The sequence below is a fragment of the Geomonas subterranea genome (genome assembly GCF_019063845.1).
Lineage (GTDB): Bacteria > Desulfobacterota > Desulfuromonadia > Geobacterales > Geobacteraceae > Geomonas > Geomonas subterranea.
Window position 1 is genome coordinate 919,142 of the sequence record NZ_CP077683.1, and the last position, 57,671, is coordinate 976,812.

The 57,671-nt window shown below is 61.4% G+C and carries 49 protein-coding genes (2 of these 49 running past the window's edge); 40 read left to right on the forward strand and 9 right to left on the reverse strand.

From position 1 onward, the window contains the following. From KP001_RS04035 to KP001_RS04065, 7 genes are all read left to right on the forward strand, one after another. Nucleotides 1-68, forward strand: partial view of a radical SAM protein gene (locus KP001_RS04035; RefSeq protein ID WP_217289545.1) — the 3' end only. 799 nt of this gene lie to the left of the window's left edge; the window shows 68 of its 867 coding nt (coding positions 800-867); the start codon falls outside the window, past its left edge; it ends in the stop codon at nt 66-68. Nucleotides 69-297: 229 nt separating this feature from the next. After that, nucleotides 298-3,543 (forward strand): carbamoyl-phosphate synthase large subunit, encoded by a 3,246-nt coding sequence (gene carB / locus KP001_RS04040; protein ID WP_217288294.1) that lies wholly within the window; start codon nt 298-300, stop codon nt 3,541-3,543. Nucleotides 3,544-3,648: 105 nt separating this feature from the next. Then, nucleotides 3,649-4,125, forward strand: a complete 477-nt coding sequence (gene greA / locus KP001_RS04045; protein WP_216499045.1) for a transcription elongation factor GreA — start codon at nt 3,649-3,651, stop codon at nt 4,123-4,125. Nucleotides 4,126-4,191: 66 nt separating this feature from the next. Continuing rightward, nucleotides 4,192-4,389 carry a DUF1858 domain-containing protein gene (locus tag KP001_RS04050; RefSeq protein WP_217288295.1) on the forward strand — a complete coding sequence of 66 codons (198 nt, stop codon included), beginning with the start codon at nt 4,192-4,194 and terminating at the stop codon, nt 4,387-4,389. Nucleotides 4,390-4,447: 58 nt separating this feature from the next. Then, nucleotides 4,448-6,751 carry an ATP-dependent DNA helicase RecG gene (recG, locus tag KP001_RS04055; protein WP_217288296.1) on the forward strand — a complete coding sequence of 768 codons (2,304 nt, stop codon included), beginning with the start codon at nt 4,448-4,450 and terminating at the stop codon, nt 6,749-6,751. Between the two features lie 23 nt (nt 6,752-6,774). Next, nucleotides 6,775-7,542, forward strand: coding sequence for an ABC transporter ATP-binding protein (locus KP001_RS04060; protein ID WP_239027887.1), 768 nt, complete (start codon nt 6,775-6,777; stop codon nt 7,540-7,542). Then, nucleotides 7,543-8,328, forward strand: coding sequence for an ABC transporter permease (locus KP001_RS04065; RefSeq protein ID WP_217288298.1), 786 nt, complete (start codon nt 7,543-7,545; stop codon nt 8,326-8,328). A gap of 491 nt (nt 8,329-8,819) precedes the next feature. Here KP001_RS04065 and KP001_RS04070 read toward each other — a convergent pair whose 3' ends face one another. Next, nucleotides 8,820-9,872 (reverse strand): threonine aldolase family protein, encoded by a 1,053-nt coding sequence (locus tag KP001_RS04070; protein ID WP_217288299.1) that lies wholly within the window; start codon nt 9,870-9,872, stop codon nt 8,820-8,822. Between the two features lie 107 nt (nt 9,873-9,979). Then, a complete protein-coding gene (locus tag KP001_RS04075; RefSeq protein ID WP_217288300.1) occupies nt 9,980-10,876 on the reverse strand; it encodes a DMT family transporter in 897 nt (298 codons plus the stop codon). 196 nt (nt 10,877-11,072) lie between these two features. Between KP001_RS04075 and KP001_RS04080 the strand changes: the two genes are divergently transcribed. The 19 genes from KP001_RS04080 to rarD all read left to right on the forward strand — a co-directional run bounded on the left by KP001_RS04080 (nt 11,073) and on the right by rarD (nt 32,784). After that, nucleotides 11,073-11,816, forward strand: a complete 744-nt coding sequence (locus KP001_RS04080; protein WP_217288301.1) for a basic amino acid ABC transporter substrate-binding protein — start codon at nt 11,073-11,075, stop codon at nt 11,814-11,816. A gap of 142 nt (nt 11,817-11,958) precedes the next feature. Next, entirely contained in the window at nt 11,959-12,744 is a 786-nt protein-coding gene (locus tag KP001_RS04085; protein WP_217288302.1) for an amino acid ABC transporter permease, read from the forward strand. A gap of 10 nt (nt 12,745-12,754) precedes the next feature. Continuing rightward, the gene (locus KP001_RS04090; RefSeq protein ID WP_217288303.1) at nt 12,755-13,477 is read left to right on the forward strand and encodes an amino acid ABC transporter ATP-binding protein; all 723 of its coding nucleotides are present in this window, start codon (nt 12,755-12,757) and stop codon (nt 13,475-13,477) included. A gap of 154 nt (nt 13,478-13,631) precedes the next feature. Next, on the forward strand, nt 13,632-14,966 hold the full coding sequence (locus KP001_RS04095) for an alginate export family protein (protein WP_217288304.1): 1,335 nt from the start codon (nt 13,632-13,634) through the stop codon (nt 14,964-14,966). A gap of 151 nt (nt 14,967-15,117) precedes the next feature. Continuing rightward, a complete protein-coding gene (locus KP001_RS04100; RefSeq protein ID WP_217288305.1) occupies nt 15,118-16,311 on the forward strand; it encodes an ABC transporter substrate-binding protein in 1,194 nt (397 codons plus the stop codon). Nucleotides 16,312-16,742: 431 nt separating this feature from the next. Further along, entirely contained in the window at nt 16,743-17,603 is an 861-nt protein-coding gene (gene htpX / locus KP001_RS04105) for a zinc metalloprotease HtpX (RefSeq protein WP_217288306.1), read from the forward strand. A 172-nt stretch (nt 17,604-17,775) separates the two neighbouring features. Beyond that, on the forward strand, nt 17,776-18,528 hold the full coding sequence (locus KP001_RS04110; protein WP_217288307.1) for a TerC family protein: 753 nt from the start codon (nt 17,776-17,778) through the stop codon (nt 18,526-18,528). 179 nt (nt 18,529-18,707) lie between these two features. Next, nucleotides 18,708-18,947 carry a hypothetical protein gene (locus KP001_RS04115; protein ID WP_217288308.1) on the forward strand — a complete coding sequence of 80 codons (240 nt, stop codon included), beginning with the start codon at nt 18,708-18,710 and terminating at the stop codon, nt 18,945-18,947. Nucleotides 18,948-19,062: 115 nt separating this feature from the next. Next, nucleotides 19,063-20,358, forward strand: a complete 1,296-nt coding sequence (locus KP001_RS04120) for a TolC family protein (RefSeq protein WP_217288309.1) — start codon at nt 19,063-19,065, stop codon at nt 20,356-20,358. Then, nucleotides 20,355-21,617 (forward strand): efflux RND transporter periplasmic adaptor subunit, encoded by a 1,263-nt coding sequence (locus tag KP001_RS04125; protein ID WP_217288310.1) that lies wholly within the window; start codon nt 20,355-20,357, stop codon nt 21,615-21,617. The genes KP001_RS04120 and KP001_RS04125 overlap by 4 nt, the downstream gene beginning before the upstream one ends. 14 nt (nt 21,618-21,631) lie before the next feature. Beyond that, nucleotides 21,632-24,736: an efflux RND transporter permease subunit gene (locus KP001_RS04130; RefSeq protein WP_217288311.1), complete on the forward strand. Its 3,105-nt coding sequence runs from the start codon at nt 21,632-21,634 to the stop codon at nt 24,734-24,736. 522 nt (nt 24,737-25,258) lie between these two features. After that, a complete protein-coding gene (locus KP001_RS04135) occupies nt 25,259-26,134 on the forward strand; it encodes a branched-chain amino acid ABC transporter permease (protein WP_217288312.1) in 876 nt (291 codons plus the stop codon). Between the two features lie 5 nt (nt 26,135-26,139). Beyond that, nucleotides 26,140-27,039 carry a branched-chain amino acid ABC transporter permease gene (locus KP001_RS04140; RefSeq protein WP_217288313.1) on the forward strand — a complete coding sequence of 300 codons (900 nt, stop codon included), beginning with the start codon at nt 26,140-26,142 and terminating at the stop codon, nt 27,037-27,039. Nucleotides 27,040-27,073: 34 nt separating this feature from the next. Beyond that, nucleotides 27,074-27,847 carry an ABC transporter ATP-binding protein gene (locus tag KP001_RS04145; protein WP_217288314.1) on the forward strand — a complete coding sequence of 258 codons (774 nt, stop codon included), beginning with the start codon at nt 27,074-27,076 and terminating at the stop codon, nt 27,845-27,847. After that, nucleotides 27,840-28,541: an ABC transporter ATP-binding protein gene (locus KP001_RS04150; RefSeq protein WP_217288315.1), complete on the forward strand. Its 702-nt coding sequence runs from the start codon at nt 27,840-27,842 to the stop codon at nt 28,539-28,541. The genes KP001_RS04145 and KP001_RS04150 overlap by 8 nt, the downstream gene beginning before the upstream one ends. Nucleotide 28,542: 1 nt before the next feature. Continuing rightward, complete coding sequence (locus KP001_RS04155) at nt 28,543-29,457, forward strand: DMT family transporter (RefSeq protein ID WP_217288316.1); 915 nt, start codon at nt 28,543-28,545, stop codon at nt 29,455-29,457. 107 nt (nt 29,458-29,564) lie between these two features. Continuing rightward, the gene (locus tag KP001_RS04160) at nt 29,565-30,047 is read left to right on the forward strand and encodes a YbaK/EbsC family protein (RefSeq protein WP_217288317.1); all 483 of its coding nucleotides are present in this window, start codon (nt 29,565-29,567) and stop codon (nt 30,045-30,047) included. 267 nt (nt 30,048-30,314) lie between these two features. After that, on the forward strand, nt 30,315-31,682 hold the full coding sequence (locus KP001_RS04165) for a sodium-dependent transporter (RefSeq protein ID WP_217288318.1): 1,368 nt from the start codon (nt 30,315-30,317) through the stop codon (nt 31,680-31,682). Between the two features lie 190 nt (nt 31,683-31,872). Next, the gene (gene rarD, locus KP001_RS04170) at nt 31,873-32,784 is read left to right on the forward strand and encodes an EamA family transporter RarD (protein ID WP_217288319.1); all 912 of its coding nucleotides are present in this window, start codon (nt 31,873-31,875) and stop codon (nt 32,782-32,784) included. Between the two features lie 13 nt (nt 32,785-32,797). Here the strand turns inward: rarD and KP001_RS04175 are convergent, their stop codons facing one another. Together KP001_RS04175 and KP001_RS04180 are read right to left on the reverse strand one after the other, a co-directional pair. Then, complete coding sequence (locus tag KP001_RS04175) at nt 32,798-33,073, reverse strand: type II toxin-antitoxin system RelE/ParE family toxin (protein ID WP_217288320.1); 276 nt, start codon at nt 33,071-33,073, stop codon at nt 32,798-32,800. Next, entirely contained in the window at nt 33,070-33,333 is a 264-nt protein-coding gene (locus tag KP001_RS04180; RefSeq protein ID WP_217288321.1) for a type II toxin-antitoxin system Phd/YefM family antitoxin, read from the reverse strand. Before KP001_RS04180 ends, KP001_RS04175 begins: the two co-directional genes overlap by 4 nt. A 177-nt stretch (nt 33,334-33,510) precedes the next feature. Between KP001_RS04180 and KP001_RS04185 the strand changes: the two genes are divergently transcribed. The 5 genes from KP001_RS04185 to KP001_RS04205 all read left to right on the forward strand — a co-directional run bounded on the left by KP001_RS04185 (nt 33,511) and on the right by KP001_RS04205 (nt 41,646). After that, nucleotides 33,511-34,956 carry a sigma-54 interaction domain-containing protein gene (locus KP001_RS04185; RefSeq protein ID WP_217288322.1) on the forward strand — a complete coding sequence of 482 codons (1,446 nt, stop codon included), beginning with the start codon at nt 33,511-33,513 and terminating at the stop codon, nt 34,954-34,956. A 444-nt stretch (nt 34,957-35,400) separates the two neighbouring features. Next, on the forward strand, nt 35,401-38,415 hold the full coding sequence (gene pruA / locus KP001_RS04190; RefSeq protein ID WP_217288323.1) for an L-glutamate gamma-semialdehyde dehydrogenase: 3,015 nt from the start codon (nt 35,401-35,403) through the stop codon (nt 38,413-38,415). Nucleotides 38,416-38,717: 302 nt separating this feature from the next. Further along, on the forward strand, nt 38,718-39,698 hold the full coding sequence (locus KP001_RS04195) for a class 1 fructose-bisphosphatase (RefSeq protein ID WP_217288324.1): 981 nt from the start codon (nt 38,718-38,720) through the stop codon (nt 39,696-39,698). A 99-nt stretch (nt 39,699-39,797) separates the two neighbouring features. Beyond that, nucleotides 39,798-40,040: a hypothetical protein gene (locus tag KP001_RS04200; protein ID WP_217288325.1), complete on the forward strand. Its 243-nt coding sequence runs from the start codon at nt 39,798-39,800 to the stop codon at nt 40,038-40,040. A 151-nt stretch (nt 40,041-40,191) separates the two neighbouring features. Continuing rightward, on the forward strand, nt 40,192-41,646 hold the full coding sequence (locus KP001_RS04205; RefSeq protein ID WP_217288326.1) for a sigma-54-dependent transcriptional regulator: 1,455 nt from the start codon (nt 40,192-40,194) through the stop codon (nt 41,644-41,646). A 183-nt stretch (nt 41,647-41,829) separates the two neighbouring features. Here KP001_RS04205 and KP001_RS04210 read toward each other — a convergent pair whose 3' ends face one another. Continuing rightward, complete coding sequence (locus tag KP001_RS04210; protein ID WP_217288327.1) at nt 41,830-42,873, reverse strand: HD domain-containing phosphohydrolase; 1,044 nt, start codon at nt 42,871-42,873, stop codon at nt 41,830-41,832. Next, nucleotides 42,870-45,194, reverse strand: coding sequence for a PAS domain-containing hybrid sensor histidine kinase/response regulator (locus KP001_RS04215; protein WP_217288328.1), 2,325 nt, complete (start codon nt 45,192-45,194; stop codon nt 42,870-42,872). The genes KP001_RS04210 and KP001_RS04215 overlap by 4 nt, the downstream gene beginning before the upstream one ends. Nucleotides 45,195-45,389: 195 nt before the next feature. On the opposite strand from KP001_RS04215, the gene KP001_RS04220 reads away from it, so the two are divergent. The 4 genes from KP001_RS04220 to KP001_RS04235 all read left to right on the forward strand — a co-directional run bounded on the left by KP001_RS04220 (nt 45,390) and on the right by KP001_RS04235 (nt 50,925). After that, nucleotides 45,390-46,508 carry an efflux RND transporter periplasmic adaptor subunit gene (locus KP001_RS04220; RefSeq protein ID WP_239027888.1) on the forward strand — a complete coding sequence of 373 codons (1,119 nt, stop codon included), beginning with the start codon at nt 45,390-45,392 and terminating at the stop codon, nt 46,506-46,508. Beyond that, on the forward strand, nt 46,505-49,606 hold the full coding sequence (locus tag KP001_RS04225) for an efflux RND transporter permease subunit (protein ID WP_217288329.1): 3,102 nt from the start codon (nt 46,505-46,507) through the stop codon (nt 49,604-49,606). The genes KP001_RS04220 and KP001_RS04225 overlap by 4 nt, the downstream gene beginning before the upstream one ends. Nucleotides 49,607-49,706: 100 nt before the next feature. Continuing rightward, nucleotides 49,707-50,648: a flagellar hook-length control protein FliK gene (gene fliK / locus KP001_RS04230; RefSeq protein WP_217288330.1), complete on the forward strand. Its 942-nt coding sequence runs from the start codon at nt 49,707-49,709 to the stop codon at nt 50,646-50,648. Continuing rightward, nucleotides 50,641-50,925, forward strand: a complete 285-nt coding sequence (locus tag KP001_RS04235) for an EscU/YscU/HrcU family type III secretion system export apparatus switch protein (RefSeq protein WP_217288331.1) — start codon at nt 50,641-50,643, stop codon at nt 50,923-50,925. The genes fliK and KP001_RS04235 overlap by 8 nt, the downstream gene beginning before the upstream one ends. Nucleotides 50,926-50,946: 21 nt before the next feature. On the opposite strand, the gene KP001_RS04240 is transcribed toward KP001_RS04235, so the two are convergent. From KP001_RS04240 to purM, 3 genes are all read right to left on the reverse strand, one after another. After that, nucleotides 50,947-51,789, reverse strand: a complete 843-nt coding sequence (locus tag KP001_RS04240) for a ChaN family lipoprotein (RefSeq protein ID WP_217288332.1) — start codon at nt 51,787-51,789, stop codon at nt 50,947-50,949. A 134-nt stretch (nt 51,790-51,923) separates the two neighbouring features. Further along, the gene (gene purN / locus KP001_RS04245) at nt 51,924-52,538 is read right to left on the reverse strand and encodes a phosphoribosylglycinamide formyltransferase (protein WP_217288333.1); all 615 of its coding nucleotides are present in this window, start codon (nt 52,536-52,538) and stop codon (nt 51,924-51,926) included. Nucleotides 52,539-52,554: 16 nt separating this feature from the next. Then, nucleotides 52,555-53,601: a phosphoribosylformylglycinamidine cyclo-ligase gene (gene purM / locus KP001_RS04250; RefSeq protein WP_217288334.1), complete on the reverse strand. Its 1,047-nt coding sequence runs from the start codon at nt 53,599-53,601 to the stop codon at nt 52,555-52,557. 143 nt (nt 53,602-53,744) lie between these two features. Here purM and rimI point away from each other — a divergent pair, with 143 nt between their 5' ends. From rimI to KP001_RS04275, 5 genes are all read left to right on the forward strand, one after another. After that, nucleotides 53,745-54,191: a ribosomal protein S18-alanine N-acetyltransferase gene (rimI, locus tag KP001_RS04255; RefSeq protein ID WP_217288335.1), complete on the forward strand. Its 447-nt coding sequence runs from the start codon at nt 53,745-53,747 to the stop codon at nt 54,189-54,191. Then, nucleotides 54,181-54,990 carry a dihydroorotate dehydrogenase electron transfer subunit gene (locus KP001_RS04260; protein WP_217288336.1) on the forward strand — a complete coding sequence of 270 codons (810 nt, stop codon included), beginning with the start codon at nt 54,181-54,183 and terminating at the stop codon, nt 54,988-54,990. Before rimI ends, KP001_RS04260 begins: the two co-directional genes overlap by 11 nt. 2 nt (nt 54,991-54,992) lie before the next feature. After that, nucleotides 54,993-55,910 carry a dihydroorotate dehydrogenase gene (locus KP001_RS04265; protein ID WP_217288337.1) on the forward strand — a complete coding sequence of 306 codons (918 nt, stop codon included), beginning with the start codon at nt 54,993-54,995 and terminating at the stop codon, nt 55,908-55,910. Further along, complete coding sequence (locus KP001_RS04270; protein WP_217288338.1) at nt 55,910-56,941, forward strand: KamA family radical SAM protein; 1,032 nt, start codon at nt 55,910-55,912, stop codon at nt 56,939-56,941. The genes KP001_RS04265 and KP001_RS04270 overlap by 1 nt, the downstream gene beginning before the upstream one ends. Nucleotides 56,942-57,163: 222 nt before the next feature. Beyond that, nucleotides 57,164-57,671, forward strand: the 5' portion of a protein-coding gene (locus KP001_RS04275) for a LysR family transcriptional regulator (protein ID WP_217288339.1). It continues 401 nt past the right edge of the window; 508 of the gene's 909 nt are visible here — the first part of the coding sequence; it begins with the start codon at nt 57,164-57,166; its stop codon lies beyond the right edge, outside the window.

The window sequence follows — 57,671 nt, forward strand, 5'->3', positions numbered from 1 at the left end:
CGGTCGAGGCGCTGGAAGAGTTGGAGCTGGAAAACGGCTGGGTACAGGAAGAACCTTTGGGCGAATGATTATTCGCCCCTACAAAACCTGACCTGCAGACCAAGATGATTCACGTGAACGACCTCGGCACCTGTTTGGGGGAATAATCATTCGCCCCTACAAAACCTGAATTGTAAAGCAAAGATGATTCACATGAACGACCTCGGCACCCGTAGGGGCGAATAATCATTCGCCCGCCTTTAAAGATTCGCTTCCGACGGAACGTGTTTAATAAAGAGAGTAATGGAGTGATTTACAATGCCTAAACGCACAGACATCAAGAAGATACTCATCATCGGCGCGGGCCCGATCGTCATTGGCCAAGCGTGCGAGTTCGACTACTCCGGCACCCAGGCCTGCAAGGCTCTCAAGGAGGAGGGGTACCAGGTAGTCCTCCTGAACTCCAACCCGGCGACGATCATGACCGACCCGGACTTCGCCGACGCCACCTACATCGAGCCGGTGACCCCGGAGGTCCTAGCCAGGATCATCGAGAAGGAGCGCCCGGACGCGGTGCTCCCGACCCTGGGCGGCCAGACCGCGCTCAACACCGCGGTCGCGGTGGCCGAGAACGGCACCCTGGAGAAGTTCGGGGTGGAACTCATCGGCGCGAAGCTCCCGGCCATCAAGAAGGCCGAGGACCGCACCCTGTTCAAGGAGGCGATGGTGAGGATCGACCTCGACATCCCGAGGTCGGGTCTGGCGCACAACTACCAGGAGTCGATGGAGGTGATCAAGCACGTCGGCTTCCCTGCCATCATCCGCCCCTCCTTCACCCTGGGCGGCACCGGCGGCGGCATCGCCTACAACATGGAAGAGTACGAGCGCATGTCCATGGCGGGCATCGAGGCCTCCCCGACCGACGAGATCCTGGTCGAGGAGTCCCTGATCGGCTGGAAGGAGTACGAGCTCGAGGTCATGCGCGACACGGCCGACAACGTCGTGATCATCTGCTCCATCGAGAACTTCGACGCCATGGGCGTGCACACCGGCGACTCCATCACGGTGGCTCCGGCGCAGACGCTCACCGACAAGGAATACCAGATCCTGCGCGACGCCTCGCTCAAGATCATCCGCGAGATCGGCGTCGACACTGGCGGGTCCAACATCCAGTTCGGCATCAACCCGAAAAACGGCCGCCTCATCGTCATCGAGATGAACCCGCGCGTATCCCGCTCCTCGGCGCTCGCCTCCAAGGCGACCGGCTTCCCGATCGCTAAGATCGCCGCTAAGCTCGCCGTCGGCTACACCCTGGACGAGATCACCAACGACATCACCAAGGAGACCCCGGCCTGCTTCGAGCCGACCATCGACTACGTGGTGACCAAGATCCCGCGCTTCACCTTCGAGAAGTTCCCGGCGGCGGACGCGACCCTCACCACCCAGATGAAGTCGGTGGGCGAGGTCATGTCCATCGGCCGCACCTTCAAGGAGAGCTTCCAGAAGGCGCTCCGCTCCCTGGAGATCGGTTCCTGCGGCTTCGAGTCCCGCTTCTTCGGCGTGGGCGGCGACACCCGCCGGGCCCTCACCGAGAAGGAACGCAACCTCCTGCTGGACAAGCTCAGGACCCCCAACTGCGACCGCCTCTGGTACGTGGGCGACGCCTTCCGCTGCGGCATGACCGTGGACGAGATCTACGCCCTCACCGCCATCGATCCCTGGTTCCTGCACAACATCCGCCAGATCATCGAGATGGAGGAGTGCCTTAAAGAGGCCGACCTCAAGGCGGGCGGCGAGGTGTTGCGCGATACCCTCTGGGAGGCCAAGCGCTACGGCTTCTCGGACAAGTACCTGGCACAGCTCTGGAAGATCACCGAAGGTGAGGTGCGCGCGCTGCGTCTTTCCGTCGGCGTGAAGCCGGTGTTCAAGCGGGTCGACACCTGCGCCGCCGAGTTCGTGGCCCACACCCCGTACCTCTACTCGACCTACGAGGAGGAGTGCGAGGCGGAGCCGACCGACCGCAAGAAGATCATCATCCTGGGCGGCGGACCCAACCGCATCGGCCAGGGTATAGAGTTCGACTACTGCTGCGTGCACGGCGTCTTCGCCCTCTCCGATGACGGCTACGAGACCATCATGGTCAACTGCAACCCGGAGACCGTCTCCACCGACTACGACACCTCGGATCGTCTCTACTTCGAGCCGCTCACCCTCGAGGACGTGCTCAACATCGTGGACGTCGAGAAGCCGACCGGCGTCATCGTGCAGTTCGGCGGCCAGACCCCGCTCAAACTCGCCGTCGCCCTGGAGAAGGCGGGCGTTCCCATCATCGGCACCTCGCCGGACGCCATCGACCGCGCCGAGGACCGCGAGCGTTTCCAGGAGATGCTGCAGAAGCTGAACCTGCGCCAGCCCGAGAACGGCACCGCCCGCTCCTTCGAGGAGGCCGAGGCCGTCGCCGACCGCATCGGCTACCCCGTGGTGGTCCGCCCCTCGTACGTTCTGGGCGGCCGCGCCATGGAGATCGTGTACGACGTGGACAACCTGCGCCGTTACATGCACACCGCGGTGCAGGCTTCCCCGGAGCACCCGATCCTGATCGACAAGTTCCTGGACGAGGCCATCGAGATCGACGTGGACGCGCTGTGCGACGGCAGCATCGCCGTCATCGGCGGCATCATGGAGCACATCGAGGAGGCGGGCATCCACTCCGGCGACTCGGCCTGCTCCCTGCCGCCGTACTCCATCTCCCAGGAGATCGTGGAGGAGATCAGGCGCCAGACCAAGGTGATGGCGCTGGAGCTGAACGTTAAGGGGCTGATGAACGTTCAGTACGCCGTCAAGGACAACGACATCTACATCATCGAGGTGAACCCGCGCGCCTCGCGTACCTCGCCCTTCGTATCCAAGGCGACCGGCAGGCCGCTGGCGAAGATCGCGGCGCGCGTCATGGCCGGCAAGACCCTGACCGAGCTGGGGGTCACCGAGGAGATCATTCCCGAGCACATCTCGGTTAAGGAATCCGTCTTCCCCTTCGCCAAGTTCCCCGGTGTCGACACCATCCTCGGACCGGAGATGAAGTCGACCGGAGAGGTCATGGGCATCGGCGATACCTTCGCCAAGGCCTACGCGAAGGCCCAGATGGGTGCCAACGTGAAGCTGCCGACAACCGGTAAAGTCTTCATATCTGTGAAAGATTTGGACAAAAAACATATTGTCAGCGTGGCAAAAAGACTGTATGATCAGGGCTTCGAATTGGTCGCCACGCGCGGTACGGCGAGCTACCTGCAGGAAAAGGGAGTCCCCGTCCAGGTGATCAACAAGGTTCTCGAAGGGCGCCCCCACATCGTGGATGCGATCAAGAACAACGAGATCTGCATGGTGATCAACACCACACACGGTGCCCAGGCCGTGGCGGACTCCTACTCGATCCGCAGGAACACCCTGATCAACAACGTCGCCTACTACACGACGGCATCGGGGGCACGGGCCGCGGTCGATGGCATCATCGCCACGGCGCAGTCCAAGCTGGAAGTGAAGTCCATCCAGGAATATCTGAAGTAACCGACCGGGGAGCGCCGCACTAGGCGCTCCCTTTCCAAATCCAGCACATGCAGCACAGCGGGGGGCCTCCAGGCCCCCTATAAGTTCATCAAGGAGCAAAATACGATGTCTCAGACAGTTCCATTGACCAAGGAGAGTTACGAGGCCCTTCAGGAGGACCTCAAACGCCTGATTAAGGAAGAGCGCCCCAAGGTAATCCAGGATATCGCAGAGGCCAGGGCACACGGCGATCTCTCTGAAAATGCGGAGTACGATGCGGCCAAGAACCGTCAGGGTTTCATCGAAGGGCGCATACTGGAGCTGCAGGACAAACTGGCGCGGGCCTACGTGGTCGACCTGTCCAACCTGAAGCCGGACAAGGTGGTTTTCGGCGCCACGGTTACCGTGTACGACACCGCGACCGAGGAAGAGATCACCTACAAGATCGTCGGTGAGGACGAGGCCGACATCAAGCTGGGCAAGATCTCCTGCACCTCGCCGGTGGGCAAGGCGCTGATCGGGCACAAGCTGGATGACACCGTCCGCGTCAGCGTTCCCTCCGGGATGAAGGAATACGAGATCATCGAGATCCGCTACGAGTAGCAGCAGCACTAACCCGTTTCGCACCACAACCAACATGCGCGCCAGCGCGTGACCAGGAGGATTTACATGGCTCAGGTAACCAAGGACATGACTTTTGCCGCAGTGATGAGGATGCACCCGGACGTCGTCAAGGTGCTCGCTAAATACAACCTCGGCTGCATCGGCTGCATGGGTGCTCAGAACGAGTCCCTGGAGCAGGGGTGCGCCGCCCACGGCATCAACGTGGACGACATCGTCGCTGACCTCAACAAGATCTTCGCCTAACCACGACCGGCGCCCGGAGCCTGCTCCGGGCGCCTTTCTTTTTCTCCCTTTTTCTCCCATGCCGATCATAACGCTCGCGCCAGACGGGTCGCTCAGACTTCCGGAACAGCTCAGGGATGCCCTGAAGCTCGCTCCCGGCGATCAGGTCAGCGTGGAGATCGTCGAAGGCACTCTCCGCGTCACCAGGCACGTCCCTGCTAAACCCGTCAAATCCGTCAAGTCTGCAACAGCCGCCACCGTTTCCGTCCCCGAAGAACTGAAGACCCCGATGACCGCCATCAAGGGGGTGGGGCCCAAGCTCGCCGATCTTCTGGCGAAAAAGGGGATCGCCACGGTCGAGGATGCCCTCTACATCCTCCCCAACCGCTACGAGGACCGGCGCCAGTTGAAGCGGATCGTGGAACTGCGCCCCGGCAATTCCGAGGCCTTCTTCGCCACCGTGGTCTCCGCCGAGGCGCAGGTCACCAAGGGGGGGAGACGCTACTTCGAGGCTATCGTCCGTGACGAGACCGGCAGTCTGCCGCTCAAGTGGTTCAACTTCCATCCCAACTTCTTGAAGAAGCAGTTCACCCCGGGCAGGCGCGGTATCTTCATCGGCGACGTTTCCCAGTTCGGCTTCCAGCGCGAGATGCACCACCCCGAGGTGGAGTGGGCCGGTGAGGGGGAGGATGTCGAGCAGGTCATGGCGCGCGACCCGGAGAACTTCGGCCGGATCATTCCCGTTTATCCGCTTACCGAAGGGGTGAGCCAGAAGATCATGCGCCGCATCATGCGCGACGCCGTGCCCCGTTACAGCCGCTACGTGAAGGAGGCGCTCCCGGAGGATCTTTTACGCCGGCACCGCCTCCTGAGCCTCCCGGTGGCGCTCAGGGAAGCGCACCAGCCCGATCCTTCCACTTCCCTTGCCGATCTTAACAGCGGGCGCTCCGCGGCGCACCGCTCGCTCGCCTTCGACGAGCTGTTCTTCCTGCAGCTTGGGCTCGCCATGAAGAAGCGCGGCATCGCGCTCGAGGACGGCATCAGCTTCCAGGTGAGCCACCGCTACACCAAGGAACTTCTCAAGCTGCTCCCTTTCAGCCTGACCGGCGCGCAGAAGCGCGTGCTCTCCGAGATCAAGGAGGACATGATCGCGCCGCACCCGATGCACCGCCTGGTGCAGGGGGATGTCGGCTGCGGCAAGACGCTTGTCGCCCTCATGGCCGCCCTCATCTGCGTGGAGAACGACTACCAGGTCGCCATCATGGCGCCGACGGAGCTTTTGGCCGAGCAGCATTACCTCAACATCCATGGCTACTGCGAAAAGCTCGGCATCCCGGTCGCGCTTTTGACCGCCAGCATCAAGGGGAAGGGCGACACCCTGGAGAAAATAGCGTCCGGAGCGACCCGCATCGTGGTGGGTACTCACGCCATGATCCAGGACAAGGTCGAGTTCCACCGGCTGGGGCTGGGTATCATCGACGAGCAGCACCGCTTCGGCGTGGTGCAGCGCGCCCTCTTGAAGAAGAAGGGAGCGAATCCGGACATCCTGGTCATGACCGCGACTCCGATCCCGCGCACCCTTTCCATGACCGTTTTCGGCGACCTCTCCCTCTCCGTAATCGACGAGTTGCCGCCGGGACGGACGCCCATCGAGACGCGCATGGTGCGCGAGTCGCGCCGCCGCGAGGTCTACTCCCTGGTGCGCGAGGAGGTCGGGAAGGGGAGGCAGGCCTACGTGATCTACCCCCTCGTCGAGGAGTCCGAGAAGATAGACCTGAAGGCCGCCGTGCAGATGGCCGAGCACCTCGCCCAGGACGTCTTCCCGGACCTGCGTGTCGCCGTGCTGCACGGCAGGATGAGCGCCGCGGAGAAAGAAGCGGTGATGAAGGGATTCAAGGCGGGTGAGACCGATATCCTGGTGTCCACCACGGTCATCGAGGTCGGCATCGACGTCCCTAACGCCACGGTGATGGTGATCGAGCACGCGGAGCGCTTCGGGCTCTCGCAGTTGCACCAGTTGCGCGGCAGGGTAGGGCGCGGCAGCCAGCGCTCGCGCTGCATCCTGCTCGCGGGTGACAGGCTTTCCGAGGATGGCCAGAAGCGGCTGGAAGTGATGGTGAAGAGCTCGGACGGCTTCGTCATTGCCGAGGCGGACCTGCAGATCCGCGGGCCGGGCGACTTCCTGGGGACCAGGCAAGCGGGGCTTCCCGAGTTGCGCGTAGCAGACATCCTGCGCGACGGCGGCGTCCTGGAGCAGGCGCGCAAAGAGGCCTTTGCCCTGGTCGAAAAGGATCCCGAACTGGACCAGCCGGGACATGAACGGCTGCGTGGAGAGCTGATGCTGCGTTGGGGCGGAAGGCTTGAGCTCGCTTCGATCGGGTAAGCGATATGGAGAGAGAAGGTACCTTGAATAGAACCGGTAGGGACATGGTCACCCTCGACGACGTTTCGTTCTCGGGGCGCAGTGCTGATGGAGGCATCGTCACGTTGCTCGACGCTGTTTCCTTTTCTGCGAAGGTCGCAGAAATAACGGCCATCATCGGCCCATCGGGCGGGGGGAAGAGCACGTTGATCCGCCTGATCAACCGGCTCACGGAGCCGAGCCAAGGGCGGATATCGGTCGGGGGAACAGACATCTCCACCATGGACCCGCTCGAGTTGCGCCGCCTGGTGGCGCTGGTGCCGCAGAAGCCGTTCATGTTCGAAGGGACGGTGCTCGACAACCTGCAGATCCCATTTCGTTACCGGCACGAGACTCCGCCTGCTGCACAAAGCCCCGAAGTCGCGGAGGTGTTGGCGCTGGCGCGGCTGGACCGGGAACTGCTGGAACGCGACGCGCGTTCCCTGTCGCTCGGACAGCAGCAGCGGGTGGGAGTGGCCCGGGCTCTCATCACCAAGCCCCGGGTGCTCCTTTTGGACGAGCCGACCAGTGCGCTGGACCGCAGGACTTCGGACGCGCTCGCCGCCACCCTGCGCGAGATCTGCCACGGCAAAAACCTCACCATGATCATGGTGACTCACGATCTGCGCCTGACGGAAAAGGTGGCTGACTACTGTTTCTACCTCGAGGCGGGAAGGATACTGGAACAGGGGAGGGCTGCCGAATTGCTGGCGCACCCGGCGAGCATTGAGCTTAAGAGGTTCCTGTCGGAGCCTGCGGACCAGGAGGGGTAGATGGATAATCAGGGCTTGGTGAATCTGGGCATCCTCGATCTGGTTGTTGCCTACAGTTTGGTGCTGCTCGCGATCGGGCTCGCGAAGCTGAAGCGGATCGGCCAGGAAGGGCAGATGCTCTGGGCTTCGCTGCGCATGGTGTTCCAACTGCTGGCGGTGGGCTACCTGCTCCATTTCATCTTCGCCGTGCAGCACCCGTTGCCGGTACTGGCTATCCTCCTGGTCATGGGAGGTTTTTCGCTGCAGGTGATCGGTGCGCGCATCAAGCGCAAGATGCCGCGTTTCTACCAGGTGGTTGGCGGCGCTTTATTGATCGGCTGCGGGGGCGTCACCTTCGTCTTCTGCTCGCTGGTGGTGCATTACTCACCGTGGTACGACCCGCGCTACCTGATTCCGCTGGCCGGGATGATCATCGGCAACTCCATGAACGGTGCGAGTCTCGCCGCCGAACGCCTGGGGGCGGAGATGCGGGAGCGGCGCGAGGAGATTGAGACCGCTCTCTGTCTCGGGGCTAGTGCGCGCCAGGCGGCGAAACCGGCGCTCCGCAACGCCTTCCGCGCAGCCATCATGCCGACTGCCAACACCATGGCCGCCATGGGGATCGTCTCCCTGCCGGGGATGATGACCGGCCAGATCCTTTCCGGCACCGAACCGATGGTGGCGGTTCGTTACCAGGTTGCCATCATGTGCGCCATCACCGGTGCCGTTGCGATTACGGCGTACCTGATCGTCACGCAGGGCTACCGGCGCTACTTCACGAAGGCGCAGCAATTGGAGCAGTGGTAGGTTCACAATTCGGGCCTGAGTTGGGGATCTGGTCGGAATGCGCAAATCACATCGAGAATGCACAGATCATGACGACAGTTGATCAAGTCCCGATGAGACTTGACCAACTCGCAAGAAGACTTGACCAACTCGCAAGGAGACTTGGGCAACTCGCAAGAAGACTTGGGCAACTCGCGACGAGAGTTGTGCACGTCTCGCGGAAACTCGTGCAATTTTAAGGAAACCTTGCAGGACTCCGGGGAGGACTTGACCTCTACTCGTACCAAGACGACCCAGGTGGGGTGCTGGATTGCAGGATGAAGTTGCTGCGGTTGAAAATGGGGCTGCTGAAAGCTAATGTGCCTGCAGCACGTTATCGAAACCGACGAAGGGGCGCTGATAGCAGTCAGCGCCCCTTCTTTCGTGGGGGGATGTCAATAGCTTCAGGCCGATGGCTGAGTTGAAAGGGGCGTTCCACTAGAGGGACAGGCACCTGACGGAGCCAGTCCCTTCTAAACGACTGCCTTGATGTCAGCCACGAGGTTGGCGACCTCCTCGACCTTGGTGTCCCAGGAGCACATGAAGCGGGCGCCGCCGGACCCGATGAAGGTGTAGAAGTGCCAGCCCCGGGCTCTGAGACGTTCCAGCGCGTCCGGTGCCATCTCCAGGAAAACGGAGTTGGCCTGGCTCTCGAACATGATGCGGACCTGCGGTATCTTTTTGATCTCGTTGGCCAAAAGACGTGCACAGCTGTTGGCGTGCGCGGCATTTCTCAGCCATGCGCCGCTTTCCAGCATCCCGATCCAGGGGGCGGTGAGGAAGCGCATTTTGGAGGCCAGCTGTCCGGCCTGCTTGCAGCGGTAGTCGAACTCGTAGGCCAACTGCTTGTTGAAGAAGACCACGGCCTCGCCCACGGCGAAGCCGTTCTTGGTCCCACCGAAGGTGAGAACATCGACACCCGCCTGCCAGCTGATCTCCTTGGGCGTGACGCTCAAGGCTGCCACCGCGTTCGCGAAACGCGCGCCGTCCATATGTACCCTCAGGTCGAATCTTTTCGCCAACTCCCCTATCGCCTGCAGTTCCTCTACCGAATAAAGAGTCCCCAGTTCAGTCGCCTGCGTGATGCTGAGCGCCCGCGCCTTGGGATAGTGGATATCGCTGCGTTTGGTGATGGTGTGCTCGACGGCGTCGAGGTTGATCTTGCCGTTATCGCCGGGAACGAGCAGCACCTTGGTGCCGTTGGAGAAGAACTCCGAAGCGCCGCACTCGTCCGTCTCGATGTGCGCCATCTCGTGGCATACGATGGAGTGGTAGGACTGGCACAGAGATGCCAGCGCCAGCGAGTTGGCGGCGGTACCGTTGAAGACGAAGAAGACTTCGCAGTCCGTCTCGAAAACCTCCCGGATCTTCTCGCATGCCTGGGCTGTCCAGCGGTCATCACCGTAGGAGCTGGCCAGCCCGCTGTTGGCCTCAGCCATCGCCTGCCATGCCTCGGCGCAGATCCCTGCGTAGTTGTCGCTGGCGAAATGGTGCTTGAGCTCGCTGTGATCTCCTGTGTTTATCATTACGTCCCCTTTTGGCGCGGCATGTGCGCCCCTTGTGCGTGTGCCGGTATGGCTAGGGCAAAAAAATTATTATAAGGAGAAACCTGTGTCAACCGATAACTTACCGGTCACCCTTCGGCGGCAACGCTCACGCTCGTCTCGCTCACGTCGCTATCGGGGAGCAGTTCGGAAACGATCATCCCGGCGAGGATCAAGGCAGCGCCCAGGAAACCGAGGATCCCGAGCCTCTCGCCGGCAGCGTAGTAGGCGTAGGCCGCGGCAAAGACCGGTTCGGTGCAGAATATGAGCGCAGTATGGGCGGGGCTGATCCATTTCTGCATGGTGGTCTGCACCAAAAAGGCGAAAATGGTCGCGATAAGCACGCAGACCACCAGGGTCCAGAGCAGTCCCGGGTGCCAGACAAAGACCTCCTGCCCGCGAAGGCCCGCCGTTGCCAGGCTCAAGATCCCGACAACCGAGAGTTGGAGGGTCGTCAAGAGGTAAACGTCGCTGTCGGCATGGCGGGCGAAGTGGCTGGTATAGAGGAGGTGCAGCGCGACGCACGCCCCGCAGACGGCTCCCAGGATATCGCCTACGTTGAAGCTCAGGCTGCCGTCGGTGCAGAGCAGGAACAAGCCGGGAGTTGCCAGACCGACCCCCCACCTGATGCCCGGGCCGACGGAATGCCGGAAGATGGCCGCACCGAAGATCGGCACGAGGAGGACACTGAGGCCGGTCAGAAAGCCCGTGTTCGATGCGCTGGTGTACTTCAAGGCCACGGTCTGGAAGGCGTAGGAAGCAAATAAGAGAATTCCAAGAATGAATCCGTGTGTGAGTAATCTAATATTTATTCTATTAGTGCGCGTTAAAGCGACAGGCAGCATGATTGCAGCGGCGATTAAAAATCTTTGAGATAGAAAAACGAATACGTCAACTTTGCTGATTGCGTCCTTCACCACAGTGAATGTTACGCCCCAGAAGAACGTCGTTATCAAAAGAAGTATACCCGCTCGAATTTTTTTCATAGATCCCAAAGTATTTTTGACCTCATAAAACCTTGAATTCACTAAATTGTGGTATGACAAGTTAACATGAGCTTAAAACGAGCGCAACGCCAAATTAATAAGTGGTTGACAAGAGACTGGAATAGCTTTAAAAGTATGCGGCGAAAAGCTAAATGGTGTATTCCGTTTAATATTAAAGACAATTTATGGAGGAAGCATGAAAGCACTTCGTACTCTGACTGCAGTTTTGGCTATGGGACTCTGTTTTGTATCCGCGGCTTTCGCCGCTCCGAAGGCGATCACCGTCGCGTCCGATGCAACCTGGCCGCCGATGGAATTCGTTGACGCCAACAAGAAGATCGTCGGTTTCGACATCGACTTCATGACCGCTGTCGCCAAAGAGGCAGGCCTGCAGGTCACCTTCAAGAACACCGCCTGGGACGGCATCTTTGCCGGTGTGGAAGCTGGCCAGTATGACGCCATCATCTCCTCGGTCACCATCACCCCGGAGCGCCAGGCCAAGTACGATTTCACCACCCCGTATGTCCAGATCGGCCAGATCCTGGTAGTGCCGAAGGCCGAGAAGGGGACCAAGATCGCGGACCTGAAAGGCAAGAAGGTTGGCGCGCAGATCGGCACCACCGGCGCGATGGAGGTCAAGAAGGTTGCCGGCGTCGAGCTTAAGACCTACGACGAAGTCGGCCTCGCTTTCGAGGACATGGCTGCCGGCCGCATCGCCGGTGTGGTCTGCGACGAGCCGACCGCCATCACCTACGCTCTGCAGAAGAAGGAGTACAGCTCCAAGTTCAAGATCGTGGGCAAGTCCTTCACCAAAGAGGCCTACGGCATCGTGGTCAAAAAGGGCAACAAGGACCTGGTGGCCCAGCTGAACAAGGGGATCGCAGCAGTCCAGAAAAAGAAGATCGACCTTCAGCTGAAGAAAAAGTGGCAGCTTAAGTAACACCCCTCAAAGCTCCTGCAGAACGGAAAGACTACCCGACAGTAGTAACCGATTCTGCAGGAGCTTTCTTTAAACAGAAACCGCAGCAGCAGCGCATCAACAAAAGCCGGCACCAACCGGCCCGGGACGGTAACAAAAAAGCATGAGCACTGAAGCAAAGAAGCAGATCATCGATGTAGGGGACGGCGCCGCCATTCCCCGTAAAAGCGACCGCGGCCTGTTCACCGCCTGGCGCATAGCGTTCTTTGGCGCCATCGGCACCATCGCCTACCTGGTCTGGAGCAAGCCGGACCCGTACCTCAACATTCTCAAGTTCGTGCCCGACGGCATCGCGGTTACCTTCCAGGTGACCCTCGGGGCGATACTCCTGGCCATCGTCATCGGCCTCATCACCGGCCTTGGCCGTATCTCCAAGAACCGCTTCTTCAACGGCGTCGCCTCCCTGTACGTGGAGGTCATCCGTGGCATCCCGCTGCTGGTGCAGATCTTCTACATCTACTACGCGCTCGGCACCATCGTAAAGGTCCCGGCCATCCTTTCCGCCATCATCGCCATGGCCGTCTGCTATGGCGCCTACATGGGCGAGGTGGTACGCGCCGGAATCGAGTCCATCGCCAAGGGACAGCGTGAAGCGGCCCTCTCCCTCGGGATGAACGGCCGTCAGACCATGATCCACGTCATCCTCCCCCAGGCGGTGAAGGTGATCCTCCCGCCGGTGGGCAACGAATTCATCGCCCTTTTGAAGGATTCCTCGCTGGTTTCCATCATCGCCGTCGCAGACCTTTTGCGTCGCGGCCGCGAGTACGCCTCCGAGTCCTTCACCTATTTTGAGACCTACACGGTCATCGCGCTGATCTACCTGATCATCACCTTGTTCTTCTCGAAGATCATCGGCGTAATGGAGGAGCGTGTCAGTGTCAATAAATAGCCGCAGGAAAATGGTAGAGGCAAAAGAGATCATCAAGGTCTACGGTTCCTTCCGGGCCCTGGACCGTGTCTCAGTAGATGTTTATGACGGCGAGAAGGTGGTCATCATCGGTCCTTCCGGTTCCGGGAAGTCGACCCTGCTCCGTTCCATCAACAGGCTCGAGGAGATCGACCGGGGCACCATCGTCGTTGACGGGATGGATCTTTACGACCCGAAGACCGACATCACCAAGGTGCGCGAGGAAGTGGGCATGGTGTTCCAGTCCTTCAACCTCTTTCCGCACAAGACCGTCCTGGAAAACCTGACGCTCGCCCAGATCGTGGTGCGCAAGCGCACGAAGCAGGAGGCCGAAGAGAAGGCCATGACGCTTCTGGAGCGCGTGGGCCTCGCCGCCAAGGCGAAGTCGTACCCGGGCAAACTCTCCGGCGGTCAGCAGCAGCGCGTGGCCATCGCCCGTTCGCTCGCCATGGACCCGAAACTCATGCTGTTCGACGAGCCGACCTCCGCGCTCGACCCCGAGATGATCGGGGAGGTGCTCGACGTCATGAAGGATCTCGCCAGGGACGGCATGACCATGGCCGTGGTCACGCACGAGATGGGTTTCGCGCGCGAGGTGGCGGACCGCGTCATATTCATGGACGCGGGTCGCATCGTGGAGGAGGGCACTCCAGAGCACTTCTTCACCGCGCCCACGCACGAGCGCGCCAAGTTGTTTTTGAGCCAGATATTGTAGTTTATCGCTGGCCCCTGCGTCAGCCGGGGCCAGTTCTGTATCCAGGTTTTTTATTCAATAAAGGGAAAGGGGTGATACGGTTCTTCTCAGTTTTACCAGGCAGGGCAGTTTTAAGAACGCTGTAATGCAATTACTACACACGAGGAGGCAGTAAATGAAAAAAAGCAACAAGAAGCTGTTAGTAGTAGCCATCGCAACCGCACTTACCGCAGCATCCGCAGGCTCCGCTCTCGCTCTCGAGAATCAGTTCAGCGGCGCATTCACCACGTTCTTCGACGTCGGCAACTTCGCTGGCACCAACCTCATCGAAAAGGACGCTCCGACCGCCAACTACTTCGTACAGCGTTTCCGGTTGGGTTACACAGCAAAAGCTGACGACCATGTCAAACTCGTCACCAAGTTCGAGTTCGACTACAACTTCTGGGGCAACAGCTCTTACGCTCCCAACTCTCATGACAACTCCGCTGCGCGTGGTTCCGGTGGTGCCCTCGGTGCCGACTCCGTCAACATGGAGACCAAGAGCATTTACCTCGACCTGAACTACCCGCAGATCAACACCAAGATCGGTATGATGCCGAACAATGATTCCTTTAAAGGGATCCTGTTCGATGCCGACATGGCCGGTGTTCTTCTTTCCCATGACTACTCCAACGCCAGCATCGCAGCCGGTTACTTCCGTTTCCATGACTCCGCTGACGCCGGCAAACCCGGGGAAGACGTGCTCGGCAAAAACACCTTCGACATGTACTCCCTTGACGGCAAGTACAACATCTCGAAGGATCTCGCAGTCGGCGCGGCTTACTACTTCATCCGTGACCAGCACACCCCGGGCTTCTACACCGTTTACCCGGACGCCAAAGTTCATACCCTTGGCTTGAACGCTGCCGGCAACGTCGGCCCGGTTGCCCTGAACGGCTTTGCTGTGAAGCAGTTTGGCGACATCACAACCGGTCGTGACGCCAAAGGTTACGCTTTCAACGTCGGCGCGAAGATGCCGCTGGCTGGCGGTACCGCCCGTTCCGAGTTCCTCTACGTTTCCGGCGGGAAGAATGCCTTCTATGTGCCTTCTTCCGATAACGGCGCAACCGAGGGTGGCCAGTTCTATGATTCCGAAATGATCATGCTGGGCCGTGACAAGTTCGCAACCACCATCGACAACGCCATCATCTACGATGTGAACAACAACGAAGAAGGCGTCATCATGGGTACCCTCGGCTACGACTACACCTTCAACGACAAGGTATCCGCAAGCGCTAACGCTGGCTTCGCCGCCGTTGCCAAGGATCTCCAGGCACGTAGCGCCAACGGCGACAGCAAGTACCTCGGCACCGAGATCAACGCTGAAGCTTACTACAAACTCACCGCCAACGTGACCCTCGGCGCCCGCGCCGGCTATCTCTTCCTGGGTGATCACTTCAAAGGCATCAGCGCCGGCGAAGATGCTGACAACCTCTGGGATGCCAAGCTCATTGCCAAGTACAACTTCTAAGACAGATACCATTTCCCTCTCCGGCGAACTCAGCCGGAGAGGGGATATTTCAGTGCCACTGTCTTGACAATCAAATAGTGACAATTAGAATCTGTTGACGTACTGAAGCTGAACCTAACAATGTGATCAATCAACCCAAGGAGGTATCTGCATGAGCTTTAAGAAGATGAGCGCATTGCTGCTCGTAGCGATGCTCGCAGTCGGTGCATTCGGCTGCAAGAAGAAAGAAGAGGCCAAAGAGGGCGCTGCTCCGGCCGCCGCTCCGGCTGGCAACACCATCAAGATCGGCTTCCTCGGCGCCCTCACCGGCGACGTTGCCATGTTCGGCAAGCCGACCCTGGAAGGCATGAAGATGGCTGCTGACGAGATCAACGCTGCCGGCGGCATCCAGGGCAAGAAAATCGAGATCGTCGAAGCTGACAACCGTGGCGACAAGCAGGAAGGTGCTTCCGTAACCCAGAAGTTCATCTCCCGCGACAACGTCACCGCCATCGTTGGCGACCCGACCACCGGCATCACCAAGGTTGCCGCTCCGATCGCACAGAAAGCCGGCGTCGTGCTCCTCTCCGCGGGCGCTACCGGCCCGGGCGTTGTCGAAGTGGGCGACTTCATCTTCCGCGACACCCTGCTCGACTCCATCGCGATTCCCGCCTGCATCGAGTACTTCGCGAAAGACCTCGGCTTCAAGAAAGTTGCCATCGTGACCTCCGACAACAACGACTACTCCGTCGGTCTGTCCCAGACCTTCCGCGACGCAGCCGCCAAGGTTCCGTCCATCAAGATCGTTGCTGACGAGAAAGTGAAAGACGGCGACAAGGACTTCTCCGCTCAGATCACCAACATCAAGAGCAAGAAGCCGGACGTCATCCTGTTCTCCGGTTACTACACCGAAGGCGCTCTCATCATGAAAGAGGCCCGCAAGCAGGGTCTGAAGGCTCCGATGTTCGGCGGCGACGGCCTGTTCTCGCCGAAATTCATCGAGCTGGGCGGCCCGGCAGTCGAGGGCTCCATGTCCGCTCTGGGCTTCTCCACCGAGCAGGCTGCTCCGGCTACCGCCAAGTTCATCGAGGCGTTCAAAGCCAAGCACAACGGCGAACTCCCGGGCCTCTTCGACGCCCAGGGCTACGACGCTGTGATGCTGCTGGCCGACTCCATGAAGCGCGCCAACAGCGTTGACCCGAAAGTCTTCAAAACCGCCCTGGCACAGACCAAGAAGTTCGAAGGCGTTTCCGGCACCATCAGCATGCAGGCCAACCGCGAGCCGATCAAGAGCCCGCTGAGCCTCCTCGCAGTCAAGGACGGCAAGTTCGTCCTCAAGGCAAAAGTACCCGTCAAGATGGACTAATGCCTGACCCCGCAGCACAAAACGGCTCCTGCTCCGGCAGGGGCCGTTTTTTTTTAGAACCAAACCTAAAACCATTGGCCACGGAGAACTTCTGAGGACATCTGAGAACACCAAACCTATAAGCTTTTTGGGTGTGCTTCTCTCAGATTTCCTCAGATTGTCTCCGTGGCTAATGGTTTTGCCGTTTCCGATTACCCTTGACAACTGGCATGGGAAAAATTATATTTCAAATCGTTAAAGGGGAGTAGTTATCGGCCGGAGAAAAGGCCGACCCGGACTTCGTCAATACGGTCGCAAGACCCGGAGCCGGGACAGTTAATCCTGTCAACAAGACCTTTATCCTGGTGACTAATGCCAAGGGTAAAGGTCTTTTTATTTACCCTCGGCTGCATCGAGTCCTTCGGGACATAACACTCGTAGAGGTAAATGCTATGCAAAGACTGAAAACGACATTACTGTTAGCTCTTCTCACCGTGCTCATGGTGAGCATGGGGCAGGCTCTCGGCGGCAGGTCCGGCATGATGATGGCCTTCGTGCTCGCTCTCGGCATGAACTTCTTCTCCTACTGGTTCTCCGACAAGATCGTGCTGAGCATGTACGGAGCCCAGGAAATCGGCCCGCAGGACCACCCCACGTTCTACAACATGGTGCGCAACCTGTCTGCCCGCGCCGGCCTGCCCATGCCCAAGGTCTACATCATCCCCTCCGACAGCCCCAACGCCTTCGCCACCGGACGCAACCCTGAGCACGCCGCGGTTGCCGCTACGGAAGGGATACTGCGCATCCTCTCAATGGAGGAGCTGGAAGGGGTGATGGCGCATGAACTGGCCCACGTTCAAAACCGCGACATTCTCATCGGGACCATCGCGGCCACCTTCGCCGGGGCCATCTCCATGATCGCCAACATTCTCCAGTGGGGCGCCATGTTCGGCGCAGGCCGCGGTGAAGACGAGGAGGGGGGCGGCATCGGCGGCCTGGTCGGCTCGCTGGCCATGGCCATCATCGCACCCATTGCGGCCATGCTGATCCAGATGGCGGTGTCGCGTTCACGTGAGTACCTGGCGGATGCCACCGGCGCCGACATCTGTGGCCGGCCTTTGGCGCTCGCCTCGGCGCTCAGGAAGCTGCACATGGCTTCGCATTCGCTGCCGATGCAGGAGGCGCGGCCCGCCACGGCGCACATGTTCATCGTGAACCCGCTGACCGGCGGGGGGCTGATGGAGCTCTTCTCCACCCATCCCCCGATGGAAGAGCGCATCGCACGGCTGGAGCAGATGGCGGTACGCAGGTAACTGGTGCCATCGTTGTCGTTGCTGTAGGGGCGAATAATTATTCGCCCAGCCACCGGTGCCCCGATCGGTGGCGATGCCCAGAGAGATCATGGGGCGGCTAAGGGGGGCGAATGATTATTCGCCCCTACAGTGGCTGTGAACCCACGCACAAAGTAGATATAGAGGAGACCCAATGGACTGGCTTACCGACCCGCAGGTCTGGATGGCGCTGGTTACACTGAGCGCGCTTGAGATCGTGCTCGGCATCGACAACATCATCTTCATCTCCATCCAGGCGAGCAAGCTCCCCGCGGCCCAGCAGGAGAGGGCGAGATTGACCGGCCTGGGCCTCGCGATGTTCATCCGCGTCGCGCTTCTCTTCTCGCTTGCCTGGCTCATGGGGCTCACCACGCCGTTGTTCACCCTTTTCGGCAACGAAATCTCCGGCCGTGACCTCATCCTCATCTCGGGCGGTCTCTTCCTGCTCTGGAAGAGCACCATGGAGATCCACGAAAAGCTGGAAGGGGAGGAGGTGGTGCACGCATCAAAGGTCGGCGCCACCTTCGGGGCGGTGATCGTGCAGATCCTGCTCCTGGATATCGTCTTCTCGCTCGACTCCATCATCACCGCGATCGGCATGGCCAGCCAGCTCTTCATCATGGTCGCTGCCGTGGTCATCGCCGTCGGATTCATGATGCTCTTCTCCGGCAAGATCAGCGCTTTCGTGGAACGGCATCCCACCATCAAGATGCTGGCCCTGAGTTTTCTGCTGCTGATCGGCGTTTCCCTCATCGGAGAGGGTTTCGGGATGCACATTCCCAAGGGGTACATCTACTTCGCCATGGCTTTCTCCGTGATGGTGGAGATGCTCAACCTGAGGATGAAGCGCGGCAAACCGGTCAAACTGCATGAACCGCATCTGGACACTGAGACGAGGGGCGAATAACCGCCCCTTTTGTCTTGACACTTTCTCTACTCATTCGTTATCTTCGCCAGTGCATGCGTAAGTTATTCCCTGTCAAATTTCTCTCTTTCCTGCTGCTCGCAGTGACCTTCTGCACTTTTCTCAGTGGAGCTTGTGACAACGCGCACGCCTTTGCGCAATGCGGGACGGTCGCTGACTGCGTGCAGTCCGACTCCCATGCCGACCGTGACTGCGACACCCCGGACTGCCCCACGCAAGGGGAGACCGGCCATGACGACTGCGACTTCTGCTGTGACTGTGCCTGCCACGTCTCGCTGAGCGTTGGTCATTTCTCCCTCGAGTACTACCCTGTTTTCGCCGCACTCCAGAGTTTCGACCGCTTCACCTTCATACCCGAAGTTTTTCTCTCCAAGTTCGTTCCCCCGCAGTTACGCGCCTAACACCCCTGTCACGGCCGTAGTACGTCCTTTGCCGGAGCCCGTTCTCCCGGCGTAGTCGTGCCGTGGTCTGTCCCTGTTTTCTTCACGTTTCCCACATGCATTCAGGAGGTTTTTCTTGGCAACAAACGCCTTGAGGGGCGCGCGCCTAGCCGTGGCAGTCGCCTTGTATCTTTTGACAGCCGTCCCCGTATTTGCAGAACCTCAGCCACTTTCGCTGCAGCAGGCAGTGGCGGCGGCGCTCAACAACAACCCGGAGCTCGTCTCTTTACGCAAAGAAGCCGGTGTCCTGGACGCCGCGGCTGTGCGTGCCGGGGTGCTCCCCAACCCCACGCTGGAACTGGAAGGGGCCACCGGCGCGCTTACCGGCAGCAGCGACGACAGCAACCTCTCCCTTGGCATCTCGCAGGAGTTCCTGCTGGGGGACAAGCGCCTCAAGCGCCACGCCGTAGCGGAGCGTGACCTTGCTGCATACCGGTGGCAGGTGGCGGACCGCGAGCGCGCTGTCAAGGAGCAGGTGCAGGCGGCTTACTGCGATGTGCTGCTCGCCCAGGAGCGGGTCGGCCTGGCCCGCCATTCCATCGAGCTCAACAAGCAACTGCTCCAGGTGGCGGTGGATCGTTTGGCGGCGGGAGACATCCCCGAACTGGAGATGTACCTGGTCCGGGTCGAACTGGTCCGCAGCGAGGGGAACCTGGTCGAGTTGCAGCGTGCTCTACTGGACAGCAGGGCGAAACTGTTCGCGCTCGTGGCCCTCCCGCCGGCAGCGTCCCCGGTTTTGGGCGACACCTTGAACGGCAACGACGTTCGGGTCAACGGGGCGGGAGACCTGAAGCAGGTCGCCATGCAGAACCGTCCCGACCTCAAGGCGCTGCATGCGGCGATGCAGAGAAGTGACGCGGAGGTGGGACTCGCCGAGGCGGAAGGGATCCCCAACCTTACCGCAGGGATCGCAGTGAGCCGCGACACCTCGTCCATGGAGATCGGTGGGGCCGAGGGGCGGGAAACCGCTTACACCATCGGGGTGAAAATCTCGATGCCGATCCCGGTCTTCGACCGGAACCAGGCCGGGCAGCAGGAGGCGCGGGCCAAACGTTCCAGCGCCGAAATCAGGCTGCAGGGTGCGGCCGCGAGCGTGGAACGCGAGGTGGATAGCGCCCACGCGAGCCTCGCCAATGCCGAAAAAGTGCTCTCTCTGTTTCGTTCCGACATACTGCGCCAGCTCGATGAAAACCTGAAGCTGACCCAGGAAGCCTACCGGCTCGGCGAGGTCGGCATCCTGGCGGTGATCGAGGAGCAGAAGAAATACTTCGAGGTGAGCGACAGCTACCTCGCCGCCCTGCACGCCAGGCAGATATCCCTCAACAGACTCGAATCGGCAGTAGCCGCTGACATTTACGGAGGTGTGCAGTGAACAGGAAGGGAATCATCATCGGGCTGGTCCTCACCATCGCGCTCGGGGGCGGCGTCGCCTACCGGCTTATCAACACTCCGGGAAGTGGCGGGCACGCCGAGCATGGCGAGCACGCCGAGGCGGGTCACGCGGAGGAAAAGGGTGGTCACGCGGAGGAAAAGGGTGGCCACATCGGGGGAAGGGAAGAAGAGGGGCACGACGAGCATGGCGAGAAGCTCGTCAAGATGGCCGTGGAGGTGCAAAAACAAAACGGCGTGGCGGTGGCCCCGGTCAAGAAGTCGCAGATGCCCGGCGTCATCAGCGCGACCGGCAAGGTCGAGGCCAATGCCGACAGGATCGCGCACGTCTCTCCGCGCATCTCCGGAAAGATAGTGGCGGTAAGGGCATCGCTTGGTGACAGCGTGGGGGGAGGGCAGGTGCTGGCGACCCTGGACAGCGTCGAGCTGGGCGAGGCCATGAGCCGGTACCACCAGTCGAAGACCAGGCTCGCCCTGGCCCAGTCCAACATGGAGCGGGTGAAGGTGCTGGTGGACAAGAAGATTGCGGCCAGAAAGGAGATCCTCCAGGCGGAGACCGACTACAAGACGGCGCAGACCGAACTGCACACCGACCAGGAACGTCTTTCCCTGTACGGCGTCTCCGCCGGGGATTTGAAGGGGGACAGGAAGCCCCTCTTGCCGGTACGCGCGCCTATCGGCGGCGTCATTACCGAGAAACATGCCATAGTCGGCGAACTCTCCGACCCTGCCAAGAGCCTCTACACCATCGCGGACCTCTCCTCGGTCTGGGTGCTCGTCGACATCCACGAGAAGGATCTGGCCAAGGTGCGCCGCGGACAGACCGCGACCGTCGCCGTCAGCGCCTTTCCCGAGACGAAGTTCCGCGGCCGCGTTACCTACCTGGCGGACGTCGTCGACCAGGCGACCCGCACCATCAAGGCGAGGGTCGAGGTTGCCAATCCGGGGCGCAAGCTGAAGCCGGAGATGTTCGCGACCGTGGAACTCGCAACGGCAGCCGGCGCGTCCCAGGTTCTGGCCATCCCCGAAGAAGCCGTCGTGGAGCTGGAGGGGAAAAAGCTCATCTTCGTCGCGGAAGGCGATGCTGCCTTCGAGCCGCGCAAGGTGGAACTGGGGCGTGCCTCCGGCGGCATGGTCGAAGTCCTCTCCGGTCTCAAGGAAGGCGAGCGGCTGGCCGTGAAGGGGGGCTTCGTTCTTAAGTCGGAGCTGCAAAAGGGCGAAATCTCGGGGCACGACCACTAAGGAGACCGGCACCCATGCTTGAAAAAACAGTGGCATACATGCTGAGGCAGAAGGGGATGGTCATCTTCCTGGCGCTGGTGATCGTCGTCTTCGGCTTCTATTCCTATCAAAAACTCCCCATCGACGCTTTTCCTGATGTCACCAACATCCAGGTCGAGGTGGTGAGCCACGCGGACGGGCTCTCGGCGGTCGAGATCGAGAGGAACGTCACCTATCCCATCGAGATGGCGATGCGCGGCCTTCCCGATATCGAGCAGCTGCGCTCCGTGACCAAATTCGGTCTGTCCATCGTCACCGTGGTCTTCAAGGACAACGTCGACATCTATTTCGCGCGGCAACTCGTCTTCGAGCGGCTGGCCGAGGCGCGGGAAAAGGTCCCCAAGGGAGTCGAGGTGGCCATGGGCCCCATCGGCACCGCCATGGGGGAGATCTACCAGTACACGCTGGAAGGAAAGGCGCCGCAGGAACCGGAGGCGAAGCGTGCCTACCTGACCAACCTGCGCACCGTCCAGGAATGGGTCGTCACCCCGCAGTTGAAGAGCGTCCCAGGCGTCAACGAGATCAACTCCTTCGGTGGATATTTCAAGCAGTACCAGGTGGTGGTATCCCCGGACAAGCTGCTCAAGTACGGCGTCACGGTGGCGGACGTCTATGACGCCGTCGGCAGCAACAACAGCAACGTCGGCGGCAACGTGCTCGAGCGCGGCAGCGACCAGTACATCGTGCGCGGCGTCGGTCTCATCCAGAGCACCGGCGACATCGAGAACATCGTCCTCAAGTCGCAGGGGGGAACGCCGGTCTACCTGCGCGACGTGGCCCAGGTTCGTGTCGGTGAGGCGGTACGCATGGGCGCCGCCATCAAGGATGCCTCGGGCGAGGCGGTGGGGGGCATCGTGATGATGCTCCGCGGCGAGAACAGCCGCGACGTGGTCGCCCGGGTAGCGGCCAAGGTTAAGGAGATCAACGAGAGCACCATGCTCCCCGACGGCGTGAAGCTCGTGCCGTACTACGACCGCAGCGACATCGTCAAGGGGAGCGTCGGCACGGTTAACAAGGCGCTCGTCGAGGGGGCGATCCTGGTCCTCCTGGTCCTCTACCTGCTCCTCAACAGCATCCGCGGCAGCATCGTCGTGCTCCTGGCGCTACCGCTGTCGCTTCTGGCCACCTTTATCGTCATGAAGCTGACCGGCATAACGGCGAACCTCATGTCCCTGGGCGGCCTGGCCATCTCCATCGGCATGATCATCGACACCACCATCATCCAGGTGGAGAACGTGCAGCGCCACCTGAGCGAGGCGGGGGAGCGGGAACCGAAACTGAAGACCGTGCTGAAGGCCGTGATGGAGGTGCGCAAGCCCAGCATCTTCGGCGAGTTGATCATCGCGCTCACCTTCATCCCTATCCTGACCCTGGAGGGGATCGAGGGGAAGATGTTCGGCCCCCTGGCCATCACCGTCGCGATTGCGCTTCTGGCGTCCCTGCTTCTTTCCATCTTCATCATCCCGGTCCTCTGCAGCATCATTCTCAAGCCGCAGCCCGAAAAGGATAGCCGGATCATGGCCTGGGCAAAAGAGCAGTACCTGCCGCTTTTGGAGTACGCGCTGAACCGCAGGAAGGTGGTGCTCGGGATCGCCGCGGGGCTCCTGGTCTGCTCGCTGTTCCTGGTCTCGAGGCTCGGGACCGAGTTCATGCCCATCATGGACGAGGGGTCCTTCGACATGGATATCGCCATGCTCCCCGGGGTCTCGCTGGCGAAGGCCCTCGAGGTGAACCAGCAGGCGACGGCGAAACTGAAGAAGTTCGAAGAGCTGGACGTCGTGGTGGGGCGGATCGGGCAGACCGGGGTCGCCCTCGACACCCGCGGCCCCGACAAGACCGGGTATGTCGGCGTGTTCAAGCCCAAGGACCAGTGGAAGCGCAACATCACCAAGGAGGAGCTGACCAACGAGATGAGGGAGTCGCTGGAGACCATCCCCGGCATCAGCTTCGGCTTCAGCCAGCCGATCCAGTGCCGCATCGACGAGCTGGTCGCGGGGACCCGGGCGCAGCTTATCGTGAAGCTCTTCGGTGACGACCTGGACGTGCTGCGCGACAAATCGGCCCAGATCGCCAAGGTGCTCTCCACAGTGAGAGGGGGGACTGACCTCAACACCGAGAAGGTGTCCGGGCAGCCCTATCTCACGGTGACCATCGACCGGGCCAGGATCGCCCGCTACGGTTTGAACATCAGCGACGTGCAGCAGGTAATCGAGATTGCCGTTGCGGGCAAGGCGGCTTCTTCCTTCTACGAGCCGAGCCGCAGCTTCGACATTACGGTCCGGTTGCCGGAGGAAAAGAGGAACTCGCTGGAGGCGATCCAGAACCTCCTCATCTCCACCAAGTCCGGCATGAACATCCCGCTGGAGCAGCTCGCCGAGGTGAAGATGGTGGAGGGACCGGTGCAGATAAGCCGCCAGGACGGGGTGAGAAGGATCGGCATCGAAATGAACGTGAGCGGCAGGGACATCGGCAGCTTCGTCGCCGAGGCGAAACAGAAGATCAAGGACCAGGTCAAGCTCCCCTCCGGCTACTACCTCACCTGGGGCGGGCAGTTCGAGAACCAGCAGCGCGCCATGAGCAGGTTGATGATCATCGGTCCGGTGGCGGTGGCGCTGATACTGCTGCTGCTCTATGTCACCTTCCGTTCCATCAGGCTGGCTTTTCTGGTGCTTTCGAACCTTCCCTTCGCGCTGATCGGCGGGATCTTCTCGCTGTTCCTGTCCGGGCAGTACCTGTCCGTCCCGGCCTCGGTCGGCTTCATCGTTCTCTTCGGCGTGGCGGTCCTGAACGGGCTGGTACTGGTATCGAGGATCGCGCAGTTGCGCGAGGAGGGGCTTGCGCTCGGGGATGCGGTGCGCCAGGGGGCTGTGGACCGGTTGCGGCCGGTGCTGATGACCGCGTCCATCGCCATCTTCAGCCTCATGCCCATGCTGTTTGCCGGCGGAACGGGTTCGGAAATTCAAAAACCTCTCGCTACGGTCGTGGTGGGAGGATTGATCACGTCGACGCTCCTCACCCTGTTGATCATCCCGGCGTTCTATGACTGGTTCGAGAAGAAGAAAGCCGAGACGGAAGTATAGGGAAGTCTGAAGAAGTTGGAGGAATAAACAGTTTGTTATGCAATTGTGCCGTGGCCGCCTCCTCCTCCGGCCACGGCACCTTTTTAGCGCCATGATGAACCTTCCGCAAGGGGGGAGGGCAACCAAGGGATGCCGGCTGTAAACGCTGTTGGTGCGGCGAATTTAGCCGCTGTTTTAAAATGACAATATAACCGGTAAACAGTGACGGCCCCGCGTGTAGCGGGGCCGTTTTTTGTGTTAATCAAAAGTTTAAGATTGCGAAACAGCTCCAGCTGTTGTAAAGTGTCGCGCGGTCGAGGGTCAGGCCACTCATTAGAGGTTCTGTTGCCGTTTTATTTTCGGCCTCGGCTCCGTGTCCGGTGCAGTGTCAGGTTTACCAATAGCTTGCTTATTTCCAAATGCTTATGGTATACGTCATAAGCTATTCCCGTGTTTTATTTTGAGAGAATTTTAACCTGAATCCCGTGCCGGCAACGGCGCCTGGGCTTTTGGTCAGACAAATCCAGTCGGAAGGAAGTCGACATGTTCTTACAACAGCTAGTAAACGGCGTGGCCCTGGGGAGCGTCTACGCGCTCATCGCCCTCGGCTACACCATGGTGTACGGGATCATCACCCTGATCAACTTCGCCCACGGCGAAATCTTCATGGTCGGGGCCTTCATCGGACTGCTGCTAGTCTCCTACTTCAAGGTCAACGTGTTCGTTGCCATCATCGGTGCCATGATCTTCTGCATGATCATGGGTGTTCTCATCGAACTGATCGCGTACCGCGCGCTGAGGAAGTCGTCCCGCCTTTCCGCACTGATCTCCGCGATCGGCGTTTCCATCTTCCTCTCCTCGCTGGCGCTGATGGTATTCGGTGCTGACGCCAAGGGCTTCCCGGACGGTGCCTTCCCGGTGCGGCAGATCCATGTCGGGAGCGCCGACATTTCTACCCTGCAGATCCTCATCATCGGCGTTTCCGCGGTCCTCATGATGGCCCTCGAGTTCATCGTCCAGAAGACCAAGATAGGGAAGGCGATGCGCGCCACCTCCGAGGATTACAGCACCTCGGCCCTCATGGGCATCAACGTGAACCGCGTCATCTCCTTCACCTTCGCCCTCGGCTCCGCGCTCGCGGCGGCCGGCGGGGTGCTGGTCGGCGTCCTCTTTAACGCGGTATCCTTCAACATGGGCCTCATGGCCGGCCTGAAGGCCTTCGCCGCCGCGGTCTTGGGCGGGATCGGCTCCATCCCGGGTGCGATGTTGGGCGGCCTGCTCCTCGGCGTCTCCGAGGTCTTCGGCGTCGCCATCGGCTACTCATCCTACCGTGACGCCATCGCCTTCACCATCCTGGTGCTGGTGCTCCTCGTCAAGCCGACCGGCCTGCTCGGCCAAAAAATTACAAAGAAGGTATAGATTCGATGGCAGACTTCCTGAACAGCTTGGTCGGCTCGGTCGACCCCTACATGTTGCAGATCCTCGTCAACGTCGGCATCGCTATCGTGCTGGCGCTGGGGCTTAACGTCATCACCGGCCTCACCGGCCAGCTCTCCCTGGGGCACGCCGCGTTCATGAGCATCGGCGCCTTCACGAGCGCCATGGTGACCATCAAGACCGGTCTTCCCTTCGTCGCCAACCTTGCCGTTACCGGCGTGGTGACCGCCATCGTGGCTGCCGCCATCGGCTTCCCGATCCTGAGGCTCACCGGTGACTACCTGGCCATCTGCACCCTTGGTTTTGCCGAGATCGTCAAGGTCTTCTTCCTCAACTTCGAGCCCACCAACAAGGCGCTCGGGCTCACGGTCCCGCAGGCCAAGACTTCGATCCCGATGCCGATCTACGTCTGGGTGGTTGCCATCCTGGCCATCGTCCTCGTCACCTTCGTGCAGAACTCCCGTTTCGGGCGCGCGCTGAAGGCGATCCGCGAAGACGAGATCGCGGCCGACGCCATGGGGATCAACACGGCGCGCTACAAGATCCAGGCCTTTGCCCTCGGCTCCTTCATGGCCGGCATCGGCGGCGGTCTTTACGCCCACTTCCTGAGCTACATCAACCCCTCCGACTTCGGCTTCCTGAAATCGGTCGACATCCTGGCCATGGTAGTTCTGGGCGGCCTGGGCAGTGTCCCGGGTGCCGTCATCGGTTCCTCCGTGCTTGCCTCGGCGCCGGAGTTCCTGCGCTTCATGTCGCAGTACCGCATGCTGGTCTACGGTGCACTCCTGGTCTTCCTGATGGTGTTCCGTCCCAACGGGCTCCTGGGGGGCGTGAACGTCACCGAACTTTTGCTGCGCGCCATCGGCAGGAAGCCGGCAGGAAAGTAAATTACTTAACTAACTCACGAAACGAGAGTAACGCATGTCTATTCTTAAACTCGATAACGTCACCATCCGCTTCGGCGGCCTGGTCGCCGTGGACAAGGTAAACCTGGAGGTCGAGAAGGGGAACATCATGGCCCTGATCGGGCCCAACGGTGCCGGCAAGAGCACCATGTTCAACCTGATCACCGGCATCTACACGCCGACCGAAGGGCAGATCTCCTTCATGGGCGAGAGCATCTCCGGCAAGCCCGCCTTCAAGATCGCCGCATCCGGCATCGGCAGGACCTTCCAGAACATCAGGCTCTTCACCCAGTTGACCGTGCTCGAGAACGTCCTGATCGGCGCCCACACCCAGGGCACCTTCGACCTGACCGGCGCCACCCTGAAGTTCCTCCCCTGGGTCCGCCGCGAGGAGAAGGAACTCAAGGAACTGGCGATGTCCTGCCTGAAGCAGGTGGACCTGACCCACAAGGCGTACGAACTGGCGGGGAACCTCCCCTACGGTGAGCAGCGCCGCCTGGAGATCGCCCGCGCCCTGGCCATCAAGCCGCAGATCATCCTCCTGGACGAGCCCGCCGCAGGCATGAACCCGCAGGAGAAGCAGGTTCTGGCCGAGATGGTGAAGGCCATCAGCGCCACCGGCGTCACGGTGTTCCTGGTCGAGCACGACATGAAGTTCGTCATGGGTATTTCGCACCGCATCGCCGTCCTCGATTACGGGGTCAAGATCGCCGAGGGTACGCCCGAGGAGATCAGGAAGAACCCGAAGGTCATCGAGGCGTACCTCGGCAAAGGAGCAGCGGATGCTTAAGGTAGAGAATGTCAGCGTGAACTACGGCGCCATCAAGGCGCTGCAAAACGTTTCCTTCCAGATCAACCAGGGTGAGATCGTTGCGCTGATCGGCGCCAACGGTGCCGGCAAGACCACCATCCTGAACACCATCTCCAACATCGTCCCGTCGGTCGGCGGCAAGATCACCTACCTCGACAAGGAGATCACCAAGCTTCCGCCGCACGAGATCGTCAAGCTGGGCATTTCCCAGGTCCCCGAAGGGCGCCGCGTCTTCGCCAAGATGAGCGTGCTCGAAAACCTCGAGATGGGCGCCTACACGAGAAGCGACAACGAGGTCGCCTCCGACATGGAGAAGATCTTCCAGCGCTTCCCGCGCCTGAACGAGCGCAAGAAGCAGGCCGCCAAGACCCTTTCCGGCGGCGAGCAGCAGATGCTGGCGATGGGCAGGGCGCTCATGTCCCGTCCGAAACTCCTCCTTCTGGATGAGCCCTCCATGGGCCTCGCCCCGATGCTGGTCGAGCAGATATTCCAGATCATCCAGGAGATCAACGCCGGCGGTACCACCATCCTCCTGGTCGAGCAGAACGCCAACATGGCGCTCTCCATCGCTCACCGCGCCTACGTCCTCGAGACCGGCGAGGTGGTGCTGCAGGGCGACGCCAAGGAACTCGCCTCGAACCCCGAAGTGAGAAAGGCTTACCTGGGAGAGTAGGGTGTCTGACACCACAACCAAACCTTGGATCAACCCCTACCTGGCCATCCTGGTAGGGGTTTTTGCTGTCTCATTCTCCTCCATCCTGGTGAGGGTCTGCACGGCTCCCCCCCTGGTGATCGCGGCCTACCGGCTCATCTTCACCTTCTGCTTTCTCGCGCCCTTCACCCTTTGGGGGGGCGCGCCCGCGTTGCGCGGCATGACCGCGCGCCAGGTCCGCCTCTCCGCCGCAAGCGGCGTCTTTCTGGCGCTGCATTTCGTCACCTGGTTCATCTCGCTCAAGTACACCTCCATCGCCAGCTCCGTGGTGCTCGTCACCACCCAGCCGCTCTTCGTGGTGTTCGGTTCCTGGGTCTTCTTCAAGGAGCGGGTGCCGCGCAAGGCGCTCTACGGCTGCTTCCTCGCCTTCGCAGGAAGCGTCGTGATAGGCGCCACCGATTTCCAGGTAGGGGAGAGGGCCTTCATAGGCGACCTGCTCGCGCTCTTCGCGGCGGTGATGGTCTCCGGCTATCTCCTGATCGGGAGGAGGCTGCGCCACAGCCTGCCGCTTACCGGCTACACCTTCGTCACCTACGGCGCCAGCGCAATTACCCTGAGCGCCGCGGCTGTCGCCGGCGGCGTGCCGTTCTACCCGTACCCGGGGCAGGACTGGCTTATCTTCGTGGCCCTTGCGTTGGTCTGCACCATCCTCGGGCACACCGTCTTCAACTGGGTGCTGCGCTATGTGCAGGCGTCCGTGGTGTCGGTAAGCATCCTCGGCGAGCCGTTGGGGGCGATCCTCTGGGCTGCCGTGTTTCTGGGCGAGAACCCGACGCCGCGACAGGTCGTGGGGGGATCGATCATCTTCGCGGGACTGTACCTCTTCACGAGGATTACAGCTAAAACCGACACACCATTAGCCACGGAGAAAATCTGAGGAAATCTGAGAAAGGCAAAACCTTATAAAGGTTTTCTCCGAAGTTCTCAGATTTTCTCCGTGGCCAGCGGTTTTGATTCTATGGCTTTCGCAGGAGGAAGGCAGGTATGGATTCAGCATTGAGCGCAAGCGCGAAACGGGTACAGGATGCACTGCATGGCTTCGGTGTCGATTGCCGCGTCAAGGAACTGGGCGAGAGCACCCGCACCGCCGTCGAGGCGGCAACCGCCGTGGGGTGTGAAGTGGGGCAGATCGTCAAGTCCCTGGTGTTCCGCGGCAAGGAGAGCGGCAAGGGCGTCTTCGTGGTGGCAAGCGGCGCCAACATGGTGAACGAGAAGGTTCTGGCAACCCTCGTCGGCGAGAAGATCGAGCGGGCGACACCCGACTTCGTCCGCGAGCAGACCGGCTACGCCATCGGCGGGGTTTCCCCGGTCGGTCATCCGGCGCCGCTCACCACCTTCATCGACGAGGACCTGCTCGGCTACAAGGAACTGTGGGCCGCTGCCGGTACCCCCAACGCCGTCTTCGCGCTGACCCCGGAGCAGCTTTGCCACATCACCTCCGGGCAGGTTGCCGCCCTAAAGAAATAGGGCAAGTGGCAGCGCCGCTTCACCCTCAACCTGATCGCCGCGGCACCTGTAGGGGCGAATAATCATTCGCCCGTCCACTCCCTCGCCCTGTGGGAGAGGGTGGCCGCAGGCCGGGTGAGGGCGGTGCCATCATGACGATTTTCGCTATAGCAGCGCCCTCACCCCGACCCTCTCCCAGAGGGAGAGTGAGGTTTTTTTGGACCGGGATGTTGCGGCAATCTTGCCGCTTAATTACAGAGAAGCAGCGCAAAGGACATAGGCACCAACATGCAAAACGCAACAGTAACCAAGGCACGGGACAGTTTCACCACGGGTTTAGGAGTCATCGCCGCGACGCTCGGTTCTGCGGTGGGCTTGGGCAACATCTGGAAGTTCCCCGCCCTGACCGGCCTTAACGGCGGGGCCGCGTTCATCATCGTCTACCTGCTCTCGACCCTGATGGCGGGCCTCGTGGTCATGGTGGCCGAGCTCATGCTGGGGCGTCGCTCCAAGTCCGACGCGCTCACGACCTTCAAGGTGCTGCACCCCAAAAACGAAAGCTGGGCCCTCATCGGCGCAGCCGGCGTCCTTTCCGCCTTCCTGATCCTTGCCTTCTATACCGAAGTCGCCGGGTGGGTCTTCGCCTACATCTTCAAGGCTGCTTCCGGCAGCATCCTCTCCGCCGACCCCAAGGTCACCTCGGCGGGCTTCGAGAAGCTGATCACCGACCCGGTGCAGTCCGTGTTCTGGCAGTGCCTGGTGCTCGTCTTCGTCGGCGCCATCATCATCGCCGGCGTCTCCAAGGGGATCGAGAAGACCACCAAGCGCCTCATGCCGGTGCTGTTCCTGATCCTGGTCATGATCGGTGTTCGGAGCCTGATGCTTCCCGGCGCCGCTGCCGGCCTCGAGTTCCTTTTCCGCCCGGACTTCTCCAAGGTGACCGGTGCCGTCGTCCTTACCGCCATGGGGCTCGCCTTCTTCAAGCTCTCCGTCGGCATGGGGACCATGATCACCTACGGCAGCTACTTCCGTGACGACCAGAACATCCCGATGACCGCGCTGCGCGTCATGCTCGCCGACCTTACCGTTTCCATCCTGGCGGGGATCGCGATCTTCCCGGCCGTGTTCACCTACGGCTTCAAGCCGGAAGCGGGGCCGTCGCTGCTGTTCATCACCATTCCCGCGGTATTCTCGCAGATGCCGTTCGGCAACGTCTTCGTGGTGCTCTTCTTTGTCCTCGGTGCCATCGCGGCCACCGGCGCCATGCTTTCCATCCTCGAGGTGCCGGTAGCCTACCTGCACCAGCGCTTCGGCGTATCCCGCTTCAAGTCGACCGTCCTGACCGTGGTACTCCTGGCCCTGATCGGGTCCACCGCCGCGCTTTCCAACAGCCTCTTGGCCAACTTCAAGCTCTTCGGCATGACCATGTTCGACCTCTACGACTTCGTCACCTCGAACTTCCTGATGCCGGTGGGGGGGCTGTTCATCTGCCTCTTCGTCGGGTGGGTCTGGGGCGATGAGAAGGTGAGGGCGGCGCTCTCCAACGACGGGCAATTGAAAAACGGCGCTATCATCAGCATCTTCCTGTTTCTGGTGAAGTACGTCGCGCCGATCACCATCACCGTCATCCTGCTGCGCGGCCTTAAGGTCATCTAGCCACCGCGGTCGTGTAGCCCCGGTCCCCGGAGGTTCTAGTTCCCTCCCCCGGAGGGGGAGGGCTAGGGAGGGGGAAAGGTGGCATCTTCCTAGCTTAGGTTTCCCCCCTCCCAACCTCCCCCTCCGGGGGGAGGAGTAGTCGGACCCACTACTGAGATAGTCGGCCTCTTAGTACAAGGACATCTGCCACATGAGCAACCTTTCCGAAAATACCGAGCTCACCGCTGCACAAAAAAGCCGCCAGGGCGTCATCTACGGCCTGGCGGCTTACCTCTGCTGGGGATTCTTCCCGGTTTACTTTAAATCCGTCAAGGTCGTCCCCCCCTTGGAGATGGTCTCGCACCGGATCGTCTGGTCGCTCGCGTTTTTAGTGCTGCTCATAACGTGGAAAGGCGCATGGCCCGCGACCATCGAGGTTCTTAAACGCCCGAAGTCCCTCGCCGTCCTCTTTGTCACCACCATCCTCATCGCCACCAACTGGCTGGTCTTCATCTACGCCATCAGCGTCGGCGAGGTGCTGCAGTCGAGCCTCGGCTATTTCATCAACCCGCTGGTCAACGTGCTGCTCGGATTTTTGTTCCTGCGCGAGCGGCTGGAGCGCCCGCAGTGGATCAGTCTCGCGCTCGCCTTCACCGGCGTCCTCTATCTCGCCATTCAGTACGGCAGCGTGCCCTGGATCTCACTACTCCTGGCGCTCTCCTTCGGGCTCTACGGACTGATCCGCAAGGTGCTGCACGTCGAGCCGCTGGTCGGTCTCACCGTCGAAACCTTGCTCCTCATGCCGTTCGCGCTCTTTTACCTGGTGCAGTTGAACCAGAAGGGGACCGGTATCTTCCTCACCCACGGCGTCGCGCTGGACATGCTTATCCCGATGTCCGGCGTGGTAACCGCCATTCCCTTGCTGCTGTTTGCCGCCGCCGGTAAGAAGCTGCGCCTGGCCACGATCGGCTTTTTGCAGTACATTACCCCCACCATGCACTTCCTGCTCGCCATCACCTTATTCGGTGAGACCTTCACCCACACCCATTTGATCAGTTTCCTGTTCATCTGGGCTGGCTTGGTTCTCTACTCGATCCACGCCTACCGCAGTGTAAAAGCGTAGGCTGGAATTTGGTTTAGTAGACCGTGTCGTGGTCGCCGATGTTGACTGGGGTAATATCTTCGTCGGTTACCAAGAATTCAAGCGTTATCCGGTAGGACAGCGTGATTGATATCGAGTGAAGACCGCTCAGGCGGCCCGTTAGGCGGTGCAGCCTGAGGGAGGGGTGGAAAGGGTTTGCCTGCAGTAGTTTGAGAGTCTTTAGGTATGCCGGTTCCAACTCAGGGTGAAGTTTCAGAAAACGTCGTGCTCGCTTCTCGTACTGCTTGGTGAAGACCAGGCGGTACTTCATGCTTCATCACCTGCTTTTATTCTCTTCAAATGCTCTTCAGGAGTTGATACCACGAACCGACCTGCGGCAATGTCGTCGTTGTTTTGGGCCAGCGCTGCCTCTAATTCACATTCGCGCAGGTAGTGAAAATGCTCTATAGGCATGACCACATAACGGGTCTTACCGCGAACCGAAATGATGGCTTCCGAATCGTGACTCAATGCTGCCTCTATCGCAGCAACACCGCGGGTCTTAAGCTCGTTTGCGCTAATCGATGACATCCTGCTTCACCTCATTCTTATAGTATCTTCTGTGGTTCTCTCTATAGTACGGTTAAAAGTATCATGTCTCGATTAATGCGTCAATTTCTGGTGCTGACCTCGCCTGCGTATTCCCTGTTGCATATCGAATGCGTTTGTGCATAATGGTCGCCGGCGCTACTGTTGCCGGAGGTTTTTATGACTGAAGCGGTAAACGGAACTATTACAGCACTTGATCTGGAAGAGATGGCGCGGCAGATGCGCGCGTTCCAGGACCTGACGCGGGAGCTCGATGCCATTATCGACTCCTCCTCGGACGGGCTTTGGATCTGCGACGCTGACGCCGTCGTAATCCGCATCAACCCCGCGTCCGAGCGCATCAACAACATCACGGCTGCCGAGGTCATCGGCAAAAATATGCACGAGCTCCTGGACCAGGGGTTCATCGACCGCTCGGCGGCGCTCGAGGCTTTGACCACCGGCAAGGTGGTGAGCCAGTTGCAGAACCGGCAGGGGCGCAAGCTCATCTCAACCGGTACGCCGGTACTGGACGCGAACGGCAAGGTGATCCGGGTCGTGGTCAGTGAGCGTGACGTCACCGAAATCGACAACCTGCAGCGCGAACTGGAGGAGCAGGAGGCGCTCAGAGACCAGTTCCGCAGCCACATGCTGGAGATGCAGCAGGCTGACCTCGCCTCCCGCAGCGTCATCGCCCGCAGTCCGTTGATGGTCAACGCGCTGAAGCAGGCGCTCAAGGTGAGCGCGGTGAACTCGACCGTGCTGATCCTCGGTGAATCCGGCGTCGGCAAGGGGCTCATCGCCGAGCTCATTCACAAGAATTCCAGCCGCGCCGACAAGCCGCTCATCGAGATCAACTGCGGAGCCATCCCGGAATCCCTCATTGAATCCGAGCTTTTCGGCTACGAGAAGGGCGCCTTCACCGGCGCGCAGGTAAGCGGCAAGCCGGGCTATCTCGAACTTGCCGACGGCGGCATCCTCTTCCTCGACGAGATAGCCGAACTCCCCCAGGCCGCCCAAGTGAAGCTGCTTCGCTTCCTGGAAAACGGCCGCGTGGTTCGGCTCGGCGGGACCAAGGCCCGCACGCTCGACGTCAGGATCCTGGCGGCAACCCACCGTAATCTTGACCAGATGGTCAAGGACGGCACCTTCCGGCTCGACCTCTACTACCGTCTGAACGTGATTCCGATCCACGTGCCGGCCCTGAGGGAGCGGCGCGACTGCATCCTGCCGCTGGTGCGGCATTACGTCGATCTGTTCGGGGCGCGCGACTCGATCCGCAAGCGTCTGACCCGGGCCGCTTCGGACGCGCTCCTGGCCTACGATTACCCCGGCAACGTCAGGCAGTTGATGAACATCTGCGAGAGGCTCGTGGTCATGACGGAGACGGATCTCATCGATATCAAGGATCTCCCTGCCGAGATCGCCGCAGGCGGGGGGCAGGCTGCGGCTGCCGGCGGTGTCTGGCACGACGAGGTGACCCTGCAGGAGACGCTTGATAAGGTGGAAAAGGCCGTCCTCGAACAGGCGCTCGTCAAGCACGGCAACCAGGTGCGCATGGCCGAGGCGCTGGGGGTGAACCAGTCCACCATCGCCAGGAAGTTGAAAAAACACGGGATCGCCTAGGCTGATGGGTGCCATGACCTGTAGGGGCGAATAATTATTCGCCCAGCGCCGATGCCCCCACGGTTGCCCGCGTCACGGGCGGTGCCGGTGCGGTACGGGGGGGCGAATGATTATTCGCCCCTACAGTGGACCTGGAATACGGTGGTATGCAGTGCTGCATAGTGCGCTCCGGCCATTCTGACTTTGCTGCCGCTTTAAGATGTAGTTTGCCATGTATCGATCTATAAAATCCCTCCCCCATTCATTACCATTCTCCCCAGAAATGCTATAATACTTTCGGCTGTTTAGCCGGATGAAGCGCCTTCCCTCACGGCTGTTCCTTCCCGCCGGCCGCCTCCACGTCTCCACCAGGAACGAAATCGTATACTGATGGCACAGCTTGTGCTCTGGCTTTACACGTTTATGATTTCCTCTTGGAACAACCTGTAATAAAGGAGCCTTTGGATGAACAACACCGAACTGAACAACAGAGTCATTGCACGGGGCAAGGAGTTCTTCTCCACCATCTCCGGCGAAAAGCCGTCCCTCTTCAACAAGGGCGCCTGGATGGGCAAGGTGATGGACTGGAGCATGCAGAACGAAACCTTCAAGATCCAGATGTTCCGCTTTGTGGACGTATTCCCGTCCCTCACCACCGGCAAGCTCCTCACCGATCACATCCGCGAATACTTCGGCGAAGAGAAGGACATGCCGCCGGTCCTTTCCACCGGCGCCAAGGTTGCCGGGATGCTCGGCTCCTTCGGCGGGGCGATGCTGAACAAGTTCCTCACTACCAACATCCAGGAAATGGCCCGCCAGTTCATCGTGGGCGAGAACACCAAGGAAGCCATCAAGAACATGGAGCGCCTTAGAAAGGACGGCTTCGCGTTCGTCGTGGACGTGCTGGGCGAGGCGACGCTTTCCGAGAAGGAAGCGGACATCTACATGAACACCTACCTCGAACTCCTCGATTCGCTCAAGAAGGAGTACAAGGAGTGGAAACCGCTGCCGGGCAAGGGGGGGGACGCGAACCTCGACTGGGGGCACGCGCCGAAGGTCAACGTGGCGGTCAAGCCGACTGCGCTCTTCTGCCTTGCCAACCCGCAGGACTTCGAGGGCTCGGTGGTCGCCATCCTGGAGCGCGTCAGGAAGATAGCGAAGAAAGTCATGGAACTGGATGGCTTCCTCTGCATCGACATGGAGTCCTACCGCCACAAGGACATCATCATCGAGGTGTACAAGCGGCTCAAGCTCGAGTTCCCCAATTACGACCAGTTCGGTATCGTGCTCCAGGCCTACCTGGTGGACACCGACAAGGACCTCCCGGAGCTTCTCGCCTGGGCCCGCCAGAAGAACGTGAAGATCTCCATCCGCCTCGTGAAAGGCGCCTACTGGGACATGGAGACCGTCAAGGCCAAGCAGAACGACTGGGCGATCCCGGTCTGGACCATCAAGGCCGAGTCCGACGCCGCTTACGAGCGCCAGGCCAAGATGATCCTGGAAAGCTCCGACATCTGCCACTTCGCCTGCGCTTCCCACAACATCAGGACCATTTCGGCGGTCATGGAGATGGCGAAGGAGCTGAACGTTCCCGACGAGCGTTACGAGTTCCAGGTGCTCTACGGCATGGCCGAGCCGGTCAGAAGGGGGATCCTGAAGGTCGCCGGCCGCATCCGCCTCTACTGCCCGTACGGCGACATGGTTCCGGGCATGGGCTACCTGGTGCGCCGTCTGCTCGAGAACACCGCCAACGAATCCTTCCTGCGTCAGAGCTTCGCCGAGGATGCACAGATCGAGCGCCTTCTCGAGGACCCGGAGATCACCGCACAGCGTGAGCGCGCCGCACGCGCCGCCGCCAAGAAGGCGGAAGCCAAGGGGCCCGGCGGATTGAAGCCGTTCTACAACGAGGCGATGGTCGACTTCACCCGCGCCGACCACCGCGCCGCCTTCCCGAAAGAGATCGCGGAAGTAAGAAAGCAGCTGGGCAAGACCTATCCGCTCTTCATCAACGGCAAGGAAGTGAAGACCGCCGACACCATCCCGTCGGTGAACCCGAACAAGCCGTCCGAGACCATCGGGGTCATCTGCCAGGCCGGGACCAAGGAAGTGGGCGACGCCATCGCGGCCGCCAAGAAGGCCTTCCCCGCATGGCGCGACACCGAGCCCAAAGACCGCGCCCAGTACCTCATCAAGGCCGCCGCGGTGGCGCGCCGCCGCATCTTCGAGCTCTCCGCATGGCAGGTGCTCGAAATCGGCAAGCAGTGGGACCAGGCTTACGCCGACGTATGCGAGGCGATCGACTTCCTCGAATACTACGCCCGCGAGATGATCACCCTGGGGACCCCGAAGCGCGTGGGCAACGCGCCGGGCGAGCTGAACCACTACTTCTACGAGCCCAAAGGCGTGGCCGCGGTCATCGCACCGTGGAACTTCCCGCTCGCCATCAGCCTCGGCATGACTTCCGCCGCCATCGTGGCCGGTAACTGCGTCGTGTTCAAGCCCTCCGGCATCACCTCCGTCATCGGCTACCACATCGTGGAACTGTTCCGCGAAGCGGGGCTTCCGGAAGGGGTGTTCAACTACACCCCGGGCCGCGGCTCCGTCATGGGCGACTTCCTGGTGGACAGCCCCGACGTCTCCCTTATCGCCTTCACCGGCTCCATGGAGGTCGGCCTCAGGATCATCGACCGCGCCGCCAAGGTCTACCCGGGCCAGGAGAACGTGAAGAAGATCGTCTGCGAGATGGGAGGCAAGAACGCCATCATCATCGACGACGACGCCGACCTGGACGAGGCGGTACCGCATGTCCTCTACTCCGCCTTCGGCTTCCAGGGGCAGAAGTGCTCGGCCTGCTCCCGTGTCATCGTCCTCGACGCGGTGTACGACAAGTTCGTGGAGCGCCTGGTCTCCATGGCGCAGGCGACCCTGGTCGGCCCCTCCGAGGATCCGGCCCACTACATGGGGGCCGTCGCCGACGACAAGGCGATGAAGACCATCAAGGAGTACGCCGAGATCGGCAAGAAGGAAGGGCACGTGCTCTACGAGAGCAAGGTGCCGAGCGACGGCGGCTACTACGTCCCGATGACCATCATCGGCGGCATCAAGCCGGAGCACAGGATCGCCCAGGAGGAGATCTTCGGACCGGTTCTCGCCGTGATGCGCGCGAAGGACTTCGACCAGGCGATCGAGTGGGCCAACTCCACCAAGTTCGCCCTGACCGGCGGCGTCTTCTCCAGGAGCCCGGAGCACCTGGCCCAGGCGCGTCGCCAGTTCCGCGTCGGCAACCTGTACCTGAACCGCAACAACACCGGCGCACTCGTCGGCCGCCAGCCCTTCGGCGGCTCCAAGATGTCCGGCGTCGGCACCAAGGCGGGGGGGCACGACTACCTGCTGCACTTCATGGACCCGAGGGTGGTCACCGAGAACACCATGCGCCGCGGCTTCGCACCGGTCGAGGAGGACGACGACTGGGTCGCATAATGGAAGAGGGGGGCGAATGATTATTCGCCCCTACAGTAGCAACTGCGGTACTTACGGCGCCTGCACTTTCTACAGTGCAGGCGCTTTTTTCATGCTCAAAATGCCACTTTGATGTCCCCCTGCATAGGCACGTCATAAAGGAGACAACTCATAACCTATTGCTCTCACTATGTGGTCAATTTTGTTTACCAAGTTCCCTGTTTTCGTTTCGAGATTTCACCCTTTTTTTCCTTGATTTGTGCTCCTTTTTGACTTACTCTACCGGGTCGTAAAATAATTTTAATTTAATCTTGGAGGGACCTATGCCAGCTGCACCGGGAACGTCGAAATTCCAGATAGAACTGCGCCGTCATCTGCGTGGTCAGAGCATCAGTGATAACCTCGTGCACCTCATCTGTGAGATAGCCGAGGCCAGCAAGTACGTCATCAACGCGGTGCGCACCGGCGACCTGGGTGTCGCAGGTACCTCTAACCTTTACGGCGAAGAGCAGCTTGCCCTCGACGTCCTCTCCGATCGCATCATGAGAAAGCGCCTCATCCACTCCGGCGTGGTGTGCAACATCGCCTCCGAGGAGATGGACGAGATCTACCAGGCACAGGCCAGCGCCGACGGACTCTACTCCGTCGCCTACGATCCCCTCGACGGCTCGTCGCTTGTCGACGTGAACCTCGCCGTCGGCACCATCGTCTCCATCTACGAAGGATGCGACCTGCTCCAGCCCGGCCGTAACCAGGTCGCCGCCATGTACATCCTGTACGGACCGAGGGTCTCCCTGGTCTACACCGTGGGCGACGGCGTGCACGAGTTCACCATGAACAACCTGATGGAGTTCACCCTGACCCGCGAGAACATCAGGATGCAGGAAGAGGGGAACATCTACGCGCCCGGCGGGCTCAGGAACAAGTACAACGACGGCGACGAGAAGTTCATCCGCCACCTGGAGGCCAAGGGGTGCAAGCTGCGCTACTCCGGCGGCTTCGTCCCGGACATCAACCAGGTGCTGATGAAAGGGAAGGGGCTTTTCATGTACCCGGCCCTGAAAGGCTCGCCCAACGGCAAGCTGCGCGTGCTGTTCGAATTGAACCCGATGGCGTTCATCATCGAGCACGCCGGCGGCGCCGCCAGCAACGGCCACATCCCGATCCTCGACATCGTGCCCGAGTCGCTGGACCAGAGGGCTCCGATCTACATCGGCTGCAAGGCGGACGTCAAAGCTGCCACCGATTTCCTCACCGAATCGGCGCAGGCACCGGTTGCTGCCGGATCATTTGTCAACGGGTAGGGTTTTATTGTAGGATTGATCGTCCTGTGAGGAATTTCTGCTAAAGTTGTAACGCTGCAGGGCGATAAAAGTATTGACCGCAATTCTCAGAGGTAAGAAATGGATACTAGTACCAAAAGGTTGTGCAGCGAAATCCAGCTTTTCGACCTGTGCGATCTCGACACCTGCACCTGCAAGGAAGGGCGTTTTTGCACCAACCCCGTGATCCTGTCCCGCTTCGAAGCCATAAAAGAAGAGGATGACCGCCCGCAGTACCTTGCCGATGAGTTCGACGAGGAAGACGAGAACGCTGACGACCTTGACGAATACGGTGACGACGATTACGAAGACGACGATCAGTAATCGTAACGATCTTTAGAGACCAACCAAAAGAACCGCTTCTCCAAAAGGGCGGTTCTTTTACTATCACCCGGCGTCACTCACAGAAACTTTGATACGCCCGACCTTGGCAACGGGGTGGCGCGGATTATAATAGCCCATCGGGGGAGCGGCCATGACTGCGAAACTGCTGATTCTGGATGACGATCACGACATCCTGCTCATGCTGAAGACCATCTTCACGGGCGAGGAATACGAACTGCTGCTGGAGAGTGACAGCGAAGGAGCATTGAAGCGCGTCATCGCCGATCGCCCCAATGTGGCGATCATGGACATAAGCCTCCCCCAGAAGTCCGGCATCGAGGTGCTCAAAGAGGCGAAGAAGATCGACCCCGGCCTCGCCGTCATCATGGCTACCGGCTACAAGACCACCCAAAACGCCATCGAGGCGATGAAGCACGGCGCTTTCGACTACGTGACCAAGCCCTTCGACATGAACAAGCTGAAGGGTGCCGTCAAGAAGGCGCTGGAGTGCAACCTCCTGAGCCGCAAGGTGCGCTATACCAAGGAGCGCGCCCAGGTGGAGGAGGATCTCACCGAGGACCTGATGATCGGTTCCTCCCCAGAGATGATCGAGATCTGGAAGATGGTGGGGACCGTCGCGGATTCCGATGCCACCGTGCTGATCCAGGGCGAATCCGGAACCGGCAAGGAACTGCTGGCCCGCGCCATCTATAACAACTCCCGCCGCAAGAACCGTCCCTTCCTGGCCGTCAACTGCGCCGCGCTCCCCGAGGCCCTGCTCGAGTCCGAGCTGTTCGGCCACGAGAAGGGGGCCTTCACCGACGCCCATACCCGCCGCATCGGCAAGTTCGAGCAATGCAACGGCGGCACCATCTTCCTCGACGAGATCGGGGAGATGAGCCCCGCAAACCAGGGGAAGTTCCTGCGCGTTCTCGAGAACCAGGAATTCGAGCGGGTAGGGGGGAACGAGACCATCAAGGTGGATGTCCGCGTCATCGCGGCCACCAACCGTTCGCTGCTCGCCGCGGTGAAGGAGAAGTCCTTCCGGATGGACCTTTTCTACCGTCTGCGCGTGGTGAACTTCTTCCTGCCGCCGCTTCGGGACCGGACCGAGGACATCCCGCTCCTGGTCGACCTCTTCGTCAAGAAGTTCGCCAAGAAGTACGGCAAGAACGTGAAAGGGGTCGCCCCCGACACCATGGCGCTCTTGATGAACCACCAGTTCGAGGGGAACATCAGGGAATTGAAGAACGTCATCAACTCCGCGGTGGTCTTTTGCCGCGGCGACATCCTGGTTTCCGGTGACTTCGAGTCCTTCCTCACCGCGAAGGCCGGGTTCAAGGAAGTCGACCTCGATGTTGTGGGCGATGACTATTACGAGGTGTTCTGGAGTATGCTGGAGCCGGTTTTCGACGGCATCTGCCAGAAGAACAAAGGCTCCATCTACGAGAGCGTCAACATGGGGCTGGAGAAGGCGCTCATCCACATGGCGATGGAGAAGAGCAACAACAACCAGGTTTTCGCCGCCAAGCTGTTGGGCATCAGCCGCAACACGCTGAGGGACCGGTTGGAGCGCTACCGGATCGGGACGGGCGACCCCGCCTGATTCCCTGACGCAGATGCAAAAAGAGCCGGCGACCAGATGGTCCGCCGGCTCTTCTTTTTTGTGATGCTGTCGGGGCGGATAGTCATTCGCCCTTGTTCGTGCCCTTGCGCCGGCTGTCCTGTCCCGGGGCTACAGCGCTGGGCGAATAATCATTCGCCCCCACAGAGTCGCAAGGAGTCCTGGTTACAGGGTTTTTCCTGCCGCCCTTTCCCACTCCTCCTTGGCAATGGAGAGGAACACGTCCACCAGCCTCGGGTCGAACTGCTGACCCGAGCAGCGCACCACTTCGTCGAGCACCGCCTGGAAGGTGAGGGCCTTGCGGTAGGGGCGGTCCGAGGTCATGGCGTCCAGGGTGTCCACCAGCGAGAAGATGCGCGCGCTGATGGGGATGGCCTCGCCGGCCGCGCGGTGAGGATAGCCCATGCCGTCATAGCGTTCGTGGTGGAACAGCACCAGTTCGGCGGCGTCGGAGAAGTACTTGATCCCGGCCAGGATGTCGAATCCGATCTTCGGGTGCTGGCGCATCACCTTCCACTCCTCGTCGTCGAGTTTCCCCGGCTTCAGGAGTATGTTGTCGGACACGCCGATCTTGCCGATGTCGTGCAAAAGGGCGCCCTTGCCCATGATGACACGCTCTTCCGGCCCGATTCCCGCCTTTTCCGCCAGAAGGCACGTGTACGCCATCACCCGCTCGGAATGCGAGCCGACTTCCTTTTCCCTCGCGTCCAGCGCGCGGATCAGCGCCGCCAGCGTGTGCTCGTAGGCGAGGTTGATCTCGCCCATGACGGTCCTGATCACCTCGGTCTGCTCGCGGACCTTGAGCTCCAGGTTGGCCTGGTACTCCTTGTTCTCCATGACCAGGCGCCGCTTCTCCAGCGTGTTCTTCACGGTCAAAAGCACCCGGTCCAGGTTGAACGGCTTGGTGATGTAGTCCTCGGCGCCGTTGTGGATGCAGGAAAGCGCGGTGTCCATGTCGTTCATCGCGGTGATCATCAGCACCGTGGTGTCCGGTGCGACCTGCTTTATGTCCTTGAGCAGATCGATACCCGAGCGCCCCGGCATCATGATGTCCAAAAGGGCGAGGTCCAGCTGCTGGCTGTTGATTATGTCCAGGCCTTCTTCCGCGCTGCCGGCCTGGAAGCAGGTGAATCCTTCCTTGGACAGAGTGATGTTGATCAGTTCTCTGATCATGTCCTCGTCGTCGGCTATGAGTATGTTCCCTTTCAATTGCTACCTCCTGGAATCGCCCGCGCCGCTTCTTGCGACCCGGTCCCCTGCAGGGTGTCCCTCACCTTTCTGATCAGGGCGTCACTTGCAAAGGGCTTGGGCAGGAACTGCATCCCTTTTTCCAGCGTTTTCTCGAAGCTGGTCCGGTTGTCAGTGTGCCCAGACATGAAAAGTACTTTGAGCGTCGGCTTTCTGGCCAGCAGGTGTTCGGCCAGGGTCGGACCGCTCATGAACGGCATGACCACGTCGGTCAGGAGCATGTCGATCTCGTCGGCGTGCCGTTCGAACAGGACTATTCCCTGTTCGGGGTCCGTCGTCTCCAGCACCCTGAAACCGCGCATTCTCAGGGTGTGCACCACCAGGTTCAGCACTCCGGGCTCATCCTCAACTACCAGAATGGTGTGGTCCGTGTCAATGGAGTCGTCCGACTGCCGCTCGCCCTGGGATTCTGCCTCCTGCTCTGTGCGCGGCAGGTAGATGTCGAAGCGCGCCCCCTGTCCGGGCTCGCTGATCACCTCGATGTAGCCGCCACACTGCTTCACGATGCCGTACACGGTAGCAAGCCCGAGCCCGGTGCCGCGCCCCATCTCCTTGGTGGTGAAGAACGGTTCGAAGAGCCGCTGCTTCACTTCTTCGGTCATTCCCTGGCCCCGGTCGGTGACACTCAGTACCACGTAATCTCCCGTCTGGGAGCCCGGGTGCCGGTGCGTGTACCCCTCGTCCAGCTCCCGGTTCACGGTCGATACCGTGATCACTCCGCCGGTGTCGGAGGCGTCCCGGGCGTTCACCACGAGGTTCATGACGATCTGTTCCAGCTGTCCGGGGTCCATCCTGACCAGCCCGGCGTCTGGAGCGAGCTCGGTGACCAGCCGGATGTTCTCGCCGATCAGCCGTTCCAGCATCTTCTGCACCGATCTTACCTGGCGGTTGATGTCCAGCACCCGCGGCTCCATGATCTGCCGCCGGCTGAAGCTCAAGAGCTGCCGGGTGAGGTCGGCCGCCCGCTCGCCGGCGCGCAGGATCTGTTCCGCCTCCTTGCGCATGGGCGATTTCTCGTCCAGGGCCCGGATCAAAAGCGTGCTGTAGCCGTTGATCACGGTGAGCAGGTTGTTGAAGTCGTGGGCGATCCCCCCGGCCAGCTGCCCGACCGCCTCCATCTTCTGCACCTGCCGCATCTGGTCCACGACGAGCTTTCTCTCGGTGATGTCCTCCTTGACGCCGACGAAGTGGGTGATCTGCCCCTCCGGGTTCTTGACCGCCGAAATGGAACAGCTCTCCCAGAAAAGATCCCCGTTTTTCTTCCGGTTGTGCAGCTCTCCGTGCCACTCCTTTCCGGAGCCGATGGTTTCCCAGAGTTCCCGGTAGAATTCATCCCCCATGGTGCCTGACCTGAGGATGCTGGTCTTCTTGCCGATCAGTTCGTGTTCCGGGTAGCCGCACACCTCGATGAACTTCGGGTTCACGTACTCGATGTACCCCTGGAGGTCGGTGATCACCACCGACACCGGGCTCTGTTCGACTGCACGCCACAACTTGCTCAGTTCGGCCTCGGCCCGCCGCCGCTCGGTGATGTCGAGCAGCGTCCCGATGACGGCATCGGAGCCGTTGATCAGGGTCCTGGTGCCGTTCACCTCCAGGTCGATGGCGGCGCCGTCCTGCCGCGTGCCCCGGAAGAAGAAGTGCAGCGGCTCGCTCCCCTCTTTGAGCGGGCGCAGGAACTGGGTCAACACCCGGATCTGGTCGTCCGGCGCGACCAGGTCGAGGATGCTGCGCTTCTCGATAAGGTGCTCTGGAGGGTAACCAAAGATGGAGCCGAGCTTTGGGTTCGCATAGATGAAGATGTCTTCCTGCAGCATGAAGATGCCGACCAGGGACTGCTCCACCAGGCTCTGAAAGCGCGCCTCGGTCGCGGAAAGCGCCTCTTCGGCCTCGCGCCGCTCGCGGCGCACCACCGCTTCCCTCAACTCCCGCTTGATGGCGGGGATAAGCCGCGAAAGGCGGTCCTTGATCAGGTAGTCGTGCGCACCGGCACGCATCGCCTCGACGGCCGCATCCTCCCCCATCTGCCCCGATACCATGATGAAGGGGAGGTCGACGCCGCGCTCGTGCATGAGCTGCAGCGCACCCGGCCCGCTGAAACGTGGCATGACGTAGTCGGAGATGACCAGGTGCCACCCGCCGCGGTCCAGGGCCGCCTCCATCTCCTCCGGAGTCTCTACGCGCTCGTAAATGGGCGCGAATTCCTTCTGAAGGTGCCGGACGATGAGAACGGCGTCCTCGGGGGAATCGTCTACGATCAGGATGCGCAGTGGATGTTTCATCTCGCCGTGCCCTCGCTGTCGGTGCAGCTGTCGCAACCTTCCTTCACCTCCTTATCGGCCGCCTCTTGCGATATGTTTAGCTGCAGCGAAATTTTTAAAAAAGGAAACATTATGAATCCCGCTTTCTTGGCTACTAATTGGTTGCGGAGTGTGCTATGAATCTTCCAGCCTCCCCGCCGCAAAGGAGAAAAACCCGTGTCGATCCCCGCTCTTGCCCACATCCTTCCCCGGTTTCTGCTGCTCGTGCTCCTGTGCGCCCCCCTGGTGGCTGGCTGCTCCAGTGAGGCGGAAAAACCGAAGGCCAAGCCTGCAGCACCGGTCACCGTGGCGCGTGCCACCCGCAAAGATGTCCCCATTGAGCTGCGTGCCATCGGCAACGTCGAACCGTTCGCCACCGTCGCCCTCAAATCCCGCGTCACCGGGATGATCACCGCGGTGCGGTTCAAGGAGGGGGACGATGTCGCCAAGGGGGCGCTGCTGTTCACCGTTGATCCGCGTCCCTTCCAGGCTCAGCTGGCGCAGGCACAGGCGAACCTGGCCCGGGACCTCGCCAGCGCCAACAACGCCAAGGAACAGGCCAAGCGGTACGCCTCGCTCTGGCAGGAGGGGATCGTGACCCGCGAGCAGTACGACCAGCTCCAGGCCAACGCCGACTCCCTCTCTGCCTCGGTGGCCTCGCTGCGCGCAGCGGTGGACAACGCCAAGCTGCAGCTTGATTACTGCTTCATCCGCTCCCCCATGACCGGGCGCACCGGCGGTCTTGCCACCCACGCCGGAAACCTCGTCAAGGAGAACGACACGGCGCTGGTTACCATCAACCAGATCGCCCCGCTCTACGTCACCTTCTCCCTCCCGGAAAAGGACCTGGCCACCATCAAGGGAAGGGTAGGGGGCAGGCTCCCGGTCCAGGCGCGCGTCGCCGGGAGTGCCGTCGCGGAGCAGGGGACGGTGACCTTCCTGGACAACGGGGTCGATCCCGCCACCGGCACCATTAAGGTGAAGGCCACCTTCGCCAACGCCGGCAAGACGCTCTGGCCCGGCCAGTTCGTGAATGTAGCCATCACCCTCGACACCAAAAAAGGCGCGACCGTCGTCCCCACCCGCGCCGTCCAGACCGGGCAGCAGGGGGAATTCGTCTATGTCGTGAAGCCCGACTCCACGGCGGAGGTGCGCCCGGTCAGCACCGGGCCGTCTCTTGACGGTATGACCGTAATCGAGAAGGGGGTTGCTCCGGGCGACACGGTGGTTACCGACGGACAGGTGAAGCTGGTGCCGGGAGGGAAGGTCGCTGTGAAGGGCGGGGCTCCCTCATGAACCTGGCGGAACTCTTCATCCGGCGGCCGGTGATGACCAGCCTGGTCATGCTCGCCATCGTGCTGGCGGGGGTGATCGGCTACCAGCTGCTCCCGGTGAACGACCTTCCCAACGTCGATTACCCCACCATCCAGGTCACCGCCAACCTCCCCGGGGCGAACCCCGAGACCATGGCCAGCGCCGTCGCGACGCCGCTTGAGCGCCAGCTCTCCACCATCGCCGGCATCGACACCATGAACTCCACCAGCGGCCAGGGGGTGACACGCATCACGCTCCGCTTCGCGCTGGAGCGCGACATCGACGCCGCGGCGCAGGACGTGCAATCCGCCATCACCAAGGCGAGCCGCCAGCTCCCCCAGGACATGCCGTCCCCCCCCTCCTACCAGAAGGTGAACCCCGCGGACCAGCCGGTGCTCTACCTGGTGCTCAGTTCGAAGACCCTGCCGCTGTCCCAGGTGAACGAGTACGCCGACACCATGATCGCGCAGCGTGTCTCCATGGTGAGCGGGGTGGCCCAGGTGCAGGTCTACGGCGCCCAGAAGTACGCGGTCCGGGCGCGGCTGAACCCGATGGCGCTCGCCTCCAGGAAGATCGGGATCGACGAGGTCTCCCAGGCCCTCTCCGGCGGTAACGTGAATCTCCCCACCGGGACACTACAGGACGCCAGCAAGTCCTTCGCCATCCAGTCCCAGGGGGAGCTCCTCGATGCCGCCGCCTACCGGCCGCTGATCGTCGCCTATCGCGGCGGGTCGCCGGTGCGCCTGTCCGACCTCGGGAGCGTTATCGACTCGGTGGAGAACGACAAGATCGCAGGCTGGTTCAACGGCACCGAGCGCGCCATCATCCTTGCCGTGCAGCGCCAGCCCGGCACCAACACCATCGAGGTGGTGGACTCGATCAAGAAGCTTCTCCCGGGCTTTCGCGAACAGCTTCCCGGCTCCGTCACCCTGCACGAACTCTACGACCGCTCCCAGGCCATCCGGCACTCGGTGGCCGACGTGAAGTTCACCCTGGTGCTCACCATCGGGCTGGTGATCATGGTGATCTTCCTGTTCCTCAGGAACCTCTCCGCCACGGTGATTCCAAGCCTCGCGCTCCCCATCTCCCTCATCGGCACCTTCGCGGCCATGTATGGCCTCGGCTTCTCGGTGAACAACATCACCCTCATGGCGCTCACCCTGTCGGTCGGCTTCGTGGTGGACGACGCCATCGTCATGCTGGAAAACATCGTGCGCCACATGGAAGCGGGCGAACGGCCCATGGAAGCCGCCCTCAAGGGGGCGAAGGAGATCGGGTTCACCATCGTCTCCATGACCATCTCGCTGGTGGCCGTGTTCATCCCGGTGCTCTTCATGGGGGGGATGCTCGGGCGGCTGCTGCACGAGTTCGCGGTCACCATCACCTGTGCCATCCTCATCTCGGGCGTGGTCTCCCTGACCCTCACCCCCATGCTCTGCAGCCGGTTCCTGCACCCGCCGGCCGAGGAGCGTCACGGGAGGCTGTACCTTCTCCTGGAGCGCTGCTTCGACGCCATGCTTGCCGGTTACAGCACGACCCTGACAGCTGTGCTGCGGTACCGCCGCGCCACCCTCGCCGTCACCCTGGTCATGACCGTTGCCACCGTCTATCTCTTCAAGGTGATGCCCATGGGGCTTCTCCCCAGCGAGGACCTCGACTCCTTCTACTGCACCACCGAGGGGGCCCAGGGGGCGTCGTTCAACGAGATGGTCACCCACCAGCAGGAACTCGCGAAGCGGATCGCGGCCAACCCGAACATCAAGGGGTTCATGTCCACCGTCGGCGCCTCTGGCTCCCGGGTCGGCTCCAACTCCGGGTTCATGTTTATCACGCTCAAGCCGAGAAGTGAGAGGAAGGAGCCGGTGGACCAGGTGATCCAGAAGCTCCGCCCGAAACTGGCCGAGGTGCCGGGGATCCAGGCTTTCATGCAGAACCCGCCGCCGATCAGGCTGGAGGCGCAGCTCTCCAAGAGCCAGTACCAGTTCGTGCTGCAGAGCCCGGACACCCAGCTCCTTTACGAGAGCGCCGCGGCCTTCGAGCAGAAGCTGAAGCAGGTGCCGCAGCTGCTCGACGTGACCAGCGACCTGCAGCTCAAGAACCCGCAGGTCGATCTGAAAATCGACCGTGACAAGGCGACGGCGCTCGGGGTCACGGCGCAGCAGATCGAGGACGCGCTCTATTACGCCTACGGTTCCAGGCAGGTGTCGACCATCTTCGCCCCGACCAACCAGTACCAGGTGATCCTGGAACTGGAGCCGCAGTACCGGCTCGACCCTTCGGCACTGGGACTGCTCTATGTGCGGTCCTCGACCGGCGCGCTGGTGCCGCTTTCCACCATGACCACGCTGGCGAAATCGCTGGGGCCTTTGTCGGTGAACCACCTGGGGCAGATCACGAGCGTCACGGTCTCCTTCAACGTGAAGCCGGGAGTCCCCCTGGGAGATGCGGTGGCGGCGGTCGAGAAGCTGGCGGCGAGCACGCTTCCCCCGGGGATCAACACCGGGTTCCAGGGGGCGGCGCAGGCTTTCCAGTCCTCGACCAAGGGGCTGACGCTCCTGCTGCTGGCCGCCGTGGTGGTGATCTACCTGGTGCTCGGGATCCTGTACGAGAGCTACGTGCACCCGATCACCATCCTCTCGGGGCTTCCTTCCGCCGGTCTCGGGGCGTTGTTGACGCTGATGCTGTTTCACAAGGAGCTGGACCTGTACGCCTTCGTGGGGATCATCATGCTGGTGGGGATCGTGAAGAAGAACGCCATCATGATGATCGATTTCGCGCTCGATGCGCAGAGGCGTGAGGGGAAGAGCCCGATGGACGCGATTCACCAGGGGTGCCTGGTCCGTTTCCGTCCCATCATGATGACGACCATGGCGGCGCTCATGGGGACGCTCCCTATCGCCCTCGCCATTGGGGCAAGCTCCGAAGGGAGGCGGCCGCTCGGCCTGGCGGTAGTGGGTGGACTCCTGGTGTCGCAGCTTTTGACGCTCTACATCACGCCGGTGGTCTACTACTACATGGACCGGGCTGTGCAGAGGGGACGGGAGTTTTTTAAAAGGAAGGCGCCGGCGGCGCAGCCGTAGCGGTGCTGCTTCATGAAGCCAGACCCTTTGACGCCTGGACCCCGAACCTAGAACGTAGGACGTAGGACGTAGAACCGGTTTATGTTGCAGGGGACGCGGCATGTTGATCAACGACGACGCTCAAAAACAGGTATTGACCATCCTGGCCAAGACGGCGGTCACCCCGACCGCCGACGTGCAGGAGCGCGCCAGTTCTCTGCTGCAGTTGAACCCCGGGCAGCAGGTTAAGGCGGAGATCATCGCCAACCTCCCCAACAACCTGTACATGGCGCGGGTGGCCGGTGAGCTTTACAAGCTGGAGATCCCGCTCAACGTGCAGCCGGGTGAAACGCTCGAACTCACCTTCGTCACCGCCGATCCCCGCGTCACCTTCCAGATGCTGCGCCCCCAGACCGAATCGGTGCAGCTCAGTTCCATGGGCAAATGGCTCGCCGACGTCGTGGAAAACGCCACTTCGCTGCCGCCGGCGCAGGAGCCGCTGGTCGAACACCCGGAACTTGCCACCGCCCAGCTCGCCGGCAAGTTGAAGGCGAGCCTCACCCAGAACGGGCTTTTCTACGAATCGCACCTGGCCCAGTGGGCGCTCGGCGGGCTGCCGCTCAAGGAGCTGCTCAAGGAGCCCCAGGGCAAGCTTTCCCGCTTGTTGTCGGAAGGGGATGGGGGCACGGCGGGTGACGAGACGGGGGGGGCCATCGCCGACAGCCGCACGCTGCCGTTCATCAAGGAGCAACTGCACCTGCTGAATACCGGTGTGCTGGCCTGGCAGGGGGAGGCCTGGCCCGGGCAGGAGATGAGGCTGGTGGTCGGGGAGGGGAGCTCCGAACAGTGGGAGCAGGGTATCGAGGCGAACCTCTCGCTGGAGTTGCCGCGCCTGGGAGGGGTGAAGGCCCACCTTCGGTTCACCCCCGAGGGGATCAACGTGGAACTGGTCTGTGACCGTCCCGGCGCCTCGGAGCTTATGCGGCAGGAAAGCGGCGAGCTGCGCGCCTCGCTGGCAGCGAACGGATTGCACCTGAACAAGATGGCGGCCAAGGATGGCTAAAAGAACCTCCGACATAAAACGCGCCGTCGCCATGGCCTACCATCCCGATGAGGCCGGCGCTCCCAGGGTGATCGCCAAGGGGGCGGGGATCAGCGCGGAGGCGATCATCTCCCTCGCCAAAGAGCACGGCGTGTACGTGCACCAGTCCCCCGAACTGGTCTCCATGCTGATGCAGGTCGACCTCGACGCCGAGATCCCCCCCGAACTCTACCAGGCCGTCGCCGAACTCCTGGCCTGGCTCTACTCACTGGATCAGCAACTGGACCGGCAACTCTGACACGCCACCCGGATTCCCCGCTTAGAACCGCTCCACCAGCAGGTAATCCGCGTCCTCGGGGGTAACGCTCTCCTCGTCCAACGGCGGAACCGGCGGGAGCACGATCTTGTAGTCCAGGTTTCCCCTCAATTCGGCCGGAACCCCGCCGACCCCACGCGCGTGCCCACCCCCAGCGATCACGACCATCACCTTTTTGGGATGCGCGGCCATGTAGTCGTTGATGCGTCTGGCCATGACCATGTTGCGCAGCATCTGCGCCTCGGCGATGTGCCGGTACGCGTCGCCGCTTCGGCCGTGGCTTGGGAAGGATCCCCGCATGAAGTTCAGGAACTGGTCAGTCACCCTCGCGTCGACGTCGGGCGGCAGGTCCGCAAGCTCGGCGGCGCTCAGGGAGCCGAAGCCGCGCTGGGCGACGTTCTGGACGATGCCGCGCGGCGCGTTCAGCGCCACGATCGGGATGTGGTTGTCGCGGGCGAAGAAAAAGATATCGCTGTACATGCCCCAGGGGATGTGACGCCAGCTCCACTGGTACACCTTGCGAAAGGCGGACTCCGGCACCCTTCCCGCGCTCCAGGCGTCCAGCGCGGGCTGGCTTACCTTCTCGAACATCTCCATGCCGATCACCAGGTCCTTCCCCTGCGCCTTCAGGGCCTCGAGCACCCGCAGTTGCAGCTCGTGGTGCGCGGAGGCGTCGTGCCGCTCGCCCAGAAAGAGCACCGGACTCCCGGAAAGGTCGGCGATCATGCTCTGCACGTCGACCCTTTCATGATCGCGGACCCGCAACGCCTGCGTGATGGAACAGCCGCAGGTCAGGAGGGTCAGGAGAAATAAGAACAGTAATGTGGCGGCGCGACGGATGGGCATGGGCGTGGTTATAGCAGAAACGCGGGGAAGGCGCCATGGGAAAGAGGGAGGGGAAAGAGGGAGGGGGAGGCCTTCCATAAAAAAAGCCCCCTGGCATTGCGAGGGGGCCTTCATATTCTGTTTGAGCTTGAGGCTTATGCCGAGACGGTGACCACCCTGCCGTCCACCTGCAGGAGCCCCTCGGAGAAGAGCCTGACCGCCTCGGGGTAGATCCGGTGTTCTTCCTTCTGGATGCGGGCGCACAGGGTCTCCTCGGTGTCCCCCTCGAGGACCGGCACCGCGGCCTGGATGATGATCGGCCCGGTATCGGTGCCGCAGTCCACGAAGTGGACGGTGCAGCCGGCGACCTTGGCGCCGTATTCCAGGGCCTGGCGCTGGGCGTGCAGCCCGGGGAAGGCGGGGAGCAGCGCCGGATGGATGTTCATGACCCGCATGGGGAAGGCATCCAGAAGCACCGGGGTGATGATGCGCATGAAGCCCGCCAGCACCACCAGGTCCACGTCGAACTCGCGCAGGGTCGCCACCAGGGCCTCGTCGAACGCCTCGCGGCCGGTGTAGGCGCGGTGGTCCAGGTGCAGAGCCGGGATGCCCGCTTTCCTGGCCCGCTCCAGGCCGAAGGCGTCCGCCTTGTTGCTGATCACGCAGACCACGCGACCGTTGACGGTCCCCTTAGCGCAGGCGTCCATGATCGACTGCAGGTTGCTGCCGCTGCCGGAGATCAGTACCCCTATCTTGAGCTCATTTCCCATAAAGGCTCCGCGCGGATCAGACCAGCTCCACGCACTCCTTGCCGGCGTCGCATTTGACGACATCTCCGATGACGAAAGCGGTCTCGTTGAGCCCGGTGAGCCTGATCATGATGTCGTCGGCCTCGTTCTCAGGGACCACCAGGACCATGCCGATGCCGCAGTTGAAGGTACGGAACATCTCGTTCTCCTCGATGTTGCCGCCCTTCTCGATGATCTTGAAGATCTCTGGGATCTCCCAGCTGTCCTTCTTGATCACGGCCTTGCAGCCGTTGGGAAGCACGCGGGGGACGTTCTCCAGGAGCCCGCCGCCGGTGATGTGGGCGAGGCCGCTGATGTTGAAGTCCCGAAGCAGGTTCAGGACGGAACGGACGTAGATGCGGGTCGGGGTGAGGAGTTCCTCGGCGACGGTCTTGCCCAGACCGGGGATCTCGTCGTTGATGTTCAGCCCCATGTGCTCCAGGATGACCTTTCTGGCCAGGGAGTAGCCGTTGGAGTGCAGGCCGGAGGAGGAGAGGCCGATCAGCTTGTTCCCCACGGTGATGGAGGAGCCGTCGATGATCTTCTCGCGCTCCACCACGCCGACCGCGAAGCCTGCCATGTCGTACTCGTCGCCGGTGTAGAAGCCGGGCATCTCCGCGGTTTCGCCGCCGATCAGGGCGCAGCCGGCCTGGACGCAACCCTCGGAAACCCCCTTGATGATGGAGGCGCCCTTGGCGGGATCGAGCTTCGCCGTGGCCAGGTAGTCGAGGAAGAAGAGGGGCTCGGCGCCCTGCACGATGATGTCGTTGACGCACATCGCTACCAGGTCGATGCCGATGGTGTCATGGCGGTCGGCCAGGAAGGCAAGTTTCAGCTTGGTGCCGACACCATCGGTGCCGGAAACGAGCACGGGATGTTTGTACTTGCCGGTGTTCAACGAGAAGAGACCGCCAAAACCGCCGATGTCGGCAAGGACTTCCGGACGGGAAGTGGCCTTGACCAACGGCTTGATCATTTTGACGAAAGTGTTGCCAGCGTCTATGTCTACACCGGCGTCTTTATATGTGATTTTCTTCTCTTTCAAGGCGGAACCTCCGATAAAGTAAAGACGAAATCTATCCCATTCGACCCTAAAAGTCAAAGTGAAAAAATTGTTTACTTCGACTGGTGCATTGCTTAATATGCCTGGCTGTGCCAGCGCCGGGTAACAAAATAACACTGCGTCCCATGTGTATCGAGGACTTAGACAAGGTCCTCCAAATCGAGTCCGCCTCGTTCCCACGCCCCTGGACCCGGCGCCATTTCCTGGACGAGATGGAAAGCCCCGGCAGCCACCCGGTGGTGGCCGTGACCGCCGGCGGAGAGGTCGGGGGGTACCTGTGCCTCACCCAGGTGCTGGACGAGGCGGAGATACTCGACGTCGCCGTCGACCCCTCTCTCAGGGGGCGCGGGATCGGACGCGCCCTGGTCGACTGGGCCGTCGCCTTCTGCCGGCAGCGGAAGCTCGCTCTGCTCTGCCTGGAGGTGCGGGTGGGGAACCACGAGGCGATCTCCTTGTACCGGCGCCTGGGCTTTACCGAGGTGGGGCGCCGCAAGAACTACTACGAAAATGGCGACGACGCCATTCTGATGGACCTATCCATAGCTCAAGTAGAGGAATGCGATGCAGTTTAAATCAATGGTTATCTCCAACGTCGAGGTGTCGCCCAATTACTTCAGGATGAGGATGACCGCTCCCCAGGAACTCGCCTCCGCGGTCCCCGGGCAGTTCGTCATGCTGAAGGTGAACGACGCCATCGATCCGCTGCTGCGGCGTCCCTTCGGTCTCTTCGACGTGGGGAGCTTCGTTCCCGAGTACGCCGGCTGCGGCGCGCAGGTCTACTGCGAGATCCTGTACAAGGTGGTGGGGAAGGGGACCAAGCTCCTCTCCGCGCTGCACCACGGCGACCTGGTCGACCTCCTGGTCCCGCTGGGGAAGGGGTTCCAGATGGGCCCGGCCGGCGAGGAGAAGGTCCTCGTGGGAGGCGGCGTGGGCCTCGCCCCGCTTTACTATCTGGCCAAGGAGCTCAAGGAGCGCGGCGAGAAGGTGCGCCTCTTCGCCGGGGGGCGCAACCGCGACGACGTCCTCTGCATCACCGAGTTCGAGAGGCTGGGCGTTGAAACCTACGTGGCGACCGACGACGGCACCCTGGGCGAGCGCGGCTTCGTGACTCAGGTGCTGGAGCGCCACCTCTCCTCCGGCATGCGCATCTTCGCCTGCGGCCCGACCCCGATGCTGAACGCGGTGGCCAAGATGTCCCAGGAGCACGGCGTTCCCTGCCAGGTTTCCATGGAGGCCTACATGGCCTGCGGCGTGGGAGCCTGCCTCGGGTGCGTCATGAAGGGGGCCAATCACACCGACGAGACCCCCGATTACCGCTGCGTCTGCAAGGACGGTCCCGTATTCGACAGTTTTGAACTGCAATGGAGTTAGCAATGCAACGACCTGACATGTCCGTGGTTCTCGCCGGGATACAGATGCGCAACCCCGTCATGACCGCCTCCGGCACCTTCGGCTACGGCGCCGAGTTCGCCGACTACCTCGACCTGGAAAGCATCGGCGCCATGGTGACCAAGGGGCTCTCCCTGAAGCCCAAGGCCGGCAACCCGACGCCGCGCATCGTGGAGACCCCGGGGGGGATGCTGAACGCCATCGGCCTGCAGAACGTGGGGATCGACGCCTTCATCGAGCAGAAGCTTCCCTACCTGAAGAACGTGAACACCCCGGTGATCGCCAACCTCTACGGCAACACGCTCGAGGAGTACGGCGAGGTGGCGAGCCGGCTCGACGGCCTTGCCGGCGTGGCCGGCATCGAGGTCAACATCTCCTGCCCCAACGTGAAGCAGGGGGGGATCGTGTTCGGCACCGACCCCGGCGCAGCGCAGGAGGTGGTTTCCCTGGTGAAGAGGAACACCTCCAAGCCGCTCATCGTTAAGCTCTCCCCCAACGTCACCGACGTGGTGCTCATGGCCAAGGCCTGCGCCGATGCCGGTGCCGACGCGCTTTCGCTCATCAACACCCTGACCGGCATGGCCATCGACCTCGAGCGTCGCCGCCCGGTGCTGGCCAACGTCACCGGCGGCCTCTCCGGTCCCGCCATCAAGCCGGTGGCCCTCAGGATGGTCTGGCAGGTGGCCAAAGCGGTCAAGCTCCCGCTCATCGGCATCGGCGGCATCATGAACGGCCGCGACGCCCTGGAGTTCATCCTGGCCGGCGCCACCGCCATCCAGGTGGGGACCGCGAGCTTCCTCGATCCCTCCGCCGCGCAGAGGATCGCGCAGGAGATGGAACAGTACCTCTCAGAGCACGGCATTGAAAGTGTCCGCTCGCTGATCGGAGCCCTCGAGGTCTGATGGAAGCCTGGGAGAGCAGCCTCAAGAAATGCATCACCAGCCCGGAGGAGCTTGCCGGGCTTTTTCATGCGCCGGGGGAGGAACTCGCAGAGGTGGCGCGCCGCTACCCGATGCGCATCACCCCGTACTACCTGGGACTTATCCGCGAGGCGGGGGACCCGATCTGGCGCCAGTGCGTCCCGGACCCGGCCGAACTGCACGACCTGGCCCAGTCCCCCGATCCCCTGGACGAGGAACGTCTCTCGCCGGTACCCGGCCTGATCCACCGCTACCCGGACCGGGTGGTGTTCCTGGTCTCCACCGCCTGTGCCGTCTACTGCCGCTTCTGCATGAGGAAAAGAGGGGTCGGGTGCCAGGGGATGAGCCCCGCGCCTGTGGACGAGGCCGTGGCCTACATCGCCTCCAAACCGCAGATCCGTGACGTCATCCTCTCCGGCGGCGACCCGCTGCTGCTCTCCGACGACCGCCTGGACCAGATCCTCACCGCCCTGCGCCGCATCCCGCACGTCGAGATCATCAGGATCGGCACCCGGGCCCCGGTGACCCTCCCGGAACGTGTGACGGCGAGGCTCGCGCGCATGCTGAAGCGCCACCAGCCGCTCTACGTGAACACCCACTTCAACCACCCGCGCGAGATAACTGGACCGTCGGCCCGGGCCTGTGCGCGCCTGGCCGATGCCGGCATTCAGCTGGGCAACCAGAGCGTGCTCCTCAAGGGGGTGAACGACGATCCCCGGGTGATGCGCGAACTGATGCAGCGCCTTTTGGCCATCAGGGTGCGTCCCTACTACATCCACCAGATGGACCTGGTCCGTGGGACCGCGCATTTCCGGACCCGCGTCGCCGACGGCATCGGGGTCGTGTCCGCCCTGCGCGGCCACACCTCTGGGCTCGCCGTACCGCACTATGTGATCGATCTCCCCGGAGGGAAGGGGAAGGTGGAGGTCGCCTCGGCCCGGTTCAGCGCCGACGGGAGCCGCCTTTTGGTGCGCAACTACCTCGGCGAGGAGATCGAGTACCCGGAAACCTGACCCTCTTGTCCCCACCTACACCCGCCCCTGAGCCGGATCCTTCCCCGATCCGGCTTTTTTTGTGCCCCTCGCATTCCCACCCAAGCCGCGCGGTGATTACGCCGGCAATGCAGCCGGTTTCCCCGCTGCCGCACTTTTCTGGAAAGGAATCTTGCCTTGCCCGCGCGCGGCGTGCTATAAGTGTATACCGGAATTGATATTATTATATATAGGTCGAGCTGAATGCAAACCGAGTATCTTAAGACGCTGGTGGTGTTAGGGCAGGTGGGAAGTTTTTCCAAGGCGGCGACCGATCTCTCGATCACGCAGTCGGCTGTGTCGCAGCGCATCAAGTACCTGGAGGAGCATTACGGTTGCCAGCTGGTGGACCGTTCCGGGAAGCTGTTACTGTTGACCGAGGCTGGAACGCTGGTGGTGCAGCGTGCCGGGCAGATACTTCTTTTGGAGGCGCAGCTTGCCAACGACCTGAAGCACAGGGGAGAGAAGAGCCGTCTCTCCATCTGCTGTACACCGACCTTCGGCGTCGGATTCCTGCCCCATGTCCTGGAGAAATTCATGGCCCGCAAGGCCGACAACGTCGACCTCCGTTTCATGTTCCATTCGCTGGATCGGGCCGTGAAGGCGCTTCAGGAAAACGAATTCGACCTGGCCGTCATCGAACATTGCGAGGCGATGGACGTTCCCGGTTTTGAAATCGTGGAACTCCCGGGCGACCAGCTGATTTTCGTGA

Excerpts from the sequence above, each read along its gene's own strand:
- KP001_RS04225 (WP_217288329.1), top strand. The coding sequence starts at position 46,505 with ATGAACCTGGCGGAACTCTTCATCCGGCGGCCGGTGATGACCAGCCTG.
- KP001_RS04215 (WP_217288328.1), bottom strand. The coding sequence starts at position 45,194 with ATGAAACATCCACTGCGCATCCTGATCGTAGACGATTCCCCCGAGGAC.
- htpX (WP_217288306.1), top strand. The coding sequence starts at position 16,743 with ATGCAAAGACTGAAAACGACATTACTGTTAGCTCTTCTCACCGTGCTC.
- pruA (WP_217288323.1), top strand. The coding sequence starts at position 35,401 with ATGAACAACACCGAACTGAACAACAGAGTCATTGCACGGGGCAAGGAG.
- KP001_RS04085 (WP_217288302.1), top strand. The coding sequence starts at position 11,959 with ATGAGCACTGAAGCAAAGAAGCAGATCATCGATGTAGGGGACGGCGCC.
- purN (WP_217288333.1), bottom strand. The coding sequence starts at position 52,538 with ATGGGAAATGAGCTCAAGATAGGGGTACTGATCTCCGGCAGCGGCAGC.
- KP001_RS04235 (WP_217288331.1), top strand. The coding sequence starts at position 50,641 with ATGGCTAAAAGAACCTCCGACATAAAACGCGCCGTCGCCATGGCCTAC.
- KP001_RS04265 (WP_217288337.1), top strand. The coding sequence starts at position 54,993 with ATGCAACGACCTGACATGTCCGTGGTTCTCGCCGGGATACAGATGCGC.
- KP001_RS04270 (WP_217288338.1), top strand. The coding sequence starts at position 55,910 with ATGGAAGCCTGGGAGAGCAGCCTCAAGAAATGCATCACCAGCCCGGAG.
- KP001_RS04180 (WP_217288321.1), bottom strand. The coding sequence starts at position 33,333 with ATGTCATCGATTAGCGCAAACGAGCTTAAGACCCGCGGTGTTGCTGCG.
- carB (WP_217288294.1), top strand. The coding sequence starts at position 298 with ATGCCTAAACGCACAGACATCAAGAAGATACTCATCATCGGCGCGGGC.
- KP001_RS04090 (WP_217288303.1), top strand. The coding sequence starts at position 12,755 with ATGGTAGAGGCAAAAGAGATCATCAAGGTCTACGGTTCCTTCCGGGCC.
- KP001_RS04140 (WP_217288313.1), top strand. The coding sequence starts at position 26,140 with ATGGCAGACTTCCTGAACAGCTTGGTCGGCTCGGTCGACCCCTACATG.
- KP001_RS04160 (WP_217288317.1), top strand. The coding sequence starts at position 29,565 with ATGGATTCAGCATTGAGCGCAAGCGCGAAACGGGTACAGGATGCACTG.
- KP001_RS04195 (WP_217288324.1), top strand. The coding sequence starts at position 38,718 with ATGCCAGCTGCACCGGGAACGTCGAAATTCCAGATAGAACTGCGCCGT.
- rimI (WP_217288335.1), top strand. The coding sequence starts at position 53,745 with ATGTGTATCGAGGACTTAGACAAGGTCCTCCAAATCGAGTCCGCCTCG.
- KP001_RS04145 (WP_217288314.1), top strand. The coding sequence starts at position 27,074 with ATGTCTATTCTTAAACTCGATAACGTCACCATCCGCTTCGGCGGCCTG.
- KP001_RS04075 (WP_217288300.1), bottom strand. The coding sequence starts at position 10,876 with ATGAAAAAAATTCGAGCGGGTATACTTCTTTTGATAACGACGTTCTTC.
- KP001_RS04185 (WP_217288322.1), top strand. The coding sequence starts at position 33,511 with ATGACTGAAGCGGTAAACGGAACTATTACAGCACTTGATCTGGAAGAG.
- KP001_RS04065 (WP_217288298.1), top strand. The coding sequence starts at position 7,543 with ATGGATAATCAGGGCTTGGTGAATCTGGGCATCCTCGATCTGGTTGTT.
- KP001_RS04135 (WP_217288312.1), top strand. The coding sequence starts at position 25,259 with ATGTTCTTACAACAGCTAGTAAACGGCGTGGCCCTGGGGAGCGTCTAC.
- KP001_RS04100 (WP_217288305.1), top strand. The coding sequence starts at position 15,118 with ATGAGCTTTAAGAAGATGAGCGCATTGCTGCTCGTAGCGATGCTCGCA.
- KP001_RS04095 (WP_217288304.1), top strand. The coding sequence starts at position 13,632 with ATGAAAAAAAGCAACAAGAAGCTGTTAGTAGTAGCCATCGCAACCGCA.
- fliK (WP_217288330.1), top strand. The coding sequence starts at position 49,707 with ATGTTGATCAACGACGACGCTCAAAAACAGGTATTGACCATCCTGGCC.
- KP001_RS04070 (WP_217288299.1), bottom strand. The coding sequence starts at position 9,872 with ATGATAAACACAGGAGATCACAGCGAGCTCAAGCACCATTTCGCCAGC.
- KP001_RS04260 (WP_217288336.1), top strand. The coding sequence starts at position 54,181 with ATGCAGTTTAAATCAATGGTTATCTCCAACGTCGAGGTGTCGCCCAAT.
- rarD (WP_217288319.1), top strand. The coding sequence starts at position 31,873 with ATGAGCAACCTTTCCGAAAATACCGAGCTCACCGCTGCACAAAAAAGC.
- KP001_RS04165 (WP_217288318.1), top strand. The coding sequence starts at position 30,315 with ATGCAAAACGCAACAGTAACCAAGGCACGGGACAGTTTCACCACGGGT.
- KP001_RS04205 (WP_217288326.1), top strand. The coding sequence starts at position 40,192 with ATGACTGCGAAACTGCTGATTCTGGATGACGATCACGACATCCTGCTC.
- KP001_RS04080 (WP_217288301.1), top strand. The coding sequence starts at position 11,073 with ATGAAAGCACTTCGTACTCTGACTGCAGTTTTGGCTATGGGACTCTGT.
- recG (WP_217288296.1), top strand. The coding sequence starts at position 4,448 with ATGCCGATCATAACGCTCGCGCCAGACGGGTCGCTCAGACTTCCGGAA.
- KP001_RS04130 (WP_217288311.1), top strand. The coding sequence starts at position 21,632 with ATGCTTGAAAAAACAGTGGCATACATGCTGAGGCAGAAGGGGATGGTC.
- greA (WP_216499045.1), top strand. The coding sequence starts at position 3,649 with ATGTCTCAGACAGTTCCATTGACCAAGGAGAGTTACGAGGCCCTTCAG.
- KP001_RS04150 (WP_217288315.1), top strand. The coding sequence starts at position 27,840 with ATGCTTAAGGTAGAGAATGTCAGCGTGAACTACGGCGCCATCAAGGCG.
- KP001_RS04240 (WP_217288332.1), bottom strand. The coding sequence starts at position 51,789 with ATGCCCATCCGTCGCGCCGCCACATTACTGTTCTTATTTCTCCTGACC.
- KP001_RS04050 (WP_217288295.1), top strand. The coding sequence starts at position 4,192 with ATGGCTCAGGTAACCAAGGACATGACTTTTGCCGCAGTGATGAGGATG.
- KP001_RS04200 (WP_217288325.1), top strand. The coding sequence starts at position 39,798 with ATGGATACTAGTACCAAAAGGTTGTGCAGCGAAATCCAGCTTTTCGAC.
- KP001_RS04110 (WP_217288307.1), top strand. The coding sequence starts at position 17,776 with ATGGACTGGCTTACCGACCCGCAGGTCTGGATGGCGCTGGTTACACTG.
- KP001_RS04175 (WP_217288320.1), bottom strand. The coding sequence starts at position 33,073 with ATGAAGTACCGCCTGGTCTTCACCAAGCAGTACGAGAAGCGAGCACGA.